We start from the raw sequence: 57,671 nt of genomic DNA, 5'->3' as shown, positions 1-57,671 counted from the left end.
GCAGCTTAGCGTTAGAGATGAAGGACAAGGTATCCCCTCTGAGGATTTGCCTTACATCTTCGAACGCTTCTATAAGGCAGACAAGGCTCGCAAACGGGGAACGGCTAGCGGAACAGGTCTGGGACTTGCGATCGTCAAAACCTTCATTGATCTGCATCATGGCCGTATCGTTGTTGACAGCAATGCAGGAAAGGGAACGTCCTTTACGTTATTGCTTCCTGTCGAAGCGCATCAGTCGTTGTCATAGCGTCCCTTAGGGGGCGCTTTTTTTGTAGAATACAGCAGATAATTCTTGTTGCTCGTGAAACAAAAACAGCCAATCAGACGATCTGATTGGCTGTTTCTTGTCATTTTATTAGAAAAGAGTAATTTCTTTCGCGGTGTTAAGCTCAGGCATGCTTGTAAGCTGCTCAAGAACTTCTTTAGGAGTTGCTTTATCCACTCGAAGCACCATGATGGCAGAGCCGCCAACCAGCTGACGACCAACCTGCATCGTCGCAATGTTAACATCATTATTGCCAAGCAATGTTCCAACGCGGCCGATAATACCAGGCTTGTCGTTGTGCGAGATAAGGATAAGATTGCCTTCAGGCGTAACGTCAACCGGGAATTTGTCGATTTGCACGATACGTGGACCATAGCCAGTGAGCAGCGTACCGGAAACGACGCGCTCTTCCTTCTTTGTGCGAAGAGCTACCGTTACAAGGTTCGTGAAATCCTTAGACGCATGCGATTTCTGGATTACGATATTAACATCGCGAACTTTGGCTAGATGCAGGGAGTTGACAACATTGACCTGCTCCGAGCCAAGGTGATGTGCAAGCACGCCGCGTACGATGTGACGAGTAAGCGGTTGAGTATCAACCTCAGCAAGCTCACCGGCATAACCGACTACGATCTCGATAACAGCACCTTCCGTTGCCTGAGCAATAAAGTTGCCAAGCTTCTCGCCAAGAGTAAAGTATGGCTGAAGGATGCTCTGCAAATTAGCCGGAATTGGAGGCATGTTAACCGCATTGATAAACGGCTCGCTGCGTAAAATGTGAAGAACCTGCTCAGAAACGTCGATAGCTACGTTTTCTTGCGCTTCAACCGTAGACGCGCCAAGGTGCGGCGTTACGATGATTTTGGGATGAGTCAGGAAAGGATGGTCATCAGCCGGCGGCTCAACCTCGAACACATCGAATGCAGCACCAGCAACAATGCCTGCATCGACAGCGTCGACCAATGCGATTTCATCAATGATGCCGCCGCGTGCGCAGTTGATGATGCGCATGCCAGGTTTCATAACCTCGAATTGTGCTTTTCCAATCATGTGGCGAGTTTCCGGCGTAAGTGGTGTATGTACGGTCATGAAATCAGCATTACGTACGATATCATCTACGCTTGCAAGCTTAACGCCGATTTTCTCAGCTCTTTCTTCCGTCATAAACGGATCGTAACCCATGATTTCCATGCCGAAAGCTTTAGCGCGCTTTGCTACTTCACTGCCGATACGACCCATTCCAAGAACACCCAGCGTTTTGCCACGAAGCTCTACGCCAAGGAAGGATTTGCGATCCCATGTACCGTTAACGGTCTTCATGTAAGCCTGAGGAATATGACGGGCAACCGCCATCATCATGGCAAAAGTATGCTCGCAAGTTGTAATCGTGTTGCCGTCAGGAGCGTTGATTACGATAATGCCGCGTTGTGTTGCTGCATCAAGGTCGATATTATCGACACCTACGCCAGCACGACCAACCACTTTAAGCTGTTTGCCAGCTTCCATGATTTTGGCAGTAACGCGTGTTTGACTGCGAACGAGCAACGCATCGTATTCGCCAATAATGGCAACCAATTCGTCTTCGCTTAATCCAGGTTTTTTGTCGACTGCGACATCTGACGCATCAACAAGCTGCTGAATGCCCAAATCGCTAATTGGATCGGAAACTAACACTTTAAACATGTGAAGTATGCCTCCTAAATTGGTGCTAAGCTCCAAGGCTTCGCTTAATATGAACAGAAAAACCCTCAACCCGGCACCGTTGTGCAGCAGCGGGACGAGAGTTTGATCATCGATCTCAGACTTTTCTATTTTAATGCAACGGGGTGGACAAAAGCAATCCTCAAACTTGCTGAAATGTGAAAATTTCGTTATGATTCTAGCATCATAAGCTGCAAAATACGACAGGGGAGGTCTTTATTCATGAGGAATTGGCAGGATGTGACAGCGCAATTCATGCTTGATTTATTGGAAAACGGACAAATAGCGGCGAATCAACTTATCGATGTCAGGGAAGAGTTTGAATGGGATTATTACCATTTGGAGACCTCTGTTCTAATACCGATGAATACGATCCCTAATCGCTTAAACGAACTAATGGATACGAAACCTATCTATATCGTATGCGCTCACGGAGTACGCAGCGCTGCGGTATGCGAATACTTAGAAAAACAAGGCTACAGCAGTCTCCACAACGTTACCGGCGGGATGGCAGCTATAGCCTCGTTACAAGGATTTCAATACGATTAATGGATACTAATTCATAACCAAATTAATTGGTATCGGAAGTAAAGAATGGAAGCTGCGGCAGCAATTCATGCTGATAGAACCGTAATTTACTTTCGGTAAAGTCACCTGTACGAACGGCTTCGGTATTAATGAGAAGGTCAACGACTGCGGACACGGTATGCACCTTCATTTTGGCTGGTTGCCCGGAATCAATGAACTCATCTACTCGGCTCGTCAAGTCCTGAGGATAGTAGCTTGTCAGCTTTTTACGAGTCATGAGCTGATCAGCCATCAGCTTGTTTTTTATCGTGATCGTGAGATCCTTCCACTGCGTCAGCTGAAGCAGGGATGGAGATTTGTACTCAGCTGGGATATCAAGATCGACGGTAGCTGCCCATTTCAACATGGCTGAGTAATAAGCTTGCTGCGCGCTAAGCGCGAATTGTGAAGCCGATAAATAATTTTTTTCTTGCTCGATATTTTTCTTAAGCTCGTTGATCGCTAAAGTTTTGGAGCTCGTAGCTGCCTTAGTTGAGGCATCCTTGAATAGCTTAAGGCTTCTGATATAGCTGACCTGGGCTTGTCCTAGCAACGGAGACCTTTGCATATCAACTGAGCTTGCATCCTTCGCTTTCTCTTCGGCTAGGCTAGCCAAGTCTTTGAACATGGAAGTTGCATCATTTGTTTTTCCTTGCAACAGCTTATTCATTGCAGCGAACCATTCGTTTTGAAATTCACGGTAAGGCAAAAATACAGTATGATAGAAAGAGACCAAATCTTGCTGCTGGTAAGGGCTTACAGTTGCTGCAGCGTTTTTTGCGCCAAGCTCTTCCTTTTCATACTTGGCTTCTGTTTTTTCACTGCCAATTTGAATGCCGTAGAAAAAGGCGCCTACTGCGCAAACGAGCATGAAAACAAATCCAATACTAAATAACATTGCCGTAGCGGTTAATCTTTTTTCCATCTCTCTCTATCTCCTTCTATGTAAAAAAATTAGGCTGTCGATTAGTCCTATCAGTATAGGTGAAAAGGTCTTAAAAGAAAATAAGAACGTTCCAGACAGGCGGTTAGCTATGAAAAAATTTGATATTCGCAACATTCGCGTTCGAAAGGTGTCCGTTGACGATCTGGATGACCGTATGCTTCTCATTAATTTATACGCCACACAAGCTTTTACTTTTATTATCGGTTTAGTGTGGGTTTTATTTCAGCACCAAAATTTGTTTCACATGTTCACGCCACCGAAGGAGCTTTCCTTTGTCTACTGGGGAGCAGGTCTCGCAGCGGCGGTAATCCTTGTCGATTTGCTTATTTCCAGGTTTGTACCGGAGGAAGCAGCCGATGACGGCGGGGTGAACGACCGAATTTTTCGAAAAAGACCTGTCTGGCATATTGCAGTTATATCCCTTGTTGTTGCGATTTGTGAGGAACTACTTTTTCGCGGAGCGATACAACATGCCATTGGTCCCTATTGGACGAGCATCATTTTTGCTACTATTCATGTAAGGTATCTGAAGCATTGGATTCCTACCGGGCTCGTTTTCTCAATCAGCTATGGATTAGGATGGATTTATATGCAATCCGGTTCGATTCTTGCTCCGATTATCGCTCATTTCTTAATTGATTTCATAATGGGGTTGATCATACGTTTCAGGAGGGAGTCATGAGCAGGAAAGAAAAGTTTGGAAATTCGAGGGGAAACAGGCAGCAGGATAAGGCGGCAAATTCGCCCAGCATCGGAACGGATTCCAATGAAGGAGAAGCTCTGCCGCCTAGGCGAAAAAAACATCCTTCGAGTAATTATAAAGTAACGAAATGGTATTATAATCTTCTTTTTGTACTATTCGTCAGCTTGGTTGCCGGCTTATTCTGGTACGGTACTAAGTTTACGGATTAAGCTTGATGCTTGAAGGATCAATAAATCCATAGCCTTTATTCTCGAGTTTTGTCAGCAGTTCATCGAGCCCTTCAGCTGTCCACTTTAGCTCGTGCATAAGAATGTTCGCTCCAGGATGAAGCTGGTCCATCACATTTTTAATGACAACCTCGGGCTTATCTTTAGCAGACTTATCCCAATCAAGGGAACCATTGGACCACGTCATGTACAGCATGCCGTGGTCTTTTGCTATTTTCTTGACAAGGTCGCTTCCGGAGCCGTATGGAGGACGAAAGAATATAGGCTTTGTGCCAATTAGTGCTTGAACCGCTGTCTGAACATCATTAAGTTGTTTTTCGACGACATCTTGTTTTTCTTCCTTTAGGTTGATGTGATCCCAAGAGTGATTGCCAATTGTTTGACCGCGTTCATGTATGATGGTCAACAAATCAGGGTTTTGCTTCACGCGATAGCCATTTACAAAAAATATGGCCTTGGCATTGTGTTGGTCTAGAGTATCTAGCAGGCTTGTAAGGACATCTAGGTCCTTCGGTCCGTCATCGAATGTCAGCAATACGACTTTGTCCGGTGTATTTGCTTCAATCGGAACAAAGCGGTAGGCTTCACTCATCCTATAAAGAAAGTCAGGCTTTGTGACATCCGCTGTTTCCTTCAACTCAGGAGTTGGGTCCGGGCTTGCTGTTGGCGCACTGGCAGCAGGTGCGGGAGAAGCAGCAGCAGAGGAAGGGAATTCGGTCTTGGAGGCTTCGCTGGATACAGCGGTATTCTCGTTAGTGCTGCTTGATGTACATGATGAAAGGAGTAAGCTGACAAAAATTAAACATATGATCAAATGGTTATGCTTCATGTAAGTAAACCTCCAAAGGGTGTTATTTTCATGCTGAATAGACCTCATTGTATCATATTGGCCCAAATCGAGGATTAGGATGATTTCCTTATTTTAATCAGAATGACGTCCAAGCGATGCGGTCAAACTAACCCATGAAGACGAATGCTGAACAAGGAAGAGGTGTACACGATTATGAAATTAAGTGGATTCTTGGTTGGTGGATTAATTGGCGCGGCAGCAACCGTATATGTCTCGCGCAAGCAGCCAGGCGCAGTTGCTTGGGCGGCTCATGCGGTATCCGACGTTTGTTCCTCCGTTGCACGCAAATCCGTTTCCAAAATCATGAGAAAATCGATGAGGGAAGATGCCTCAGCATTCTCCCCAAAGCATTCAGACGATACCGCCGTAAAATCAGAAGCCGCTTGGGAACAGATTGAAACGATCGTAAACAGTGATCCGTCATTGAAACGTGAAGCTGAAAAGATCAAAGCGGAATCGTCAGCAATAGCCCATTAATATGGCAGTGATAACATGGGGTCGTTTGGACGCGAAGCAGAAATGCGATGCGTCCAGACGATTCTTTTTTTCGTTCATTATTAGTGCATTCAACGAAAAGAAATGATAAAGTAGATACATAGCACGATTTGATCAAATTTGATCACATCTAACTAAAAAAATCATACGTTATTACAACAGATGCTGCAGAGGAGGATCCTGTCATGAAAATCGAACGACTGAGCCAGGATAAGATACGGATTTTCCTGACGTTCGACGACCTGCTGGAACGGGGGATCCAGAAGGACGACATGTGGCGCGAAATTCCAAAAGTACACGAACTATTCAGTGAAATGATGGATCAAGCATATAGTGAACTTGGATTCGACGCCAGCGGCCCATTAGCGGTCGAAGTGTTTGCCCTCCCCGCGCAAGGTATGGTAGTGATTGTCACCCGTGGCAAAATGAATAGTCATGCAGGCGATCGGGCAACCGAAGATGACGACACGGACGACGAAATATACGAGATGGAAGTGACGCTTGAACAAAGCGATATCGTGATGTATGCTTTCCGCGAATTCGAGGATGTCATCTCAGTATGCAAGCAATTGCAAAGCTCCGCGCTTACTGATGACGGACGGCTTTATTCTTATAATGGCAAGTATATACTGGCATTAGAGCCAGCTTTGATCGATGTTTCCAGGCATAATGCAGTCATAGCTTTGCTTGCTGAGTACGGAGAGGCAACCTCTGTCACCTATGCAATGCTGGAAGAATACGGAAAAGTGATTATGCCCGAGAAAGCAGTAGGGGAAATATGTAATCATTTTAAATTTTAGCAAGTTGACCACTGAAAGAGCATCTGCAGGCTGATTTTTGTCTGCAAGGTGCTCTTCTTCTTTGTAATTGTCCTATTAATGGAATACCGCAAGGGAAAGGCGTTCATATTAGATGTAGACAAAGGCGGTGAATGGAATGAGTAATAATAAAGCAAACGATGTGTTGCATTCTACTCAAATCGTAATTGAACAAGCGCTTCGCAGGCTTGGCTATGATCAGGATATGATTGACCTATTGAAGGAGCCGCTAAGGCTGCTAACCGTGCGGATCCCAGTGAGGATGGACGATGGAACAACAAAGGTTTTTACGGGTTATCGTTCCCAGCATAACGATGCGGTCGGACCAACCAAAGGGGGCGTTCGGTTTCATCCAGACGTTACTGAAAATGAGGTTAAAGCATTGTCCATCTGGATGAGCTTGAAATGCGGTATCGCAGATTTGCCTTATGGCGGTGGCAAAGGTGGCGTTATTTGCGATCCTCGCAACATGTCATTCAGGGAAATTGAACGCTTAAGTCGGGGGTATGTCCGAGCGGTGAGTCAAATCGTAGGCCCGAACAAAGATATTCCAGCGCCGGATGTTATGACCAATTCGCAGATTATGGCTTGGATGATGGACGAGTACAGTCGGATTCGGGAATTTGATTCTCCAGGCTTCATCACAGGGAAACCATTGGTGCTTGGCGGTTCCAAGGGGCGCGAGACCGCGACAGCGCGCGGAGTTGTAATCATGATTCAAGAGGCGCTGCGCATTAAGCAGATCGAAATGAAGGATGCGCGAATCGTCATTCAAGGGTTCGGGAATGCCGGAAGTTACCTTGCCAAATTCATGCATGAGGCAGGTGCGCGGGTGATAGGTATTTCCGATGTGAACGGGGCGTTGTATAATGAAGAGGGGCTGGATATTGAATATCTGCTCGATCGAAGGGATTCCTTCGGCAATGTAACGAATTTATTCAGCCAAACCATTACGAATGATCAATTGCTTGAGCTTGATTGCGATGTGCTTGTGCCAGCAGCCATCGAAAATCAAATTACGGATCAAAACGCGTCTCTTATACGAGCTTCTATTGTCGTGGAGGCAGCGAATGGTCCGACAACACTTGAGGCAACAAAAATATTGTCAGACAGAGGCGTGCTTCTCATCCCGGATGTTCTAGCAAGCAGCGGCGGAGTTATCGTATCGTACTTCGAATGGGTTCAGAACAATCAAGGATATTATTGGGATGAGCAAGAGGTGGATGACAAGCTGATGCTCATGATGATACGAGGGTTTAACCAAGTGTATGAAATACATCGCACCCGGAAGGTTGATATGCGGCTCGCGGCTTATATGGCGGGTGTCCGCAAATTAGCCGAAGCGGTTCGCTTTCGAGGCTGGGTGTAAGAAAGTAGGGACTAAATGCTGTTTCTCTCCGTATTGACCGCAGCGGTAGCGCCAGGCGTATCGCTGCTCACTTATTTATATTTGAGGGACCGTTACGAAGCCGAGCCTATACACATGGTTGCTAGGATGTTTGTGCTTGGTATTCTTGTCGTTGTCCCCATTATGGTTATCCAACGCGGCCTTCAGTTATGGCTAGGTGACCATCCACTCGTATTTGCATTTGGAGAGTCGGCAGGAGTAGAGGAATTGGTAAAATGGTTCGTGCTGTACCATGTCATTTACAATCATACGGAATTTGATGAACCGTATGATGGAATCGTATATGCTTCTTCGATATCACTTGGCTTCGCAACGCTTGAGAATGTTCTGTATGCGATATATTCGCCTGCGACCTTTGGCACGCTTCTCGTCAGGGCGCTATTGCCTGTATCAGGCCATGCTTTGTTTGGGGTCATGATGGGCTACTATTTAGGCAAAGCGAAGTTCGCTCCGACGAATAAAAGAAATTATTTCTTGGCGATTTCGTTGCTGCTGCCCATTCTTTTGCACGGCACGTACGACTGGATCATGATCACCGTCCGTACGAATTGGATGTGGTTCATTATTCCCTTTATGATTGGGTTATGGGTATGGGGGCTTCGTAAAATGAGTCATGCCAACTCACGCTCTCCATTTCGATTTTTGGTCCGGGAAGATGAGGTTAAACTATAGCTGATCCGTCTATACTGACATTATATAGCTATGCCTATGCGAATGGCATACGAATAATGGCTGAGGAGGAGCTTATGGAGGCTGCCAGAATTAAGGTGACAATCCGGTGCAATATGTGCGGAGAAAAGTTTGTCCTTCGCGGACGGCGGGATAAGGGCATGATTGATACCGGCTTTAAGCAATGCATTTGCAACAACGCCAATGATCTTGACATTGAAGAACATAGCGTTTTTTAAAATATAGGAATGTATATCATTAGGCTGTACATTCTCTATATTTCTCGGAATGAAACGATCCGCACCGCCAAAGTTCGGCGATAGCGACTGTTTCACCTTAGGGGAAAAAAGGAAGCTGTTACAATTATATAGATGGATGTATAAAGCTCCCTTGGGCAAACCAAACTAAAACCAGGTTTTGCACAAGAAAGGAGCTTTTGTATTATGTACCATCGACTTAGCTCAATCCTCTTTCCCTTTATGTCCTTGCTGTTCATCGGCGCAATCTATTGGGGCTACCAAGAACATCAGGAGAAAAATTCGATATTGATCAAAGCGGAGAATCAATATCAACGCGCCTTTCATGATTTAACTTTCCATGTGGAGCAGCTTCACCAGCAGCTTGGCACGACACTGGCAGTGAACTCGACCTCGCAAAGCTATCACCGAAAAGGACTGGTTAACGTATGGCGCTTAACGAGCCAGGCTCAGAACGAAATCAACCAGCTGCCATTAACGATGCTTCCCTTTAATGAAGCAGAGGATTTCCTATCGCGCATTGCCAATTTCGCATACAAAACGGCAGTTCGCGATTTAACGAAGCAGCCGCTCACGCAGGACGAGTTCAAAACAATGAAGACGCTGTACGCGAACTCGGAGCAAATATCCAAGGATCTAATCGGCATGCAGAAGGAAGTTCTGGCTAATAATCTTCGCTGGATGGATGTGGAGATTGCCCTTGCTTCGGAAAAGGAGAAAAACGACAATACGATCGTGGACGGCTTTAAGACGGTGGATAAAAAAGTAAGCGAATATCCAGAGATCAACTGGGGCCCTTCCGTAAGCAGCATGTATCAAAAACGGACGATAAAAATGCTTGGCGGCAATTTGGTTACGGCTGAACAGGTGAAGAAGCTGGCAGCTAAATTTACAAACAAACCAAATGCCGATATTCGTATTGTCGAAAATGCGAAAGGCACCGAATACGCATCTTATTCCGCAACAGTAAATGAAAGCAAGGATCAAAAGCTCCAAATGGACTTTACGCAAAAAGGTGGTCAGCTCATCTGGTTTATGAATTCACGCGATATTGGCGAGAAAAAGATTGATCTTGAGAAAGCTAGAGCGTCTGCCGATTCATTTTTGGATAAGCATGGCTTTTCCAATATGAAAGCTGTAAGCTACGATGCACATAGCAATATGGGGGCATTCACCTATGTCAGCGTTCAAAGCGGAGTGCTCATTTACCCGGATAAGCTGACGGTAAAGGTCGCATTGGATAATGGCCAAACGGTTGGCCTGCAAGCAAATGACTACGTTTATGAGCATCACAAACGCAAGCTGCCAAGTCCGATTATATCGAAGGCAGAGGCAAGGAAGGCGCTTAACCCGGAGATGAAGGTGCAATCAGAGCTATTGGCCTTGATTGACAATGATTTGGGCGAAGAGGTTTTGTGTTACGAATACAGCGGAAGAATCAACGGTTCGTTATACCGTATTTACATCAATTCCGAGACAGGCTTAGAAGAATCGATTGAGGAAATGTCTCCTTATGATTCCAAGGCAGCTTCAGACAAATAACGATATGGCTCCCCTCAATTCGACGTGCTATAATGGCATGTATAATGGGGGGGAGCCAATTTGTTGCCTAAAATGAACCAAATGCTGCATTTTCAGATAGCTTCTTCGGACGAAGAGGAAGCTTCTATTGAATACAAATCACGTATTGCGGATGAGCAAGAGGATGGTATCTTAATTGAGGTTCCGATTAGCGAGAAAACGGGCCGCTACAAGAGGCTGTTTCTTGGTGACGAGCTATCTGTTTATTTCGTAACGGAGGATGGGATCAAAAACTTTTTCGATTCCCATGTGCTCGGATTTGTAGAGGATGGCGTTAAACTCATCAAGATCCGCAAGCCGGAGCTTGATCGGATTACGAAGGTGCAGCGCCGCAGCTTTTTACGCGTGCCTGCAGAGCTTGAAATAGCAGTTAAAACACAAGGCAATTTAAGGTTCGTATGCGAAACGGACGATGTTGGCGGCGGAGGAATCTCATTTATATGCGATGGGAAATGGCAGCTCGCCTCTGAACAGCTTCTGGATTGCTGGCTATTGGTTCCGTTTAAGAACGGAAGCATTGATCATGCTTTTTTCAAAGGGGAAGTCGTTCGTGTAGTCGATCTGGAATCCGGTAGAAAACAAGCGATGATCAAATATGCGAGCATTAATGATTCAGAACGGCAGAAGATTATCCGCTTTTGCTTTGAGAAACAGCTTGAATTCCGAAATCGGTGAATAATTTGTGAAAGATATGGAAAACTAGCCATAAACAGGAGGCTGGTTTCCGTATGCTGAAAAAATGGTTTTCTCGCAAAAAGAATACCGATACCATGATTAAGCTAACGGATGAGGTTAGTGCAATATTACGTAAAATCATTATTACGCTTGTTATTTTATTGGTATGTTCGCAAGCAGCACTGCAAAATCATGCTGTTCGGCATTGGCTAACGGGCGTAGATCAGCGGGAAGGAGTCCGCTTGAACTAACGCTCCGCTTTTGCATCTCCGGATATAGTGTGGTATAATTTTCACGTTCGCAGGCAAAGCCTGCTTTTTTCTTGAGAGGTTTGCGTCGCATTCTTACATGCATTCGGCCAGCCGTCTCTACTAAAAAGGGGGTTGACCTTAGGTGGTGCATCAAGAAGGTGACAATGACCGTATGATCATTGCGATTGACGGGCCGGCAGGCGCGGGCAAGAGCTCGGTTGCACGGAAAGTCGCCGAACAGCTTGGATATGTGTATATTGACACGGGCTCTATGTACCGGGCTGTAACACTCATGGCACAGCGGGCAAGAGTAACGGTTGAGCAAACAGCCAAGCTAGCGGATTTAGTAAAATCATTGGAGATTGAGCTAGAGCCAGGCGAGCAAGGTCAGTCCGTATTTGTGAATGGCGAAGACGTAACCGCATTGATTCGCACGCGCGAGGTAACGCTTCAAGTTTCTCACATCGCTGCGAATGAAACCGTTCGTGAAGTTCTTGGAATCATGCAGCGCAAGCTCGCTGAACGCAAGGGCGTCGTAATGGACGGCAGAGATATCGGGTCACACGTACTGCCGCAAGCGGAGTTGAAGATTTTCTTAACTGCATCCGTTAAGGAACGGGCACTTCGCCGTTACCGTGAAATAGTGGACTCTCAAAGCATTACACTTGCACAGCTCGAAACCGAGATCGCCGAGCGTGACCGCTTGGACGAGCAACGCGACATTTCGCCGCTTATTTGTGCGCCGGACGCGATCGTACTCGACAGCACCGCCATGACAATTGATGAAGTCATTCATGCAATTGTGAAATTAAGCCGAACCAAATTGGCGGAGGCGAAGTAAACTATGTTATACCTTATTTTCCGGTTTCTATTGCGTGTCATTTACACGCTCCTTTTCCGATTGGAAGCTAGAGGAACGGAGAATATTCCGACTTCAGGCCCGGTCGTACTTGCCTCGAATCACTTGAGCAACTTTGATCCTCCTACAGTGGGAGTCAAGGTAAAGCGCAAAGTATATTTCATGGCGAAAGAGGAATTGTTCAAAGTTCCGGTGTTCGGACCACTTATTCGTGCGTTTGGCGCATTCCCTGTGAAACGCGGGGGTGTGAGCAAGGATGCTATCAAAGCTGCGATTACTCTGCTAAAAGAAGGCAATGTAATGGGGATTTTCCCAGAAGGATCGCGCAACAACCAATCTGGAGCGGCCAAGAAAGGCGCAGCCATGATTGCCGTTCGCAGCGGCGCCGCAGTAGTACCTGTGGCTATTGTCGGGAAGTATAAACCATTTAGCAAAATTATCGTATGTTACGGCAAGCCTGTTGATCTTACTGCACTTATTGAAGAATCATCACCTGATATGCTTGAACAAGTAACAGATGCCATTATGGCTCGCATTCGCGAGTTAGCTGCAAACAATCGTTAATGTATGTTTTAAATGCTGCATTCGCTCTAGGCGCTTGCGGATTTAAATAAAGTTGGGGTATGAACTGAGGAGGTTATTTCAATGTCAGAAGAAACTAATGTGCAAGAATCCGTGGCGGAAGAAGTAAGCCAAGACGCTTTGGATAATTTCGTGTCTTTGAAAAAAGGCGATTCCGTTAAAGGTACAATCGTCAAAATCGAAGATAACCAAGCTTATGTAAGCCTTGGATATAAATATGACGGTGTTATTCCGATTCGTGAGCTTTCTGCTGTGCAGATCGAGAACGCTACGGACGCTGTTCAAATCGGTCAAGAAGTAGAGCTTAAAGTAGTCAGCATTGATGATGAGAAAGAAAAGCTTGTTCTTTCGAAACGTCAAGTTGACGGCGAGAAAGCTTGGGATGTTCTTGAGCAGCGCTTTGAAAGCGGCGAAGTATTCGAAGTTGCCGTTGCAGACGTAGTAAAAGGCGGACTTGTAGCTGATGTAGGCGTTCGCGGATTTATTCCTGCTTCTATGGTTGAGCGTCACTTCGTTGAAGATTTCTCCGATTACAAAGGCCGCACGCTTCGCGTGAAGGTTAAAGAAATCGATCGTGAGAACAACAAAGTTATTCTTTCCCAAAAAGAAGTGCTTGATGGCGAATTCGAGCAAAGCAAAAAGCAAGTTATTGCCGCGCTTGAAGTTGGTCAAGAGCTTGACGGAACGGTTCAACGTCTTACACCGTTCGGCGCATTCGTTGATATCGGCGGCATCGACGGCCTTGTACACGTTTCCGAGCTATCATGGCAGCATGTTGCACATCCGAAGGATGTTGTAGCAGAAGGCCAAGCGGTTCGCGTTAAAGTACTTAAAGTTGATCCGGCTGCAGGCAAAATCAGCCTCAGCTTGAAAGCTGCGCAACCAGGTCCTTGGGATACTGCAGGCGCTCAATTCGCGATTGGCGATATCGTTACAGGTACAGTTCGTCGCCTAGTACCATTCGGCGCTTTCGTAGAAATCGCTCCAGGTGTGGAAGGTCTAGTTCACATCTCCCAAATCGCACATCGCCATATCGCTACGCCTAACGAGGTTCTTCAAGAAGGCCAAGAAGTTCAAGCGAAAGTTCTTGACTTCAATCCTTCCGAAAAGCGCGTTAGCCTTAGCATCAAAGAAACAGAAGAAGCACCAGAGCAAGCGGCTCCTAGCGCTAGACCTGATCGTGCTCCACGTTCGCCAAAAATCGAGAAAATCGACAATCCAAACGTTAGCTTGAGCAATGAGAGCATGAGCTACTCACTTGCTGAGCGTTTCGGCGACAAGCTAAAAAACCTTAAATAATTTTATATGTATGCCAAAGGAGCTATTCCTGCGAAACATCGCAGGAATAGCTCCTTTTTTTTGGTGCATAATAGGGTTTACGAGAGGTGGTATAAGGTGAATCCTGGTTTTAAAGCTATATGGATCATATTGATTATAATCATTCTCATGGCAACAGGCTGGAAGGCCTATGTAGCTCCCGATATTAGCCGTCGAATGATGGTTGCAGCTGTTATTTCTATGGTCATTGCGCTTGTATCGTCTTTATGGCTTTTACCTTTTCACATATTCGGTATTGAAATTCAAGCAGGTGTCTGCATACTGTTGTTCTTAGCCGTATTGTCACTGTACAACAACGGTACAGAGAGCTGGGGGCATATGACTTATTTACTCGTATGTATGCTGATGATTACAGTAATCTGGGGATTTGTCCGTAAAATGTACAGCTATGATCCTGTTTTTTATTGGATAAACCCAAACTGGGATGCTCCCTTGCTTGCAGGCTTGTTTTGCGGCGCTTTCGCGTCTAAAGCTAAGCAACAATTTGCTATGATCGCTGGTGGAGCCATTCTTGGTGAAATCTTTAATGCATTTTTACAGGCCGGCGGTTATATGGGCTATATCGGTGAGCTCAGGTGGTGGGACAGCTTCTGGATTGCTTTTGCGGCGGCAAGGATTTTCAGCATATTGTTAAAAGCGATTCGTGCTGCAAGCATGAAATTGCAGGAACTATTATGGCAAATTAGAGGGGGGCGCTCATCATAATCCAGCACTATCTCATCCAGAATAAGTTTTTAGTCGGTGTTCTGTTAGGTATCGCCTTTGGGATTATTTCCCGCTTGCTCATGCTTAGAACGGATTATCGACAATATCCGACATACCCGCATGGGCGAATCATTCACATTTCATTGGGCGTAATTGCTGCAGCGCTCGGCGCTGTGGCTGTACCTGCTTTATTCAATAAAGACTATACGGCGATTACGTTTCTCTCGCTTGCCGCGCAGCAATTCAGAGATGTTCGCAAGATGGAAAGAGAAACGCTGACCAAAATTGACAGCATGGAGCTGGTCAGCAGAGGCTCGACTTATATCGAAGGGATTGCGATGGTGTTCGAGGGACGAAATTACTTAGTTATAATGAGTGCTTTGCTAACGAGTTTGTTCGCGATCATGTTAAATGTTTGGGTAGGCATCGTTGCCGGTTTGCTTTCCTTGGTACTGGTAGAGAAGCTGAAATCGGGAAAAGCAATGTCGCATATTGCTGCCGTACATACTGCCGTGGTGAAGGTCGACGGTCCTGATTTGTTCGTAGACGACATCTACATTATGAATGTTGGTTTGAAGGCCAATCAAGACATTATCGCGGAACGAGGCATGGGTTTTATCCTTACGCCGTACAATTCAAACGGAAAAGTAACGATCAGCAATCTCGGACAGCGACAGGCTATCCTTTATGATATGGCAACGATATTAGGCGTATACCGTGACGATGGCGAGCCGGCGCTAATTCCGATGGCCAAGCTGGATATGAAGGATGGGCGATTAGCCGTATTTATTTTGCCGCAGGAAATGGATGCGGAGAAAGGCAAGAAAGTCATAATGAGAGTGCCTATATTGGAGTCTGCTGTGCGAATGCCTACAGAAGCTTCTGTTAACAAAAAGGAGGCTGGTGAAAATGGCTAAAATCGTAGCAATTGTGGCCATGCATTTTGAGGCAGTCGGGGGCGGAGCTCCCATTTTTATTGAAGATTCGAAAGACAAGTTGGAGAAAACAGCATTTCTTCTCGAGAAGATATTGGATGCCAGCGCACATGATTTGAAGAATGGCACAATTATATTGGTCAACCGCAAGTAATATGAAAAGTTAGCCAAGAACGCACTTTTTTGCTATGATGGTTAACGTGAGTATTTTTGAAGGAGTGGAAAACAAACTATGGCAAGACCCGTTATCGCTATCGTCGGTCGTCCGAATGTGGGTAAATCCACCATTTTCAATCGGGTCATCGGCGACCGTCTAGCAATTGTTGAGGATAAACCGGGAGTCACTCGTGACAGACTGTATGGCACCGGAGAGTGGAATGGCAAACCGTTTAGCATTATTGATACCGGTGGTATTGAAATTGACGGCGAAGATGAAATCATGAAATCTGTACGTATGCAGGCTGAGCTTGCCATTGAAGAAGCAGATGTGATTATCTTTATGGCCGATGCCAAATCCGGCTTAACGCTTGCAGATGATGAAGTCGCACAAATGCTTTTCCGTTCAGGAAAGCCTGTAGTGCTTGCAGTGAATAAAGTGGACAACCAAGGCCGAATGGACGAGGTTTATGAGTTTTATGGTTTGGGTTTCGGTGAACCGATCGCAATCTCGGGCTCGCATGGACTAGGCATCGGCGATTTGCTGGACGCTGCAGTTGCACTGCTGCCGGAGCAAACGGATGACGGCTATGACGAGGATGTTATTCGCGTAGCATTAATCGGCCGGCCTAACGTAGGTAAATCATCACTCGTGAATGCGCTACTTGGCGAAGACCGGGTTATTGTCAGCGACGTCGCAGGCACAACGCGAGATGCAATCGATACGCCGTTCGAGCGCGATGGCCAGCGTTATGTGCTAATAGACACGGCTGGTATGCGCAAACGCGGCAAGGTGTATGAATCTACCGAGAAGTACAGCGTTATGCGTGCGATGAAAGCCATTGAACGCGCTGATGTTGTTCTTGTACTGATCAATGGAGAAGAAGGCATTATCGAACAGGACAAGCATATCGCCGGCTATGCCCATGAAGCGGGTAAAGCATCGATATTTGTAGTTAACAAGTGGGATGTCGTTGATAAGGACGAGAAGACGATGCAGTTGTTCTCGCAAAGCATCCGTGATCATTTCTTGTTCATGTCTTATGCTCCAATCGCTTATCTTTCTGCGTTGACTAAACAGCGCTTACAAAAGCTGCTGCCGGTTGTTAAGCATGTTTCTGAACAGCACGCGATGCGCATTCAAACGCATCTGCTTAATGATGTCATCTCTGATGCGGTGGCGATCAATCCGCCTCCGTCCGATAAAGGAAAGCGCCTGCGCATTAATTACGTGACTCAAGTAGCGATTAAACCTCCTACGATTGTTGTTTTCGTCAATGATCCGGAGATTATGCATTTCTCGTACGAACGTTATTTGGAAAACAAAATTCGTGCAGCGTTTAATTTTGAGGGGACGCCAATACGAATATTCTCGCGTCGTAAGTCCGAAGAAGATTAGGGGAGAAGTAGCTTGTTATATGGAGTAATTGCGGTTGCTTTAAGCTATTTATTAGGTTCGGTTTCATTCAGCATCGTCATTGCAAAATGGGTGAAAGGCATTGACATCCGTCAGCACGGCAGCGGCAACGCCGGCGCTACCAACACATTGCGGGTGCTCGGCAAAGGGCCGGGCATACTCGTATTTGTGCTTGATATTGCGAAAGGCGTAGCGGCTGTTTGGATTGGTCATGCGCTCGGAGAGAATGACTGGATTCCCGTTTTGTGCGGATTAGCGGCCATTGTTGGTCATAACTGGCCGATTTGGTTCCGATTCAAAGGCGGCAAGGGCATCGCCACAACGGTTGGCGTTATTGCGACACTTGCTTTCGTACCTGCACTGTGTGCAGGCGCTGTTGCGATCGCTTCCATTGCTTTAACTCGTTATGTTTCTTTAGGCTCACTTTTGTTTGCGGCATTAACGCCATTATTCATATCCATTTTTTATTTTTCAGTACCGTTGTTATGTGCAAGTCTTCTGATCTGTATCTTTGCTTTCGTCCGCCATCGGTCGAATATTGTAAAGCTGCTTCAAGGAACGGAAAACAAGCTAGGTGCTAAGAAAGGATAGTGAGCGTTTCATGAACAATCAGCTCGGGGAGACATCAAAGTTCGCAGCGGTGCTTGTAGCGGGCAGCTGGGGCACCGCACTAGCATCAGTGCTTGCTTGTAACGGCTATCAAGTGAAGTTGTGGACAAGAAGCGCGGAACAAGCAGAAGATATCAACCAGAACCGCATGAACAGTAAGTTTTTGCCTGGAGTAATGCTTCCTGCGCGTATTCAAGCGACCACAGACATGGAATTTGCACTTCAGCATGCAGAGCTGGCTTTATTCGTAGCACCATCCGGTGCGATGCGCGAGGTGGCGAAGCAGGCGGCAGTGCATTTGTCGGAAGAAACGCTCGTCGTGCATGCAACGAAGGGGTTCGAGACGACTTCGTTGAAGAGGATGACAACCGTCCTCGCAGAAGAGCTTGGACGCTCACAGGAGCAGCTTGTCGTGCTCTCGGGTCCCAGCCACGCTGAAGAAGTGATTCTTAAGCAGCCGACGACTGTCGTTGTTGCGTCTGCCAGCATAGCGTCTGCGGAGCAAGCGCAGGATGCGCTAATGAATACGGACTTCCGCGTGTACACGAATCCGGACGTTGTTGGCGTAGAGGTAGCCGGTGCGATCAAAAACATTATTGCTTTGGGGGCAGGACTGACTGACGGCCTGCAATTCGGAGATAATGCGAAAGCAGCGCTGCTAACGCGCGGTCTAGCCGAAATTAGCAGGCTTGGCACCGCAATGGGTGCTAGCCCGCTTACTTTTGCCGGTCTTGCTGGCGTAGGCGATCTAGTGGTTACCTGCACAAGCAAACACAGCCGGAACTGGCGCGCGGGCTATATGCTTGCTGACGGTACACCGCTTGAAGACGTGCTTAGCAAGATGGGTATGGTTGTAGAAGGTGTGAAAACTACGCGAGCAGCCTATGACTTGGCTAAGGAATACGATGTCGAAATGCCAATTACCTTTCAACTATATGAGGTTCTATTCGCGAATAAATCACCTCGGACTGCGGTAGAACATCTAATGGGCAGACTTCGCACGCATGAAATTGAGGATCTGGGCTAGGGACCAGCGCCTACACCAAACATAACGCCTTCTCATATGATGCATGGAGCAAGACACTTGCGCATCCTGGAGGTGTAAGGTATGGCGAAGGATTTCTCCAAAGATATTCTCAGTTCAATCAACAAAAAAACCGGCAAGACAATTTCCGAGAGCTCAGTCAAAAAGCTGGCCAGCGGTGTAACATCAGAAACGATGCAGGACGAAGCTGAGCTTCGCAAGCTGATTAAGCAGGTGTCGGAAATGGCAAAGGTCAAGGTTGCCGAATCGACAGTCAATGATATCGTTAAAGCCGTAAAGGCTAGCGGAATGAGCTCTAGCAATATGGAAACACTCATGAAAATGATGATGAAGAAATAAAGTGCTGTGGCAAAAGCGATAGGCGCCCCGAACCACGCGTTCGGTGCAGTGTCCTGTCAGCTTTTGTCCTTTTTTTTGAAATATAGGAACGTATATGCTTAGGCTATACATTCTCTATATTCCTCGGAATGAAACGCGCCGCGCAGCCAAAGGACGGCGATAGCCGTTTCACCGTGACGTATAGGAAAGGATATGAGTTAGCTCATCCTTTCTCTATACGTTTCGCCGAAACGATGGCATATATTGACAGGACGCCGTTATGCGTTTCTACTTATGCAATGTTATAATGGGGAAGAATTCATTATGATATAGATTAGGAGACTGGAAATACTATGGATGCTATGACAAAAATGTGGGTTTCGCTTTTCGGCATTGGAATGATGGCGATTGCGGCCCTTTTAATTACGTTTGCTCGCATGAAAACGAAGGGCGCACTTAAATTTGTCCTATCGCTTATTGCTTTTTTCATTTTAATCATTGGATTTATATGCGGATTAATTTCAATTATTTAGTACTTATACATACGGTTTTGGAGATTACTAACGAAAAGGGAGAATTTCACATACAATGATTGAATTAAAGGGTAGAACCAAAACAGCCGTCGTTGAAGCGGAAGTAGGGCTCTCACTGCTTGATCTTGCGATGAAGCATGATGTTGACTGGAGTTTCTCCTGCGCGCGCGGAACCTGCGCTCGCTGCCGCTGCCTGGTTACAGAGGGTGCTGACCAGCTGGAAGGTATCACGGACGAAGAGTGGGACCGTCTCGAGCCGGAGGAATTTGATGAAGGCTACCGGTTAGGCTGCCAAGCCATCATTAAAACCGCAGATGCGAATATTTCAGCTGCGAACAAACCATATTTTTGATAAGAACGACGTGGAAGGAAGTGCCAGCGATGACACAGGACGTTAACATTCACCAAGCGCTGGCTGCCGTTAGGCAAGCAACCGATTCGACTGCTGAAAGCTGGGTAATCGGCGGGAGTGCAAGTCTCATGCTGCGCGGTCTGTCTCTTGCGGCGCTGCCTCGCGATTTGGATCTGTATTGCGATGATCAAGATGTAGCGAATATTCATAAAGCGCTCGAGCCTTATGCAGTAGATAAGCCAGCCTTGAGTGTCACGGGCATGTACCGTTCGGTATTAAGCCATTATCGTATCAAGGGAGTCCATGTTGAGCTAGTTGGGGGATTCCGCGTAGAAGCAGGCGGCAGCGTCTATGAAACGAAAGTGCGGGAGACGTTGCTTCCGCTATCCGAGTGGATCGATATAAACGGTTTGAATTTGGTATTGCCGGTTGTGCCGTTAGCGCATGAGCTATGGTTCAACTTTCTGCGCGATCGTATGGACCGGGTTGAGCTCATCGCAAAAGCATGCTCAGCAGCTCCTGAGAAGCATGTGCACGCTTTCGCTGTTATTGAGCAAAGCAATACGTTTACGGAGGAGGCTAAGCACAGTCTCCGACGTTTGCTAGCCAATCGAGAGGCCGGTGAGTAGCTGATGGATGGAGAGGTTACCTTTTGGCCGGCTGGAAAGACCGTGAAGGTGAGGCGGGGCACAACGCTCCTAGACGCCGCCAGACGCGCCAACGTGCCGATTCGCACGAGATGCGGGGGTAAGGCTGCTTGCTTCATGTGCAAGGTTTCCGTGCGCCCTGGGAGCGAGCTTGCTCCGATTGCAGACAATGAAAGTCGGAAGCTTTCTGGCCTAGACGGAGATAATTACAGACTTTCCTGTCAAGCTAGGGTCGCGGGCAAAGTTGAGGTAGATGTACCGCTTGACCCGCTGCGCGCGGCAGTGGCACGCCAGCTTGCGCGACAAGCGGAGGAAAGCGACGATTTGTGGTAAAAAGGTTTGTTACACAAACCTTGAGTTTACGCTTACGAAGTAGGTTTGTTAAACAAACCTTGGGTTTACGCTTACGAAGCAGGTTTGTTTAACAAACCTTGGGGGAGGTAAAAAAATGAATGTTAAAAAAAGCTTGGCGATGCTGGTCGGCTCGATCGTCATGTTGATGGCATTATCAGGGTGCATGTACCCGAAGGACCAGCTCAAGCAAAACCAGGTCGCTCCGAAAGAAGCGGTTCGCAACGTACAGGCAGCAATTGACCAGTACAAGGATGAAACGGGTATGCTGCCGATCAAGAACAGTACGGCGGAAACGCCAAAGTATGAGAAGTTTTATATTGATTTCGGCAAGCTTGGCCGGACAGGCTATCTGACCGATATACCTTCGGCTGCATTCGAGAACGGTGGCAGCTTCAGCTTTCTTCTTATTGACGAGGAAACGAAGCCAAGGGTAAAGCTGCTCGATATTGTCGCTTTTCAGAATATCAATGATATTCAAAGCTGGGTAACGTCATACATTCAAACGAACAGCGTGCTCCCAAAGGGCGAACAAACCTATCCTGGTTTTTATCAAATCAATTATAAAAAAATGAATAAGTCAGCACCGACGATCCGAAGCGTATTCTCAGGCCAGACGCTTCAAGCGCTTGTCGATGAGAATGGCGTCGTCTACACAGATTACGGCATTGACATCATGCAATTCATCCAAAAAAGCGATCAAAAAGAGTTTGCGGCGGATTTTGACCTGCGCTCGCTGCTGGTTGACGGATCAGATTTCGTCCCAGTCAAAGCTCCCATCTATCATCTGGTCAATAATGAGCCGCAGGCTGTCAAATCATAAAATATGTCCTGAAAATGGACATTACTTACAGAATCCTCTCCTTGGCGTAAGTCAAGGAGGGGATTTTTTGCCATGAGGGACATAGATTTTTAGTTTTGCTCATATAACTCAGTCTTGGAAGGGAAGCCCGCAGTCGAACAAAAAAAGTTTTCGTAGAAGGAATCGTCATAATCGGTAAGCACGCACATATGATGATACTAGTCCAAAAGCATGTACGAGTTGCGTCGCTGGCCTGCCCTATTGACCGGTGGATGGCGGCGAACCGGAAAAATCAATTGGGAGGGGATATTCAGTGGAGAAAGTGGACATTTTCAAGGACATAGCCGAAAGAACCGGCGGGGATATTTACCTCGGGGTTGTAGGGGCGGTCCGGACGGGCAAATCAACGTTTATTAAAAGGTTTATGGAAACGGTCGTGCTTCCGAACATTGCAAATGAATCAGACCGTGTCAGAGCCGTGGACGAACTTCCTCAGAGCGCCGCAGGCAAAACGATTATGACAACAGAGCCTAAATTTGTTCCTAATCAAGCGGTACAGCTCAGGGTTACCGATGGACTTGAGGTAAACGTGAGACTGGTCGATTGTGTTGGATATGCGGTTGAAGGCGCGAAGGGCTATGAGGATGAGAACGGTCCAAGAATGATTACGACTCCTTGGTTCGATGAGCCGATTCCTTTCCAAGAAGCTGCTGAGATTGGCACACGCAAAGTTATTCAAGAGCATTCCACACTCGGTGTTGTCGTCACAACAGACGGCTCAATCGCAGAAATACCGCGCAGCTCCTATGTTGTTGCAGAAGAACGCGTCATCAACGAGTTGAAGGAGGTCGGCAAGCCATTCGTGCTTGTCATTAACTCGACTCGGCCTAAGAGTGACGAAGCGCTGCAGCTCCGCAACGAGCTTCAAGCCAAATACGATATTCCTGTCATGACGCTTAGTGTAGCGACAATGGGTGAAGAAGAGGTCATCTCGGTTCTTAGAGAAGTACTCTACGAGTTCCCTGTCCATGAGGTGAACGTGAACCTGCCTAGCTGGGTCATGGTGCTGAATGACAATCACTGGCTCCGCAGCAACTATGAAAGCTCTGTACGCGATACGGTGAAGGATATCCGCAGACTGCGTGATGTTGATCGAGTCGTATCGCAGTTCATGGAGTATGATTTCATTGCTAGAGCTGGGCTTAGCGGCATGAACATGGGGCAGGGCGTCGCAGAAATCGACTTGTATGCACCGGATGAGCTCTATGACCGGATCCTGATGGAGGTCGTCGGCGTTGAAATTCGCGGTAAAGACCACTTGCTGCAGCTGATGCAGGAGTTCTCCCATGCCAAAAGGGAATACGACCGCTTTGCGGAAGCGCTCGAAATGGTCAAGACAACCGGATACGGCATAGCAGCGCCGACACTTGCGGAAATGGCACTCGATGAGCCGGAACTAATCCGTCAAGGCTCGCGTTTTGGGGTTAGACTGAAGGCCACAGCACCGTCCATCCATATGATTCGTGTCGACGTGGAGTCGGAATTCGCTCCAATCATCGGTACGGAGAAGCAAAGCGAAGAGCTGGTCAGATACTTAATGCAGGATTTCGAGAACGATCCGATCAAAATCTGGGAGTCTGATATTTTCGGCCGCTCCCTGCATTCCATCGTGCGTGAAGGCATTCAAGGCAAAATCGCGATGATGCCGGATAATGCTCGATACAAGCTGCAGGAGACACTCGGACGTATTATCAACGAGGGCTCGGGCGGATTGATAGCGATCATCCTGTAGGAAGAAATAACGTGAATACAAATGAGCCGCTGCCGATTAGGGAGCGGCTCATTTGTTTTGCAGGAATTCGAGTTCGGCACTTGAAATTGGCAAACGGCTGTATTACTATAGGTTTGTTCGGTCAAAAGGTATATTTTTGAAGTTTTCCGTTAATAAGAGGGATAAGATGAGCGTTTACACGCATGTTTTCAATGAGTTTCGATGAGTACTTTGGAGGAGGTGAAACAATGAACAAAACAGATTTGATTAATAAGGTAGCTGAATTGACTGATCTTTCGAAGAAGGATGCAACTAAAGCGGTTGATGCTGTTTTTGATGCAATTTCTGACGCGCTTCAAAGCGGAGATAAAGTACAATTGGTTGGATTTGGGAACTTTGAGGTTCGCGAGCGCCAAGCACGTAAAGGCCGCAACCCGCAAACCGGAGACCCAATCGATATCGCAGCAAGCAAAACGCCTGCGTTCAAGCCGGGGAAATCACTTAAGGACCTTGTATCCAATTAAGCATACTTAGATGATGGTAGGCGCAGCTAGCTGAAGCAATCCTTGTGGTTGAGACGAAAGCGCGCGTAGATTTCGAGCAGAAGATGCCTGAGCGGGTAACCGTTCGGGCGTTTTTTGTTAGCTGCCAAAGCCGAATGGATTGCGCAAACGTCTTTCATACACTATAATTCACATGGATAGCTTGGAAATTCGGATGCGGAGGGATAACGATGGAGCCTACACATGGCGAGTACATAGTTATAAAAGCAAAGGATCAAGGCGTGCAAGTCATCGGTTTGACACGCGGACTGGACACGAAATTTCATCATACGGAAAAGCTGGACAAGAACGAAATTTTAATCTGCCAGTTCACTGATCATACTTCAGCTATTAAAATTCGCGGCAAAGCAGTCGTCATGACGAAATACGGTACGATGGAAACCGACCAGTAAGACAAACAAGCAGGGCAGGCGATGCCTGCTTTTTTTTTGCCTGCGCATGCTCCGAATATTCAACCCGCACCGCTCGTACAATGTGATAAGGGACTTGTCACAGCAAAAAGCCTTGCAGACCGTTTGGGATGGTGTGCAAGCTATGGGAGGTGCAAATTGAAGATCGGAAAACCATTACTGGCGGCAATTGCGGCTGCGCTGGCTGTTACTTTACTATTTACGTGGCTGCCGCACGCATCGTGGCAGCAAGGAGATAAGCGCGGAGATGTGGCTGTATTTCGCGTATCGTCTGCAGTGAGGCTGACAAATAGCAATTTAGTAGATGTGCTCGTTGCCGTAAAGCTTAATGAGCGGTTGGAGAAAGCGGAATGGAGCAATGGGATTTTATCTTTGGACATGCGCGTAGATCCGATTAGCGGCAGACCCTCGCTCTGGTTCGAGGACGTGGAGAAGCTTGTGCGCGTCTCTTTCTTGCAGCTTGAAAACGTAAAACGCGTACTTATTCGGATGGTGGAAAAACAGCAGGATGATGCGGTCTTACTAGCTGCTGTCGATGTTAGGAAAACAGACGAATGGCTCATCAGCGAAATGCAGCATCTCTCATCAGCAGATCCCGTGCATGACGAGCAGTGGCGGAAGCGGCTTCGAGTGAGCTTCACTTCGGCTTGGGAGAAACGATTCGGACCAGCAGTCGGGTATTCTGTTAAGCCTTCCTTCATTTTGCAATCGGAATAAGGCTGTCTGTTGCAATTTGTTGAACATAAGCTATATCGTATGCTCTTTAGAAAAAGTTGTGCTATAATAGTTTAGATTATTGAGCGGCGATTTGCGCTTCTCTGTTCGGAGGCTTCCCCAATGAAAACATACCGTGTACCTGAATTAGCTAAAAAGTATGTAGGATATGACATGATTCAAGAGCATGCTGTTCTTCCTGATTTAGCGAATGTGAGGCTGCGTTTGCTGTATGCGTTCCTAAACCAGCAGCAGTCGTTACAGACACACAGTGAGCTCTACACGCTCGTCGTATCTCTCGTGCAGCTAGGAATGGATACGCATGATTTGATCGACACGCGGCAAGATCAGCGTTCTGAGAAGGAAATGAGAGCAAGGCAGCTGAAAGTGCTGGCTGGGGACTATTTTAGCGCCACCTTCTACCAGTTGCTTGCCCAATCTGGCCAAATTGACATGATTGCCAAGATAAGCAGCGCTGTAAGCGAAGTAAACCGATTGAAGGTTAACCTTTACGTGCGAATGAGGCAGCATAAGTTGACTGCTGATGAATATTTGAGCTTATCCGTACCCATAAAAAGCACCCTCTTCCACATTTTCTCGGATTTGTTGGATGGGACCCTTTTGCGTGTCTGGCCAGAAATTCTGAACGAGCTAAGCTTATGCGAGGCATTGGTGGATGAATTGGCAAGAAGCAAGTGCGTAGATCGGTTCGACCGAAGCTGGTCTTATTGGCATGTCATGCAGTTTGCTACAGACGATGAGCGGCAACAATTATCCAAGCATTCAAATGATTACGCATGTATTCAAAGTTTGGCGGAAAAATACAAGGTACACAGCCAGCTAAATGCAAAGCTGTTGGCATCGGCAAGCAAGGTTCTAGCAGCTGCTGGAATGTTGGAATCAGATGAGTTGAAAGGTGATCTTACAGCCATCGTCAATCGTCTGCTGCTCGAGGAAACCGATTTTACGCCCGCACTCAACGAGACGAGGTGAACAGCTCGAATGGATACAAACTCCAAGAGCCATGTGCATGGCGTGTTCGAACGCATTGCACCCAAATATGATTTAATGAATGATTTGATCAGCTTTCGCAGGCATAAGGCTTGGCGCAAGCTGACGATGAAGAAGATGGATGTTCAGCCAGGTCAGACCGCATTGGATTTGTGCTGCGGTACCTGTGATTGGACGATTGCACTAGCTGATGCGAGCCGCACCGGTAAGGTTGTCGGATTGGATTTCAGCCAAAACATGCTTGATGTTGGAGCCCAGAAAATCGATAAGCTCGGACTGAGTAAGCAGATTACGCTCGTTCAAGGAAACGCGATGAACCTTCCATTCGAGGATCATTCCTTCGACTTCGTAACCATTGGTTTCGGTCTTCGGAACGTGCCTGATTATTTGCAGGTACTCAAGGAAATGCAGCGTGTCGTTAAGCCTGGCGGGAAAGTCGTATGCCTCGAAGTGTCCAAGCCGACCTGGCAGCCATTTAAAGCAATGTACAATCTGTATTTCGAGAAGCTGCTTCCGGTTATAGGAAAAGTAGTTGCCAAGAGCTTTCAGGAGTACAAGTGGCTTCCGGAATCGTTAAAATTGTTCCCCGGCCGCCAGCAGCTTGCGGAGATGTTTGAAGATGCGGGGTTATCACAGGTTAAGGCATATCCTCTGACCGGCGGGGTAGCTGCGCTGCATATGGGGACAAAGGAGAAGAAATAGCAATGATTCGCAAATTACGCATTATTCTAGAGATGATCAAGTTTGAGCATACCGTCTTTGCATTGCCTTTTGCGTTCATGGGCGCCATTCTCGGTACGGTTATGATGGAGCAGCGTTTGCCGTCATGGTCCGAAATCGGTTGGATTACGTTAGCTATGTTCGGCGCTCGGAGCGCTGCCATGAGCTTGAACCGTTTGATTGACAAAGCAATCGATTTAAGAAATCCGCGAACAGTGAAACGAGCGCTTCCGGCAGGCTTGCTTAAGTCGGCGGAAGTTTTATTGTTTATCATCGTGTCATTTGTTTTATTATTTGTCGCAACGGCGAATCTGGCTCCGATTGCACTTAAATTGATGCCGATTGCGGTTGCGCTGCTCGTCCTGTATTCGTACACCAAACGCTTTACCTGGCTTTGCCATCTTGTCCTAGGCTTTACGATAGGGCTCTCGCCGCTCGGCGGCTGGGTAGCCGTGACGGGTCAGTTCGATCCAGCTGCTTGGATTCTATATATTACGGTTGCATTATGGATAGCTGGGTTCGATATTATCTATGCTACTCAAGATTTCGAATATGACCGCGGTGAAGGCTTGCATTCCATTCCTGCTCGATTCGGAATAGCCGGTGCTTTATGGATCGCACGAGGATTGCATGTCGTAACAGCGATTGGATTCATAACCTTGTTTTGGTTAACCGATCTCAGCTGGATGTATTTGGTCGGTACGCTTATTTCGATTTCGTTGCTGTTCTATCAGCACTATCTCGTTCGTCCTAACGATTTGTCGCGAGTTCAGACAGCCTTCTTTGGTATGAACGGCACGCTAAGCGTCGTATTATTCTTGTTTGTTATCGTTGATCTTCTGGTTATTCACAAATGGTAGCAGAAACAGCGAAGACGGCCAAAGCGGACTGGAAGAAACGATGGGTTGTCGGCATTACCGGTGCAAGCGGATCGATCTATGGCATTAGGTTAATTGAAGTTTTGCTTCAAATGGGATTTGAAATTCATCTTGTTGTGACCGAGGCTGGATGGAGAGTGCTCAAAGAAGAGCTTGGCTTCGAAGCAACTCGCAGAACGGCAGCGCTCGAGCAGCGCTTTGGAGATGCAATCGCTGAACGCAGGCTCGTGTTTCATCCCAATGCGGACATAGGCGCAAGTATTGCCAGCGGTTCTTTCCGCGTACAAGGAATGGTTATCGTGCCGTGCTCGATGGGGACTCTTTCGTCCATATCGCACGGCATTTCCGATGATTTGATGACCAGAGCCGCAGATGTCATGCTGAAGGAGAATCGCAGCCTGCTGATTGTACCGAGAGAGACTCCTCTGCATGCTATCCATCTGGAAAATATGCTGACGCTCTCGCGTTTAGGCGTAAGAATCATTCCGGCGATGCCTGCCTTTTACTATAAGCCTCAAAGCATGGAAGAAATGATTGACTTTTTAGTTGGCAAAGTACTTGATAATATGACAATCGATCATGATTTGTACAGAAGATGGGGAGATGAACAGAATGGGCATGAATCGCCCGATCACCATCGGAAGAATTGATTACGCAAATGCCTGGCCGCTATTCCACGAGCTGGAGGATAGGGTGGAATGGAATCGTTACGAGGTCATAAAACGCGTGCCTTCTGAGTTAAATCGGCTGCTTCAAGCAGGCGAACTGGATGTATCCGCTATTTCGTCCTTCTCATACGGTCAAAACGCCGACGACTATATGCTGCTGCCACACCTATCCGTCGGTTCGATCGGGAAAGTGAATTCAATCCTGCTTTTTCTGAAGGAGCCCCTTGAGCGCAAGCGACCCGAACGGATTGCGTTGACGGCAACATCGGCAACCTCCGTCAATCTTCTGAAAATATTGATGACGCTGCGCTTCGAATGTGAGCCCGAGTATGTGACAGCAGAGCCCGTTCTTGAGAAAATGCTTGAAACCTCGGACGCTGCGCTAATCATCGGCGACCAAGCTATTCAAGCCTCTTGGCAAAACCACGGCTTGCATGTCATCGATCTGGGACAATTATGGAACGAGTGGACCGGACTTGGCATGACGTATGCGGTAGTCGCAGCACGCAGAGAGGCAGTAACTGCAGCTCCTGACGCGGTACAAGCCGTATATCATGCGATAAAAGCGAGCAAACAGTATAATAAGATGCATCTCCGTCCACTGATAGAGCAAGCTTGCAGCCAGCTTGGGGGAGATTCAGCCTACTGGAATATGTATTTTCATTCGCTGCAATATGATTTCGACAGCAAGCTGCAAGAGGGACTTAAGTTATATTTCGATTATTCCAAGCAGCTCGGTCTACTCGCGAAACAAGTGGAACTGACTTTTTTTGAAGACCAATCTGCCCAAAAGGTGAAAGAATGAAACTACTAGATTTGTATGCAAAGATGAAAGGCGATCTCAATCAGATCGAGCAAGAGCTGGAGCGAAGCGTGACGGATGACCATGTGCTGCTAAGCGAGGCTTCGCTGCATTTGCTCAAAGCGGGCGGGAAACGGATCAGGCCGATTTTTGTCCTGCTTTCCGGCAAGTTTGGCGACTATCGCTTAGATGTAATGAAACGAGTCGCTGTCCCACTTGAGCTCATACACATGGCTTCGCTTGTTCATGATGATGTCATTGATGATGCGCAAACGCGCCGCGGCCAATTAACGGTCAAATCCAAATGGGATAACCGGATTGCAATGTATACGGGTGATTTCATTCATGGCAAAGCCTTAACGATTGCAGCGCAGCTGCCCAATCCGCAAATCCATCTCATTCTCTCCAGCGCCTTAGTACAAATGTGCGTCGGTGAAATGGAGCAAATTCGAGATTTTTTCAATACGGAGCAGACCATTCGAAATTATTTGCTTCGCATTAGACGGAAAACCGCACTTCTTATTGCCATCAGCTGCCAGCTCGGAGCGGTTGCATCGAATACGGACCGTTCCATCTCGAACAGCCTTTATCGGTATGGCTACAACGTAGGCATGGCATTCCAAATTCGCGATGATCTGCTTGATCTTTACGGTACGGAGAAACAAATCGGCAAGCCGCCTGGTTCGGATATGCGCCAAGGAAATATTACGCTGCCCGTGCTGCTTGCGCTTAAGGACCCTGCAATCCGCGATTCGCTGCTGAGCGAAATTGCCTCAATCCGTGAGCTTGGCGGCAAAAGAGATACAGGCCGAGCAATCGAAATGATCCGGAAAAGCGATGGGGGAGAGCAAGCCGACCAGCTCGCCAACCGATATGTAAAAAAAGCTCTGCAGGCATTAGAGGGATTGCCTAACCTGACAGCGAAGAAGAACTTGATCGATATTGCACATTTTGTCGGCAAACGAAATTATTAATTCTGTTCAGTCGAAAGGAATGGTTGTAGATGGAAAGAACTTTTCTGATGGTTAAACCAGATGGCGTACAACGCGGCTTGATCGGCGAGATCGTTTCAAGGTTTGAGAGAAAGGGACTGCAGCTGTCAGCGGCCAAATTTATGGTTTTGAGCGAGGAGCTTGCGGAGAAGCATTACGAGGAGCATAAGGGCAAGGTCTTTTATGAGCCGCTTCTAACATTTATTACATCTGGCCCTGTATTTGCAATGGTCTGGCAGGGGGATAATGCGATCGCCCTTTCACGGGCCCTTATTGGCAAAACAGATGCGATTGACGCGTCTCCAGGAACGATTCGTTCCGACTTTGCCGTACATACGAACTTCAATCTGATCCACGGTTCCGATTCGGCAGCGAATGCGGAAAAAGAGATCAGCATTTATTTCTCTCCATCCGAGCTCATTGATTACGAACATACAATTCAACGTTGGATTTAACATCCCCGACTACTGCAATGGAGGAACCTATGCTTGAAGACCAAGATTTTGCACAATTTATCGTTCGAATAAAGCAAAAGACCGCCATTGATCTGTCCCAATACAAGGAAGCCCAAATGAAGCGCAGGCTAACGACGTTAAGGCAGAAGCACGGTTTTCAAACCTTTGAAGACTATTATAAAGCGATTGAGCAGAATAAAAGCATGCTGAACGAGTTCTTGGATCGGATGACGATTAACGTGTCTGAGTTTTGGAGAAATCCTTCCAGGTGGGAAGTGCTTCAAAAACGTTTCTTCCCTGAGATGCTTGTTTCTGCCAACCGGCTGAAAATTTGGAGCGCAGCTTGTTCAACGGGCGAGGAACCGTATACAATCGCGATGATTTTATCGGAGCTCGGAGCTATGCAGCGATCCTCGCTGCTCGCAACTGATCTTGATTCAGGCGTGCTGCAGAAAGCGATTGAAGGCAGCTACTTGGAGCGTTCCCTTCGTGACGTGCCTGCCGTATGCCGACAGAAATATTTCAAGCAAGCGGATGGTGCTTTTCAGATTTCGGACTCCTTGAAGCAATTTATTCAATTCAAACAGCAAAATCTGCTGCATGATACGTTTGATACCTCATTTGATTTAATTGTGTGCCGCAACGTCATGATCTATTTCACAGAGGAAGCGAAGCATTTGCTGTATCAGAAATTTGCTAATGCGCTCAAGCCGGGCGGGCTGTTGTTCGTTGGCAGTACAGAACAGATTTTCTCGCCTGCGCAATACGGCTTTGAGACTGCGGACACGTTCTTTTACCGCAAGATGTAACCTTCATGTATACCGTTTTCCAACTTCTCCTATACTAAGCATTAGGTAGATGACTTGGAGGATGAAGCAATCGATGGACAAACGCAAGGTTATAGCCGCTTATAGGCGTGGTTTTATCTCCATTCAAGAATGCGCGCAAATTATCGGAGTAGACAGCGGTCAGATGACAAGGCTCGTAAATGACCCGCTGCTTATGAAGGATGGAATGCCGCTGCTTGATAAAAAAACGGTCAACAGCTAATAAGCAAGTTTCACTCGAGGCTGGCGAACATGTCTTCTTTTAAGGACATGTTCGCCAGCTTCTTTTTATCTAGAAACACCCGTATTTCCGGCGTTCGAATTCTTGTCAAACCGGAAGCGCTGTACTATAATGAGCAAAGATGTTTAGTGCAGTAAAGCATAGCAGGCGCTTACAGGCTTGCTTTGAAGGAGGAGCTTTGGTTGAGTTTAAGGTATTTGACAGCGGGGGAGACACATGGTCCCCAACTAACAGCGATTATCGAAGGATTGCCCAGCAATTTAACGATTGATTTCGAGGAGCTTAATTTTCAATTGCACCGTCGTCAGAAGGGCCATGGCCGCGGGCGCAGGATGCAAATCGAGAAGGATACAGCTAATATTGTCGGCGGCGTGCGTCACGGCAGAACGACAGGAGCGCCCGTAGCTCTAATCGTTGCGAACAACGACTGGAAGCATTGGACTTCCGTTATGAATATTGAGCCGATTGAAGGCGGCGACGAAGAGAAGCGCCGCGTTAACCGTCCGCGTCCAGGACATGCGGATTTGAACGGCGGCTTGAAATATGACCTGAAGGATCTTCGCAACGTACTGGAACGCTCCAGTGCAAGAGAAACGGCTGCACGAGTAGCAGTCGGAGCGGTTGCACGCCAATTCCTAGCGGAATTCGGCATTAAAGTAGCCGGACAAGTTATCCGTATCGGTGAAATTGAAGCTCCTGCGAACCAGCTTCCTGTTGATGAGCTGATTCGATTGACGGAGGAATCATCTGTTCGTGTGGTAGATAAGGAAACAGAACAGAAAATGACCGATTACATCGACCAGATCAAAGCAGAAGGCGATTCCATCGGCGGAATCGTGGAATGCATCATCGAAGGCGTGCCTATCGGCCTTGGAAGCCATGTGCAGTGGGACCGCAAGCTGGATGGACGAATTGCGCAGGCGGTCGTATCCATTAACGCGTTCAAAGGCTGCGAAATCGGCATTGGCTTTGAAGCAGCGAAGCTTCGCGGATCACAGGTCCATGACGAAATCATGTATGAAGCAGAGCGGGGCTACCACCGTGCATCGAACCGCCTTGGCGGGTTCGAAGGCGGCATGACTAACGGCGAGCAAATCGTTGTGCGAGGCGTGATGAAGCCTATTCCGACGCTGTACAAGCCTCTTCGAAGCGTGGATATCGATACAAAAGAGCCGTTTACAGCTCAGGTTGAGCGCTCAGACAGCTGCGCCGTGCCTGCGGCAAGCGTAGTGATGGAGCATGTCGTCGCTTGGGAAGTGGCAAAAGCGTTCCTTGAGAAGTTCGGAGGGGATTCCATTGAGGAAATCCGCACGAACCTAAACAATTATTTGGATCAGCTGGGTCGGTACTAATATGCGCGAGCTAACGGTCGACCTTGGTGAACGCTCTTATCCGATCTATATTGGCGAAGGCCTTCTGAAAGAGGCTTCCACCTATTTCATAAAGCATGGTATCAGCAAGAAATCCCCGCTGCTCATTATTACGGATAGCCGGGTAGCCGAATATCATCTGGAATCATTTGAATCAGAGCTGGCGGAAGCGGGTTTTCAGACAGCCAGCGTTATCGTGCCATCAGGTGAAAGCTCCAAATCGCTGTCGATGCTGGAGTCTCTCGTCACGAAGGCGCTGGAATGCGGACTTGATCGCAAATCTGCAATCGTCGCACTGGGCGGCGGCGTTGTCGGTGACTTGGCGGGTTTTGTAGCCGCATCCTATATGCGCGGCATTAAATTCGTACAGGTTCCTACGACCATTCTTGCGCATGACAGCAGCGTAGGCGGCAAAGTGGCGGTTAATCATCCGCTTGCCAAAAATATTATAGGCGCATTCCATCAGCCGGAGCTGGTGCTGTACGATCTGAATACGCTCCAAACGCTTCCTCCGAGAGAGGTAAGCGCGGGGTTGTCCGAGGTTGTGAAGCATGGACTGATCTGGGATGCAGAGTTCGCGGCTTGGTGCGAGGAGAATGCGGAGAAGCTGCTTGCTCTTGATGCGGAAGCGCTTGGATATGCCTTGTACAAAGGCTGCAGCGTGAAAGCGGCAGTGGTATCAAAGGATGAACGCGAGAACGATTTGCGTGCAATATTGAACCTAGGCCATACGATTGGACATGCGTTAGAAGCGGTTGCCGGTTATGGCGAGCTGCTTCACGGCGAAGCGATTTCCATTGGCATGGTTGGTTCCGCAAGGCTAGGACTGCGTTACGGGGCTCCTGAGGACGTGTATACCGTAACCAAGCGTGTGCTTGCTAAATCAGGTCTCCCCGTACGTCTGCCCGATCATTTCGACGTCGACAAAATCATGGATGCCATGATGCATGACAAAAAGTTTTCAGAGGGAACGATGGTGTTCGTCGTGCCAACCGAAATCGGCAAGGTCGAGATCAAATCGGATGTGCCTGTGCAATGGGTACGCGAAATTGTAGAGCAATTAAAGCTGGAGGTGCAGCCGTAATGAGCGTAAGAGGAATTCGTGGTGCAATTACCGTTGATGCGAACGAGGAGCAGCCCATTCTAAATGCGACAATCGAGATGTTGAACGGGATTGTTGCCGATAATGAAATCGTGCCTGATGACATTTGCAGCGTGTTCGTGACGGTTACGAATGATCTGGACGAGACTTTTCCTGCAAGAGCGATCCGTCAGATGAAAGGCTGGGAGCTTGTCCCGCTTATGTGCGCGCTTGAGGTTCCGGTTAAAGGAAGCTTGGAGCGCTGCATTCGCCTGATGGTTTTGATCAATACAGATAAAACGCAGGCTGAAATTCGCCATGTCTATTTAAACGGAGCGCAGGCATTGCGTCCTGATCTATCCAAGGCCTAATATTACTAATGCTCATAATTGCAAGAAATCCCTTTGTTGACGCACAGCTGTTCGTTGTTGTATATTTAGTAACGTAAGTGAGAGTAGCAGAGCAGTTTTAAGAGCTGAGTTGAGATGAGTCGAGACTAGTTGAGAGTAGCAGAGTGAAGCACGAAGTGATATGGGAACGAATGAAAGAGCTGAACGATCGATTGCGCATGCGCGCATCCGGTTGTAAAAGTGCTGTTTCAGCCTATCCACAGCTGTGTCTTTTCCGCTTACACACTTCCGTCATCATCTAAACCAACGCTCCTGCTCTGGCAGGAGCTTTTTTTGTACGCATTAATAGATATTTTGATCGCAAAGTTACAAAGGGAGGATGTTTCTTAAATGACAAATGAGCTGCAGCACGTTACCCGCCTTGCCAGTCAATACAACTTAATTCCTATCGTTCGCTACATGATGGCGGATACGGAAACGCCAATTCGGCTGTTTCAGCATTTTGCGAAAGAGGATCATGCTTTTCTTCTAGAGAGCATAGAAGGCGGCGCGAAATGGGCGAGACATTCGTTCATCGGAACGGATCCGTTCATGATGCTGTATGGCAAGAACGGTGAGATGGTACTCGAGCGCGGCGGCGAGAAGCATGTGCTGAGCGATAAGCCAATCGAGCTGCTGAAGGCTCATTTGCGCTCCTTCCGCAGTCCCTCGCTTCCGGAGCTGCCGCCGTTCACCGGTGGGGCAATTGGTTTTTTCGGATATGATTTGCTGCAATATTACGAGAAACTTCCGGCACACCGAATTGATGATCTCAATATGAATGACATGCAGTTCATGTTCTGTGACCAGGTTATCGTATTTGATCATTTCAAGCAGCAGCTGCAAATCGTCGGCAACGTACATATTGCAGACGGATCAACGGATGCTGAAATCGCGAAAAGCTACGAAGCAGCGATTGCGAAGATTGAGGCAACGATCGAAAGGCTGCGGCAGCCCGTAACGATTCCCGTCACGACCGGCAGCTCCATCGCCGCTGACTACGAGCTGGGCGACATCCAGTCGAATGTGACGAAAGAGCAATTTATTGCGAATATAGAACAGGCGAAGCAATATATTCGCGCAGGCGATATTTTCCAAGTCGTATTATCGCAGCGTTTTAATATTGATACGGACATCGACCCTTTGCATGTGTACCGAGTTCTTCGCACGATGAACCCTTCCCCGTATATGTATTATTTGAAAATGGGCGAAGAGGTTATCGTCGGTACGTCGCCGGAGGCGCTTGTCAAGGTTAACGGTGACCGTGTTGAGACGAGACCAATCGCGGGTACGAGACCTCGCGGAAGGACGCCAGAAGAGGATAAGGCACTCGAGCTTGAGCTGCTGGCTGACGAGAAGGAGCGGGCGGAGCATTTGATGCTGGTGGACCTAGGCCGTAACGACATCGGGCGGGTATCTGAATTCGGAACAGTGAAATGCGATTCATTTATGGAAATCGAACGGTATTCCCACGTGATGCACATCGTTTCCAATGTTTCCGGCAAGCTGCACAAGGACAAGGACTTCTTCGATGCATTCGTTTCCTGCTTGCCTGCGGGTACCGTATCGGGCGCGCCTAAGCTGAGAGCGATGGAAATTATAGCGGAGCTGGAGAACGAGGCACGCGGTGCTTATGCAGGCGCCATTGGCTATTTGGGCTTTGGCGGCTCAATGGACACTTGCATCACCATTCGCACCATTATTTTCAAACACGGCAAAGCATACGTGCAGGCTGGTGCCGGCATCGTATGGGATTCGGTTCCCGAGAGCGAGTATATGGAAACCGTGAATAAAGCAAAAGGCATGCTGAAGGCAATTCGAACGGCAGAAGCGATTTTTGCCCAGCCGAAGAGCCAGCAGGATAGCTACAACTCCATTAATTCGGACTATTATGTTAAGGCTGGAGAGGGGCTTGGTCAATAATGCAGGCAACCGAAGCCATTACGATGCAATCAGCTCTAAGCCAATTGATTAATGGAAACAGCCTAACGCGTGAGCAGGCAAACGCGGTTATGAATATTATCATGAACGGCGAAGCTACCGATGCGCAAATCGCTGGCGTTGTAACGGCAATGAGGATGAAGGGCGAAACGAAGGACGAAATAACGGGATTCGCAGAAGCGATGCGCGCGCATTCGAGCCACCTCCTAACCGAGCAAGAGGGCTTGCTCGATACTTGCGGCACAGGCGGTTCAGGCATCCATAAATTTAACATTTCGACAGCATCGTCCATCATAGCTGCAGCGGCTGGAATCCGCGTTGCCAAGCATGGCAACCGTGCGATGTCAGGCAAGACGGGAAGCGCGGACGTATTGGAAGCGCTTGGCGTCCAGATTACAATTACGCCTGAGCAAGCAGCACAATGCTTGAATGATATCGGTATTTGCTTTATGTTCGCTCAGTTATACCATCCGTCTCTGCGCCATGCATCAGTTCCACGTAAAGAGCTGGGCATACGGACGATTTTCAACATGCTGGGTCCTCTTACGAACCCGGCAGGCGCAGACAGGCAGCTTCTGGGCCTCTACGACCGAGCTCGCACTTCTACGGTAGCCGAGGTGCTCGGTGAGCTAGGCTTGAAGCGGGCGATGGTTGTGAGCAGCCACGATGGTTTGGACGAGATCAGTATCTCCGCACCGACGCAAATCTCGGAGCTGCTGGATGGCAAGGTGAGAACGTTCGATATCACGCCGGAAGAGCTGGGCCTGACAAGGTGGCCGATTGCAGAGGTGATGGGCGGCGAGCCGGAAGTGAACGCAGCACTTATTCATGCGATATTCGCTGGTGAGCAGCAGGGCGCGTACAGGGATATCGTCCTGGCGAACGCTGGCGCTTGCATCTATGTGGGCGGCTTGGCAGATTCGCTTCAAAGCGGCGTTACGATAGCGGCACGAGTGATTGATTCAGGAGAGGCAAAGCGCAAGCTTGAAAGCCTTATTCAAACGACGGGAGAGTTGGCGCATGTTTCTCGATAAAATTGTAGCAACGAAACGAATAGAAGTGGAAGACCTCGCTTCTCGGTTTGATCTGTCTGAGATCGAACGGCAGATTGCCGCTCTTGAGCCATGCCGTGGTTTCGAACACGCGGTATCAGCTGCGGGACGCAAACGGAGCATGGGTCTGATTGCAGAGGTAAAGAAGGCTTCGCCTTCCAAAGGACTAATCCGGGCAGATTTCGAACCGGCAGCTCTTGCGGCAGCCTATGAATCAGCAGGCGCGGACTGTATTTCTGTATTGACTGACCGCGATTACTTCCAAGGGTCGAACGCTTTTCTACAAGCGGTTAAACAAACGGTAAAGCTGCCGCTTTTACGGAAAGATTTCACCATTGATTACCGACAAATATACGAAGCGCGTCTAATCGGGGCAGATGCGATTCTACTTATTGCAGCGATCATGACACCGGCTGAGCTTGGCGAGTTCCATGATCTGGCGAAATCGATTGGTCTTGACGTACTGGTCGAGGTTCATAATCAAGAGGAGCTCGAAGGCGTGCTGGAGCTGGATAAAGCTACGTTAATTGGGATCAACAACCGTGATTTGAAATCGTTCGTGACAGATCTCAAAACGACGGAGTCGCTGATCGGATTTATGCCTAAGAACGTGACGGTTATTAGCGAAAGCGGAATTGCGGGTAAATCGGATATGGATTATTTGTATGGGATCGGCGCTCACGGCGTACTGATCGGCGAATATTTCATGCGGCATGAGGATGTCAAACAATCCGTACAAGACTTAATGGGCGCGGTGGAAGCGGGATGAAGCCGGCACCTCGTATTAAAATATGCGGATTAATGGACACAAAGACGATTCTGGAAATGGACGGCTTGCCGATCCATGAGATCGGCTTCGTATTTGCACCAAGCAAAAGACAAGTTGCGGGCGCTGCGGCAGCTGAGCTAATCGCTGCCGCCAAACAGCTGAAAGCTGCTGACGGCGAGCGTCCATTGACGGTTGGCGTGTTTGTAAATGAAGCCTTTGCACACCTTGCTGCTATTCAAGCGGAAGTAAAGCTAGATGTCATTCAGCTGCACGGCAGTGAATCGGCAGAATACTGCCGAGATGTCCGCGAGAGGCTGAATGCGCAAGTTTGGAAAGTATTTTCCATGAAGAAGGCTTCGGAAGGGCAAGTGCCTCAATCCGCCAGTGAGAGACTTTCGCCATATCATGCGTCAGTAGATGCTGTGTTGATCGATGCGCCTGGCGGCGGTACCGGACAAACCTTTGACTGGGACGCGATCAGTGATTACAAGCAGGCAGCTGGTGAGCTTGGTATTACGCTCTATGTAGCAGGCGGGCTTCATGAAGGCAATGTACAGGAATTGCTTGGCGCGTATTCTCCCGGCGGGATTGATGTATCAAGCGGGGTAGAGACGAACGGACGCAAGGATATCGAAAAAATCCGATTATTTGTAAGAAGGGTGATGGAAGCATGACACAGGTACCAGATGAGAATGGACGGTTTGGAAAGTTTGGCGGCAGATATGTGCCAGAGACGTTAATGAACGCATTGCTTGAGCTTGAAGAGGCGTATCTTCACTATTCGAAAGATCAGGCATTCAAAGACGAGGTTCATTATTTATTGCATAAATACTCGGGACGTCCGACCTCGCTATATTACGCTGAACGTCTGTCCGAGCATCTTGGCGGAGCGAAAATTTACTTAAAGCGCGAGGACCTGAACCATACAGGCGCACATAAGATCAACAATACGATCGGTCAAGGCGTGCTCGCAAAACGTATGGGCAAAACAAAAATTATTGCCGAAACAGGCGCAGGCCAGCATGGGGTCGCATCTGCAACGATCGCAGCGCTGCTTGGACTCGAATGCAAAGTGTTCATGGGCGAAGAGGATATGAAACGCCAGCAGTTGAACGTATTCCGTATGCAGCTGCTTGGTTCTGAGGTTGTTCCTGTTCTATCCGGCACGAGAACGCTGAAGGATGCCTGCAATGAAACGCTTCGCTACTGGGTCAGCCATGTTGATGATACGTATTATATATTAGGTTCGGTTACAGGACCGCATCCCTACCCGATGATGGTAAGGGATTTCCAACGCATTATCGGCGATGAGGCGCGTAAGCAAATTCTAACGGATGAGGGAAGGTTGCCCGATTATGTCGTTGCGGCGGTAGGCGGAGGCAGCAATGCAATGGGCATTTTCTATCCGTTTGTCAATGATGACAGCGTCAAGCTGCTTGGCGTGGAAGCTGCCGGCAGAGGCGTTGACACAATCGAGCATGCGGCTACGATGACGAAAGGGCGTCATGGTGTTTTCCAGGGTTCTATGAGTTATGTGCTGCAGGATGAGCATGGTCAAGTACAACCGGCGCATTCGATTTCTGCGGGTCTTGATTATCCCGGAATCGGACCTGAGCATGCTTATTTGAAGGATTCGGGACGTGCGGAATACGTACCGGTAACAGATGCCGAAGCGCTTGAAGCACTGCAGCTGCTTTCCCGCACTGAAGGTATCATTCCGGCTCTGGAATCGGCTCACGCGATTGCCCAGACGATCAAGCTTGCTCCGACTCTCGATAAGGACAAGGTCATCGTTGTCAGCCTGTCAGGCCGCGGAGACAAGGACGTGGAAGCGATTATGGGCTATTTGGGGGTAGAAAAACATGAATCTCATTGATACGGCGTTCGCACGATTGAAATCAGAAGGCAAAACGGCGCTAATCCCCTTTCTAACGATGGGCGATCCTGATCTAGCTACCTCGGTTATGATTATCCAAACGCTTGAAAAATCCGGCGCTGACATGATCGAGCTTGGGGTACCTTATTCCGATCCGCTCGCGGATGGCCCCGTAATCCAACGGGCGTCCGAGCGTGCGCTTCTCAACAATAACATTTCGCTTCGGGATTGCATCGAGATTGCTGAGCAAGCCCGGGAAGCAGGCGTACAGATTCCGTTTATTCTATTCACTTATTATAATCCTGTCTTCCAATTCGGGCTGGAAGCGTTCTTCGAGCTCGTGAAAAGCAAAGGCATCAGCGGTCTAATCATTCCCGATTTGCCTATTGAAGAAGACGAAGAGGTTCGCCAGCTTGCCGAAGCAGCGAACGTACATCTTATTCCATTGGTTGCTCCTACCTCGAAGGACCGCGTTACCCGCATTTCGCGCAAAGCGAAAGGGTTTGTCTATTGCGTTTCCTCGCTTGGCGTTACAGGCGTTCGTGCCGATTTCCACACTGGAATCGATGAGTTTCTTGGTTTGGTTCGTGAAGCGACAGATTTGCCGATCGCAGTCGGTTTCGGCATCTCCAGCCGCGAACAGGTCGCTCGTTTTGAGAAGCAATGCGACGGTGTCATTGTAGGCAGCGCGATCGTTCGTCAAATCGAAGAGGCTATTCCGCTTCTGAACGACGCAAGCAGACGCGAGGAAGGCTTGAAGCAGATCGGTGATTTCGTGGCTTCGCTAAAAGGGTAAAGAACGGCAACGGCTGCTGTTGGATTCCGTATTGATCAATTCGTGAGATAGTTAACATGAAAAGCTCTTTTGTCGAAAGGAACTGACCTCTGTTTTTGAGACAGGTGTCAGTTACTAAGACTAGAGGGCTTTTTGCTGCTTATTAGGAAATAAGAGGAGCTTGAGCAACCTTCAGCGGGATAAGCTCGTCTGATGGTTAGGTTTCTTTGCTTCAAGGAAAATATTCGAAGGGGGAAATATTGTAATTTCTACATAGATTACTGCTGCTTGTACTTTAAATTGCTAATCCAACGGACTAAATGTTAATAAAAATATCCGCCCGAGATGAATCCACAGTTTTGTGTTAAAAAAACTTTAAAACGTTACACAGATATGAGACAATGGACAACGAGTATGTCTATTAGTCAATGATAAAGAGGTGAACGGCTCATGCAGCCCAAAAGTAATATCGTCCACCTTCCCGTCTATCAACCAGGAAAGCCGGTTGAAGATGTCAAGAGGGAGCTTGGTTTAACAGAAGTAATAAAACTTGCGTCTAATGAGAATCCGTTTGGCTGCTCCGAGCAGGCGAAAGCAGCAGTGGTTGAGGAATTATCGAATTTCAATATATATCCAGACGGTGCAAGCGTGGAGCTAACAGCAGCACTGGCTAAAGAGCTGCAAGTAGAACCGAATCAAATTATTTTTGGAACAGGCTCCAGTGAAATTATACTTATGATTAACAGAGCGTTTATCTCCCCTGGAGATGAAACGATTATGGCGGATGAAACATTTCCGCAATACAAACATAACGCGGAGATTGAGAATGCTCGCATCGTAGAGGTTCCGCTTAAAGAGGGCAAGCATGATCTGCCTGCGATGGCAGCACAAATCAATGACCGTACCAAAATTATCTGGATCTGTAATCCGAATAATCCTACTGGAACGATCGTTACTCTGCAGGAGCTAACTGCATTCATGCAGCAGGTGCCTGCACATGTGTTAGTTGTGCTGGACGAAGCGTACGGAGAGTATATCGACGATCCGGAGTTTCCGGATGGTATTCAGCTGTTGAAAGAGCATCGCAATCTGATTGTACTGCGTACTTTCTCCAAAATTTATGGATTAGCTGCGCTGCGTATCGGATATGGCGTGGGACATCCCGATGTGATTCGTTTCACGAACCAAGTACGCGAGCCGTTTAACACTTCCCGTGCAGCACAAGCGGCGGCGAAAGCAGCTCTTGCGGACAAGTCATTTATTGCATATTGCCGCGATCAGAACAAACAGGGACTTACCTATTTATCGGAGCAATTCGACCGTTTGGGCTTGTCTTACTTCCCAGCATACGGAAATTTTATGATGGTAGATGTGAAACGTTCTTCTCCCGAGGTATTTGACGGATTGCTTCGCAGAGGCATTATTTCGAGACCGCGATGGACTTATTATCCGAATCATATTCGGATTACCGTAGGAACGCGTGAGCAGAATGAGAAATTCGTCGCAGCTTTAGAACAGGTTTTAGAAGAATCGGCGGTGCAGGGATAAAGTTATGACAACAGTTGCGATTTTTGGTGTAGGGCTGATCGGCGGTTCGATCGCCCTTTGTTTGAAAGGCAAACCAGGCATTACCGTAATCGGCCATTCGAACCGGCCTTCTCAGGTTGAGAAATACTTGCAGCGCGGCGTCGTCGATTATGCGACGACCTCGATGCAAGAGGCTGCAGAGCAGGCCGACTTTATTTTTGTATGCGTACCGGTTGGGAATTTAGAGGAATATATCGAGAAGCTTGCTGCTTTCCAGCTTAAACCGGGCTGTATCATTACGGATGCAGGCAGCACGAAAGCATCAGTTGCTGCATGTGCAAAGTCGCTTGATTTCGGGCAAGCTTACTTTATAGGCGGACACCCCATGGCTGGATCTGAGCGAACAGGGGTTGAGGCGGCATCCTCGCATCTTTATGAGAATGCTTTCTACGTGCTCACTCCCGACGAGGAGACGCCAGAGACAGTTGTGGAACGCCTCGTCGATCTGCTTTCGCACACGAAGGCGAATATCGTTCGCGTGAATGCTAAGGAGCATGATGAGATCGCTGGAGCAATCAGCCATTTGCCGCATATTATCGCAGTGTCGCTTGTCAATCAGATTCGCGGCTACAATGAGCAAAATGATCTATATGAATCGCTTGCTGCCGGCGGCTTCCGAGACATAACGAGAATTGCATCAGGAGATCCGACGCTATGGCGCGATATTCTTATTAATAATCGTCATGTTGTCCTTAAGCTGCTTCATGATTGGAGCAATGAGACGAATAAATTCGTGCAAATGCTCGAGAACGCCGATGGCGATGCCATAGCGGGAGCATTCGAAACAGCGGGCAACTTCCGCAGCAAGATGCCGGAACGCCGTAAAGGCATGATTCATTCCGCTTTTGACTGTTACGTGGACATTCCCGATCACCCAGGCATTATTGGTAAAATAACGAGCGAATTAGGAAATAGCCTCATTAACCTTAGCAATATCCATATTATCGAGAGCAGGGAAGATGTGCCGGGCATACTGAGGCTATCCTTCCGAAGCCAGGAATATTTGGACCAGGCCGTGATTCTGCTCACAGCGAAAGGCTATGACGTTCACCTGTAAAGGGTGAGCGTTTTTTTATATTCAAGCGCTTTCAAAATAATCGATATAAAAATGAAAGCGCTTATTGACAAAGTGGAAGCGTATACATATAATAAAGGTACAGTATGGTTTCTCTCCACTCCTATCCAAATCCTATAGTGCTCATCATGAGTACGGACCACCCTTATGGGTGGTTTTTTTTTGGTTATTAAATGATCTATCTGACAATGGCTGCGGCATAAGGATATATCTAGTTGAACCATAATATGAACGGACAGAATAGCACAACAAGATAAGATTATGATCTAATTCAATTTTACGCCTGATTATATTAAAATTACAGACTATTCCATTAGCCGTATAGTTGCTACAATCTCTATTGTAATTTCTAAATATGTAAATAACATTCACAGTATGAATGAAATCATTGCATGGAGGTAAACGCATGTCACAAGAAGATAAGCTCGGACAAATAGTCATTCTGAACGGCAATCCGCGGGCTGGGAAGTCAAGCATTGCTTCCGCGATTCAGAATATGTTTGAGGGTGTATGGATGAACGTTGGGGGCAGTCAGTTCAAGAAAATGACCCCGGAACACTACCAGCCCGGGATCTCGCTTCGGCCAGGTGGGGAACGCCCTGAACTTGAGCCTCTCATTGTGATCCTGTATGAAGCCATGTATGAAGCCATTGCTGCACACAGCCGTCTGGGACTGAATGTCGTGGTGGATGTCTGGCATCACGATGCTTATTCGATTCCGCGTGGGATTCTTCCGAGCTGTGCCCGGATCCTGAGTGGATTGCCTGTTTTGTTTGTGGGTGTACGATGCCCATTAGAGGTTGTCATGCAGCGGCGGATCGCTACCTGGAATTCCGGTTACGAAGAGGACGGCTCTGTGCCGAAGCCAGTGAGATTATGGCAGCAGGCTGTCCATATGCCAGGTATCTATGACCTGGAGGTTGACACCTCGGTGCTCAGTTCTGAAGAGTGTGCCGCCCTGGTCCGCCAGCGCCTTGAAGAGGAGCCGCCGCCCTCAGCTTTCCAGCGTCTTGAGGTTCAGAGCAGGAACTTCTATTCATTACAAAAAAGGGGGAAGCAAATGTTACAGGTAGATAAGCCCGGACAGATTATTATTTTAAACGGGACTCCGCGGTCTGGGAAGTCCAGTATTGCCACTGTGATTCAGAATACGTTCGAGGGTGTGTGGATGAACATGGGAGTCGACCGGTTCATGCAGATGACCCCTGAACGCTACCGGCCAGGGATTGGGCTTCGGCCAGGTGGGGAACGCCCCGACCTTGAGCCACTCATTGTGACCCTTTATCAAGCCATGTATGAGGCTATTGCTGCGCACAGCCGCCTGGGGCTGAATGTTGTAGTGGATGTCGGTCACCACGATGCTTATTCGATCTCACGGGGGATTCTTTCCAGTTGTGCTCGGATCCTGAGTGGACTTCCGGTTTTGTTTGTGGCTGTGCGATGCCCATTAGAGGTTGTTATGCAGCGGCGGATCGCTACCTGGAATTCTGGCTACGAAGAGGACGGATCTGTGCCAAAGCCGGTGAGATTGTGGCAGCAGGCTGTCCATATGCTTGGTATCTATGATCTGGAGGTTGACACCTCGGTGCTAAGTTCCGAAGAGTGTGCCGTCCTGATCCGCCAGTGCCTCGAAGAGGAGTCGCCGCCCTCAGCTTTCCAGAGTCTTGAGACTATGACGTAGATGGTGGAGTATACACTCTGAAATGACTCTGAGAGCGCAACAGTCGCATTATCTACGAGGTATGGCTGGGGTCAGATTACGTATAATATTAAGCCCGAACCCCCCGTTTTTATTCAATTATCGGATAACGATAGTTGAAAAACACACATGTATGAGCAGACGCTTCAGTGGCATGCTCATGTTATTAAGCTAACGGTTACGATAGTGGGGGTGCATGCTTTGGCAGCTCCTCTTTCTGCTTGTATAAATTGGAAATGTGTTTATGTTAAACAGAGTAATTTTTCATAATATAGGTCTTTTTTAACTGAAACTAAATTTCCAGTAGGCGCGTGCTTATGTTTTTTCGAAAGATTGTCATAGCGATTTCCATCTTTTTCATTGTATATCATCCGGTTGAATCAATTATTCGTGATAGACACAGTCACGGGTAAGCAGAGCTAAATTACAGGTCCTCCGGATGGATATGCTGATTGCAGTAGTCGCTACCGAAGGAGCTTCCCTTTCAAGCCGAACCCTGCAACGGTAACGGAAGCGAAGATCCACGTCCAAACGGCGTTGCAGGCCGATAAATGTATCGATGTTCTCAAGCGGTGCTTGCAGTTTGTTAAAGAAAAATAGGCTTTCTTGGAGAATATACAGGTGGCTTCGCTTGCTTGGCTCGTTTTCGGGTTAATTACTTGAAAACTTCTCCAAGTCAGGGTGAAGTCACTTTATTATGCTCAGAAAACCTTATGGTTCGGGGGCTTTGATTATTGCAAAATGCACCTTCATAAAAAAAGAGAAAGAGTAGAAGATAATATATTTTTTTAATATGAACTATTGTAAGCGCTATTATAGTTTGAGTAATATAGAGGTTCAGCTAACTAATGTTGAATATAAAGGAGGAACGTCCATGCGTTTCCGTCATTTTCATTCCATTGTAGTCCAACTCTTTTGGTTCTGCTTTATCGGAATGACGCTTCCCGTTCTGGTCATGGGTTTTTTGTCTTATCATAAATCGTCCTCTATCGTAGAGGAACAAGTCAGTAAGGTAGCCTCGCTTACTATTACACAGGTGAGTGACAAGCTGAACCTTTATTTCAAAAAGCTTGATGATTCGTCTATGATGCTGTTAAACAGTAAGGTCATCCACAATATTTTGAAGGAACAATCGAAAGAGAAGTTGTATGAAACCACGCTCAAGATTCAAGATGGACAAGACATCCTAACATCCATCATGATCAATTCGTCAGAAATCCTCGATATCTATATTTTCGATGTGAACCGCAACAATTCGGTATTAAGCTCGGACTCCTTGGTGTCTCTGGATCAATGGGATTCCGATTGGTATAAAGCGATATTGGAAGCAAACGGTAATAGCGTTTGGTTCGGACTCTCTCAAAACTCTTATTTAAAGAAAACGGAAATGGGGTTTCCTGTATTCGGCCTTGGCCGCGCCATACGAAGCTGGGAAACCGGCGATATTATCGGCGTGATGTTCTTTGAGATTATGGGCGAGATTCTGATCGATGAGCTTGACCGCGTTCAATTTGGGGATACGGGTTACATCTACGTCACCAATAACAAGAACCGTTATTTCTATCACCCGGATTCCAAGCAGTATGGAAAAGAGTCCATGCTCATCCTTCCTTCACAAGCGACGGAATATAACAAAGACAACAAAAGCACGCTGGTGATTCCTGAACGCCTGTATAACGGCTGGGATGTGGTTGGGGTTGTACCACTCGAGGAACTGACTGCCGATTCGGCCAGTATCCGGAAATTCACGATGTGGATTGCACTTTGCTGCATCCTTTCTGCAATGGGCATGGGGTATTTCGTTACCCGTAAAATCGGTAATCCGTTAGTTAATCTGAGCCGATTGATGCGTAAAGGCGAGAACGGCGACCTGAGCGTCCGGAGCAAGAGCGTCGGCCGGAACGAGATTGGGCAGCTGGGACGTAGCTTTAATAATATGATCAAACAGATCGATCTGTTAATCGCCCGAATCGCCAAGGAGGAATCGGAGAAAAAAAAGGCGGAGGTACGAGCGCTCCGCTATCAAATTAACCCTCACTTTCTTTATAATACGCTGAACTCGATTAGGTGGATGGCTAAATTGAATCGGACCAATGATGTAGATAACGCCGTCACTACGCTGGTTCAAATATTGGAAGGCAGTCTTGAACGGAATGGCGTTTTCATTTCGCTCGGGGAGGAGCTTGAACTGCTCCAGAAATATATGATCATTCAGGAATACCGCTATGATAACAAAATCAGTTTAAATATCCATTGCCTGGAGGAGCTCAAAAAAATACAAATTCCCCGAATGCTGCTACAGCCCATCGTCGAAAACGCCATTTTCCATGGAATCGCTCCAAAAGATGCAGATGGATCAATTGATATCGAAGTCGAACAAAACGGAAAAAATATCGTGGTCAAAATAACCGACGACGGTATCGGAATAGATGAGGGAAGGCTTCATCAACTGCAGATAAACGATAAAGAGCGCAGCAATAAAGGGATGACCAATATCGGGCTGAATCATGTTCATCAGACCATCCAGTTATATTACGGAAATACATACGGTCTCAGCATCTCAAGCATCAAAAACGAAGGGACACGGGTGCTTATTACGATTGCTGATTCAAAGGAGGGAACTTATGTACAGAGTGCTATTGGTTGATGACGAGAAGATAGCGCGAATCGGGCTTCGTACCACTTTTGATTGGGAGAGACACGGATTTATATTGGTTGGTGAAGCGTCAAACGGGCAAAACGCAATGAAATGGATTCAGAATCAAGAGATTGATATATTGATCACCGACATTGCTATGCCTGTGATGGATGGACTCGAGCTCACGCGCAAGACTAAAGAATTATGTCCTTGGGTCAAGGTGTTGCTGCTCAGCTGTCATAATGATTTCGAATATGTACGGGAAGGAATCCGGTTAGGGGCCAGCGATTACATCTTGAAGCCGACACTTAATTCGGATTCACTCATAACGGTTCTGAATCAAATGAAAAAAAAGCTTCAGGAAGAAAGCGAGAACAGACAAATTGTTCAGCAGTTTGAAGACCAACAGCTCGCTAATAAGCTGAAAATGCTGGAAAAGACATTCTGCAAGGCGCTATGCGGTGACTTGGCTGCTATCGAACGAATAAAGACAGAATGCCCGGAAGAAAGCTACCGTATTGCCGCTTTGGGGATCAACGTATTTGGTAAAACGGATGCTGAAAGGAATGATCTCCTAATGGAGATGGGAGAACCGCTCAAACAGGTACTTTATCAAGTATTTGGTTCCTTTGTGTCGGTCATGCTTCGTTCGGACTTGCTGTTGGCTGCTCTTCCTGTACACCCAAACCTGCATGTCATGTTTTATGAGCTAATCGAGCAGTTTTCGCAGCATACCCAGTCGCACCTATTGCAAGTATCCATAGGACTCAGCGTCGTTTATGAGAATTATCTAGACCTTCAGTATGCCTCCATGGAGGCGGAAAAAATGCTCGCAGTCGATTTTTTCCTCGGACCGTGTCGCTTAATTGCTGCTGAGGAGCAAAAGGATTCTATTTCGGCATCGTTCTATCCTTTTGCGGCAGCCTTACACGAACTCAAAGAGTCGTTAACGATGGGCTTTCATTCCAGATCAGAACAAATGATAATTGAAATCATGAAGCATTGGTTACCGCAATATCGATCGAAAGAGGAAGTGCTGCAGGAGGCAGAGGAATTGCTTAGCCTATTTGCCGTATTTAAAGACGCAGATTCTTCCATCATCCGGAAAATCCGGGAGCTCGGCAGGCTGGGTTATGTCACTGAAGTCATTCAACATGTAAAAGATGGCTACCAAACAATCGTGGGCGGTGAAGACTCTCCGCGGCCGGATAAAACATTGCACCAAAGGATCATAATGGAGGCCGCTGACTATATCAAGAGCCATTATAGGGAATCGATCTCCCTGCAGGAAGTGGCTGATGCGGTAAATGTAAGCAGGAATTATTTCAGCGAAATGTTCAAACGTGTGACAGGAGAGAACTTCATCGACCACCTGATCGCCTTGCGCGTAAAGAAAGCGAAGGAGCTGCTGCAGGGTTCATCGCTCAAGGTGTATGAGGTAGCCGAGCAGTCTGGTTTTAACGATGTAAAATATTTTAGCAAGCAGTTTAAAAAGATCGTAGGTGTATCTCCAGCCGAATTTCAAGGTCTGTTGCGAAAATAAAATAATGCTAATTGCGGAAAACAAGACACTCTTTCGGAACATAAACCGTTCAAACCCACTTTGACAATAAACTATAATAAAAGCGCTTACAAAATATTTTTGAATGAAAATTAGATATCTTGAGGGAGGAAAAGAGAATGAAAAAGCTCAAATGGTCTCTACTCATCATGATTATTGCTGTGTCTTCTTTGATTCAAGCCTGCGGAACGAGCAATGGTGGCAACAACGGGGTGTCTAATGGAGAAGAAGCCGGAACAAACAGTCCAAAAGAGGGAAAAGTAAAAATTAAGTGGGCTACATGGGGAAATCCGGGAGAATTAACAAGGTTTCAAGATTTTACAAACGATTTTAATAAGAAGCATCCTGAAATTGAAGCGGAGTTAATCCCGATCCCGGGGGAGTACGATCAAAAAATCTTAACGCAATTGAGTGGCGGAACGGCCCCAGACATTTTCTATGCCGGTGACGCTTTTATTGTTAAACTGATTGAAAACGGCAGCATAGAGGAACTCACACCATTAATGGATGATGCAAGAAGCGCGGTTAAGAAGGAGGATTTCTTTCCTGGCTTATGGGGAGCCGCTGAGCGCGACGGTAAAATATACGGGGCCACGGTAGACAATAATCCGATGGTGCTTTGGTATAACAAGAAGGTGTTAAAGGACGCAGGCATTACTGAAATGCCTGCCGATTTGCAGGAACAGGGTAAGTGGAGCTGGGATGCCTTTAAGGAAATGACCGATAAAATCCGCGAAAGCGGCAAATATGGTTACGTACTTGATAATTCATGGAACAGCACACACAGTTGGGTAACCTCTAACGGTGGAAAGGTTTATGACGATAACGGCAAATATATCGGCTACACGGATCCGAAAGCAGTCGAAGCATTCCGATTCTTATATGATAACATCCAGACTAAAAACATTACATTTGCCGGCACGCTTCCAAAAGGACAAGGCGGCGATGCGATGTTTATGTCCAATCAGGTTGGCTTTGTCGGCGCAGGGCGCTGGTATCTGCCGCTGTTCAAGAAAAACGAAGGACTCGAGTACGATATCGTCACCTGGCCGACAAATACCGGAAACAAAATCGAGCCTGCAGGTATCCCGACAGCCTATATGGTACTGAATAAGACAAGCAAGCATAAAGAGGCGGCTTACACCTTCTTGTCAGAATTCGTCAATAAGGAAGGTCAAATCTACCGTCTTCAAGGAGGCGGCAATGCCGTTCCTTCGGTATCGGGAGCAGATGAAGTAGTGCTTGAAGGGAACCTTCCCGAGCATGCGCAGTTTTTCCTGGATGCCCGTGAAATCGGCTATGCATTAACTCCGTTTGAAGCGAGTATTCCCGGTCTGAGTAATGACATCAACTCCCGTTTTGAGGCGCTTTGGCTGAAAAATGAGAATTTGGATACAGCAATGAAGGAAATCGAGAAATTGGCGAACAAGAAGATTGAGGAATACAAAGGAAAAAAATAAGCAAGCAGCAGTCCTTTCACAAGGGAATGGAAGGGGCTTCCGAACATTCGGAGATCCCTTCCTTCTTACTATAATAGAGGAAGGGTGGCGTACATGGATATGAAAACGGCCGTTAATAATGGGCCCTCTCCGTCAATAGACCAAACAGATACGAAACGTCATTTCATGAGGACGAAAACGGTGGACAGCCTTTGGGGATATTTTTTCATCTTTCCGCAATTGGTCGGTTTGGTTATCTTTTCGTTGATTCCGCTTATATTGGCTTTCGCCATCAGTCTAATGAGCTGGGACGGCTTCGGCGAACGGACCTTTGTTGGACTAGACAATTTCTTGGGGCAGTTTAAAGATCCCGATTTCAGGACCGCGCTTGTTAACACGCTGTATTATACCGTTCTCACCGTACCGACCGGCATCATTCTGGCGATGCTTGTTGCTATTGGCTTAAATAAAGTAAAAGGAAAGATCCTTTACCGGCTCATTTATTTTATGCCTAACATTACGATGTCCGTAGCTGTAGCAGTCGTTTTCATGTGGCTCTTTAACGCGGATTTCGGGTTGATTAATTTATACTTAAAAGATTGGTTCGGCATTGAAGGTCCCCGTTGGCTGACAGACACGCGGTTCGTAATGCCTTCCATTGCGCTGCTTAGCATATGGATGGGACTTGGAGGCAGTATGGTGCTTTTCCTTGCCGGATTACAGGGAATATCCGCGACATATTACGAAGCTGCACAAATTGACGGCGCCAGCAAATGGCAGCAGCTGCGGCATATTACAGTTCCTTTGTTGTCATCGACTACATTTTTTGTCACCATCATGTCCGTGATCGGATCTTTCCAGGTGTTTGATCAATCTTTTGTCATGACCTCGGGTGGACCGGCAAAAGCCAGTTATACACTTGTATACCACATTTATGACTCGGCATTTGTTGATTTTACCTTCGGTACAAGCACATCGGCCGCTGTTACGCTGTTTGCAATGATTTTGACTCTGACCTTGCTGCAGATGAAAATATCCAAACGTTGGGTTCATTACGAAGAATAAGGATGACCGGGAAGGAGAAAACTCATGAATTCGAAAAAGCTTCAACCCTCAACGATGGTGCTTCATGTCGTGCTGATCATTGGGGCCTGCGTCATGGGGCTGCCTTTCCTATGGATGATACTCAGCGCGCTAAAAGATTTGTCCCAAGTATTCGTTGTTCCGCCTAAATGGATTCCAGAACCGTTCGTATGGTCCAATTTCAAAACTTCGTTGACGGCCTTGCCTTTCGGGCGAGCTTACTTTAACAGCTTCTATATTAATGTTATCGTCGTATTCGCGCAGCTGATAACATGCTCGATGGCTGCATACGCTTTCGCCAAAATCCGGTTCCCATTCCGGGAACCGCTGTTCATATTGTTTCTGGCAACGATGATGGTGCCCGGACAAGTGACAATCATCCCGCTGTACTTGATGATGAAAAATTTCGGCTGGCTCGATACGCATCAGTCGATCATCGTGCCTGCTGCCTTATTAAATGCCTTTGGCGTTTTTCTGCTCCGCCAATTTTTTAGAGGCATCCCGAAGGAAATGGAAGAAGCAGCCATTGTGGATGGTGCCAATCGCTTTACGATCTACACGCGCATCATGCTTCCGCTTGTCAAGCCTGCGCTTTCAGCACTCGGCATATTCACGTTTCTGGGCATGTGGAACAATTTCTTTTATCCGCTTATCTTTCTCAACAGCCCGGAGCAATTTACGGTACCTATGATGCTGAATCTATACCGCGGCATGTATGCGACAGACTGGACGCTGATGATGGCTGGTGCTTCAATCGCTCTGCTCCCGGTATTGATCGTTTACATGATCGGACAGCGTTATATTATTGAAGGGGTAACACTGTCCGGCATAAAAGGATAAACCGATCAAAATAAAACGGGTTGAGACCTAAGTGACCTCCATCCGTTTCCTTATCGTACAACGATGCCCGCGAACCCTGCATTATATATTTATTTGTTATTAGCAGCTTTTACTTTTCGGATCTTTGGCATAACGCATCGAAATGTCCTTCCGGCTGATATCTTCAACTTCTTTTACGAATTGCCAAGGTTCTTGTCCGCTTATTATGCTTCACATTAGCATATAAGTTGCTTCAGCTTCATCGTGGCCATACAGGTTGTGGTATTCCGTATGCAGTTTCTTCTCTTCGTTATCTCCTACGTTGACAAACCTATAATTTTTAGTTTTTTATATATTGTTACACAACATATGTGGGCATCCGTTTCTTAGGAACGAAGATGTCCATTTTTTTGTGAAGATGAACTTGAGTTGAGGGAAGATATGGCTTCGTTTTTTCATACATACTGTCCGGAGGGGATCAGCAGCAAGTATCGACTGAATGTATGTGATGATTCGAAGGAGTCATTCATACCTCTGTCTGAATTTTTACCACGACCAGCTCAATAGGATCACTGAAAGTATCAGTTATATAACGTGTGAAAACCACAAGTGAAACTGGTAACAATATAATTGCAGGGTATGGTGCATCGATCCTGCGTATTGCAGCAAAACGAGAAATGAGCTCTAATATAGATTTGCCGCGTTACACTACTCCTTTTGAGATTAAACAAATTAACTCTCGTGCGCCGAGAGCGTTTTATGCAGCCTCGAAAGTATTTCTAAAAACTAGCTAACAAACACGCAGTTATCGCTTGGCCTTATACGACAGGTCACAGACAGGCCGTCAGTGAAATTGAAGTAATCATTGGTGCGCTAAATGGATTATTTTATTAATTAAGTATAGCTAATTTGTGAATGAACTGTCGACGAATCAAAATGCCGCTAATACTAGTAGGTATTTTTCTTTTTTTGCATTAGACTATTTATATGATATCTTCAAGCGAAGAGACTAATAAAATAATTCCTTTGACAGTACATATTGGATATAGAGGGAGTTGATGAATATGAGTGAACAAGAGCAAGAGACCTTTCACTTGCCCTTAGTCCATAACGCAGGAGATTTTGTCATTCAAGCTGGGTTTGTGCTCGGGCCCAGGCAAATTGACGATTTCGAATTAGTCTACTTTCCCGATGGTACCCAAACGGAATATGAGATAGGCGGAAGCCTATTTGTTCTTAATGAGCCATGCTTCATATTCACACGCCCGGGTGACTGGCATACCTACCGGTTCGCGCCGGAAAAAAACGTGCGGCATTTGTTTGTGCATTTTGATTATGCCTCACTGCGGAAAGCGGACGAACGATTCTTGGCCTTGCTCCGAGAAGGGCATATGTTCCTGGCAGTGCGCCATATGCTCGTAACTGGCTTAATGGAGAAAATACTTTGGATTGCGAATCACCAGCCTGCGTATTGGCGGAGAAGGATTGCCGTTTTGATTTCCGCCTCTCTAGAAGAACTATCGCCCTTTTCCTCACAATTTGCGGAAGGGGAAGCCATTCCCTTGCCTATTCCTGTTCAACACGCGATTAGCTATATGGAAGAGCATTTGACCGAACCCGTAAAAATTGAAGAAATCGCAGCGATATCGTGCTGGTCACATGAATATTTCACACGAATGTTTGTCGCTACCACGGGTATGCCCCCCAAACGGATGCTGCTCGAATTACGGTTTCGGCGTGCTGAGATATTGATGATGAGGGGCACCGGCACAGTGAAACAGATTGCCTATTCGGTAGGCTTCGGTGATGAACACCATTTCTCAAAAATGTATAAAAAAGTTCGTGGTATAACAGCATCGGATTACATAAAAAGGTGTCAGGATCCCTTATTTCGCCATACGGTATCCGTATTGGACCCGTACACGCCTTATCCATTAAATCGAAATATTTTGGTGAATTCCTTGGTCAAATAAACACATCATTTGCCGGTTTTAGACTATGGAGAGTGCTGCTTCATCACGCTAAAATTAGGGGGTAGGCATATAAATCGAGGGAGTGAACTGGTCATGGGGAAGTATTATGTACCTAAATCACGTGTGAGGGATAACCGCTATTTAGTAAGCGTGAAGGATTATTCCCACTATCACAGAGAAGGCTACTTAATTGTCAGAAACTTATTGTCAAAAGAAGACATCGACGAGCTATATGAATTAGCAGAGCAATCAAGGCTTAACAGCCTTCAGCTAGATAATCAGGCAGATCGTGATAGTAAGGACCCTCTCAAAGAAGAATTTGCAAAGGCGACACGAATTCATATGATGTCTCGTTTTAGCGGAGCAGCGGAGAGGGGCATGCTTAACCCTCGAATAGTCGATGTTACAGAGGCGCTGGTCGGGCCGGATGTATACGCTCTTCAGTCTATGCTTTTCTTAAATCCTCCTGGAAAAGGTGGTCAAGGTTGGCATCAGGATGCATGTTATATTAAGACGCATCCGGATACGTTAATCGGAGCGTGGATCGCCTTAGAGGAAGCAGATGAAGAAAATGGCTGCTTATGGGTTGTACCCGGTTCGAACCACGAGCCAATATATCCTCCTGATGGTGTTGGAGGAGGAAATGTGCACGCGGTGGATGCATTCGAGGATTTGAATGGTGTGCAGAATGTGAGCCATTTGGACGATAATGTGAATACGCTATCTAAGGTTGTCGCAAAATATCCTCCTGCCATACCCGTTCGGCTAAGTCCTGGAGATGTTTTATTTTTTCATTCGCATCTATTTCATCGCTCCTATCCGAATCGTACCCAGGATCGCTACCGTCGCTCATTCGTTTGCCATTATTGCAGTGCACGTTCTTGGGTACCATGGGACCATGACGGATTCGAAGGTCATTCAGGGAATTACCGTCAAATACTCGTCCGCGGAAACACAAACCTCCCTTATGCTGAGCCAGCATTTGGAACTGAGGTTTATTTGGCAGATGGAGAAGAAGAATCGAGCAGCGTTACAATGATGGGGATGGATAATGGTATGATGATGCCAATTGGAACGGAAAAAGGCGAATAAGCAGTATTGATATTTGGATTGTATACTGCTAGAGAGTTCTCTACTTTCTTTGATGTAAAAGATTCTGCACAATTATTCTATTCAGTGAAAGTTTTTGTTCTGTATCAGATTGACCGTGAATTGACCGATTTTGTTAGCTTGGCGGTTCCAACCATATTGAAATTAATAAAATACAGTTGCCTCAAGCGGGTTCATAGCTTGGGACGACTGCTCTGTGTAAACATCTTTACATAACAAACTTTTCTGCCTATTGGGCATTAAAGAAGCATATTGCTTTCATTATATAAATTCCAACAGCCCAATTCGACTGTTCGTAACAGCAGCTTACGCAATTATGGAGATGATGGCATCGCTATGTGGACGAGTAAAGTCAATGGCGTGTCAGCGGTTGTCACAACACACCATTGAGATAACTGGCGTGCAGCAGCCATTGCATTCTTTGGAGGAGGAGGACACAAGCCAACAAATAATGTTATCAGCGACACGGTAGGCGGTACCGATATCAGAATGAATACCATGTTCTCTGGTTACCCGCTTTCAGAACAATGCCGGCATTCTCTTACCGGATACGATTATTAGTAGGGGCATGAGTAACATCAATGGTACTGGGCTTGAGGGAATATTAACCTCACGATTCACATTGCCACATAAAGGAGCAGCTATTTACACATATACGGCAAGGGGGAATGCAACGTTTAACAATCTGACAACGAGAATATCGCTTATCCTAACGTGAATTACATTTAACATGGCTTTGGATTAATCATTCAATAAAAATGGCATTTGAAGGGACAACAAGAAGCAGGTTTATTACCATCATAAGTTAATCAGAAATGGATAGTGCAGCGGATAGGAAATTGAATTGTCCATTCCAAATACTCTTTATGCAGCACTCCAGTAGTGTTGCTTTAGACCGTGCACATAGCATTTTATAAAAAATTCGAATAATTAAAATTGTTGTGCGATGCTCAGGTTTCAGAAAGCTTAACTAGGTTAATCTGATGAACCTCAAAGGGGTGTTTTTTTTGAAAAGAAGTGATAAAGGTTTATATCGTATTCAGAGGAAAAGCTACAGTTTAAGACTAGGACTCTCCACTCCTATCTATACTTTTGCACTCTTTTTGAGTGCGAGCCACCCTTCTAGGTGGCTTTTTTTTTGCTCTTAAAGTGACTTAACAGCTAGAGCCTATGATATTTGGTTCAATAAACCGGCTAATGTTCATACATCTGAACACGATCAATTTGACCTTGCCTTAATAAAGTAGACAGCAAGAAAGCCTCATTACAAACGTTAGTCTAATCATTAAACCGCCTCAAAACGCTGTAATGGCGAGATGT

General features: G+C 47.0%; 61 protein-coding genes (1 of these 61 running past the window's edge). 58 read left to right on the top strand and 3 right to left on the bottom strand.

Annotation, left to right across the window (positions count from 1 at the left end; genetic code table 11):
* Positions 1-247, top strand: partial view of a HAMP domain-containing sensor histidine kinase gene (locus tag FHS16_RS22030; protein ID WP_183567859.1) — the end only. The gene continues 1,229 nt to the left of window position 1, outside the view; 247 of the gene's 1,476 nt are visible here — the last part of the coding sequence; its start codon lies beyond the left edge, outside the window; its stop codon occupies positions 245-247.
* A 108-nt stretch (positions 248-355) separates the two neighbouring features.
* On the opposite strand, the gene serA is transcribed toward FHS16_RS22030, so the two are convergent.
* A complete protein-coding gene (gene serA, locus FHS16_RS22025; RefSeq protein WP_183567856.1) occupies positions 356-1,948 on the bottom strand; it encodes a phosphoglycerate dehydrogenase in 1,593 nt (530 codons plus the stop codon).
* Positions 1,949-2,188: 240 nt separating this feature from the next.
* On the opposite strand from serA, the gene FHS16_RS22020 reads away from it, so the two are divergent.
* Entirely contained in the window at positions 2,189-2,515 is a 327-nt protein-coding gene (locus tag FHS16_RS22020) for a rhodanese-like domain-containing protein (protein ID WP_183567853.1), read from the top strand.
* 22 nt (positions 2,516-2,537) lie between these two features.
* On the opposite strand, the gene FHS16_RS22015 is transcribed toward FHS16_RS22020, so the two are convergent.
* The gene (locus tag FHS16_RS22015; RefSeq protein WP_183567850.1) at positions 2,538-3,458 is read right to left on the bottom strand and encodes a hypothetical protein; all 921 of its coding nucleotides are present in this window, start codon (positions 3,456-3,458) and stop codon (positions 2,538-2,540) included.
* 109 nt (positions 3,459-3,567) lie between these two features.
* Here FHS16_RS22015 and FHS16_RS22010 point away from each other — a divergent pair, with 109 nt between their 5' ends.
* On the top strand, positions 3,568-4,161 hold the full coding sequence (locus tag FHS16_RS22010; protein ID WP_183567847.1) for a CPBP family intramembrane glutamic endopeptidase: 594 nt from the start codon (positions 3,568-3,570) through the stop codon (positions 4,159-4,161).
* Entirely contained in the window at positions 4,158-4,391 is a 234-nt protein-coding gene (locus FHS16_RS22005; RefSeq protein ID WP_183567844.1) for a hypothetical protein, read from the top strand. The genes FHS16_RS22010 and FHS16_RS22005 overlap by 4 nt, the downstream gene beginning before the upstream one ends.
* Here the strand turns inward: FHS16_RS22005 and FHS16_RS22000 are convergent.
* Positions 4,381-5,238 (bottom strand): polysaccharide deacetylase family protein, encoded by an 858-nt coding sequence (locus FHS16_RS22000; RefSeq protein ID WP_183567841.1) that lies wholly within the window; start codon positions 5,236-5,238, stop codon positions 4,381-4,383. The genes FHS16_RS22005 and FHS16_RS22000 overlap by 11 nt on opposite strands.
* A 174-nt stretch (positions 5,239-5,412) precedes the next feature.
* Between FHS16_RS22000 and FHS16_RS21995 the strand changes: the two genes are divergently transcribed.
* The 54 genes from FHS16_RS21995 (at position 5,413) to FHS16_RS21725 (ending at position 56,333) form a co-directional block, all read left to right on the top strand.
* Complete coding sequence (locus tag FHS16_RS21995; protein WP_183567838.1) at positions 5,413-5,736, top strand: hypothetical protein; 324 nt, start codon at positions 5,413-5,415, stop codon at positions 5,734-5,736.
* 203 nt (positions 5,737-5,939) lie between these two features.
* Positions 5,940-6,554 (top strand): genetic competence negative regulator, encoded by a 615-nt coding sequence (locus tag FHS16_RS21990; protein WP_183567835.1) that lies wholly within the window; start codon positions 5,940-5,942, stop codon positions 6,552-6,554.
* A 136-nt stretch (positions 6,555-6,690) separates the two neighbouring features.
* Positions 6,691-7,941, top strand: a complete 1,251-nt coding sequence (locus FHS16_RS21985; RefSeq protein WP_183567833.1) for a Glu/Leu/Phe/Val family dehydrogenase — start codon at positions 6,691-6,693, stop codon at positions 7,939-7,941.
* Positions 7,942-7,956: 15 nt separating this feature from the next.
* Positions 7,957-8,652, top strand: coding sequence for a glutamic-type intramembrane protease PrsW (prsW, locus tag FHS16_RS21980; RefSeq protein WP_183567830.1), 696 nt, complete (start codon positions 7,957-7,959; stop codon positions 8,650-8,652).
* A gap of 440 nt (positions 8,653-9,092) precedes the next feature.
* Entirely contained in the window at positions 9,093-10,448 is a 1,356-nt protein-coding gene (gene ypeB / locus FHS16_RS21975; protein WP_183567827.1) for a germination protein YpeB, read from the top strand.
* Positions 10,449-10,508: 60 nt separating this feature from the next.
* Complete coding sequence (locus FHS16_RS21970) at positions 10,509-11,162, top strand: flagellar brake protein (RefSeq protein ID WP_183567824.1); 654 nt, start codon at positions 10,509-10,511, stop codon at positions 11,160-11,162.
* Between the two features lie 53 nt (positions 11,163-11,215).
* Positions 11,216-11,413: a hypothetical protein gene (locus tag FHS16_RS21965; RefSeq protein ID WP_183567820.1), complete on the top strand. Its 198-nt coding sequence runs from the start codon at positions 11,216-11,218 to the stop codon at positions 11,411-11,413.
* Positions 11,414-11,585: 172 nt separating this feature from the next.
* Positions 11,586-12,254, top strand: a complete 669-nt coding sequence (gene cmk, locus FHS16_RS21960) for a (d)CMP kinase (RefSeq protein ID WP_183568144.1) — start codon at positions 11,586-11,588, stop codon at positions 12,252-12,254.
* A gap of 3 nt (positions 12,255-12,257) precedes the next feature.
* Positions 12,258-12,836, top strand: coding sequence for a lysophospholipid acyltransferase family protein (locus FHS16_RS21955; protein WP_183567817.1), 579 nt, complete (start codon positions 12,258-12,260; stop codon positions 12,834-12,836).
* A gap of 81 nt (positions 12,837-12,917) precedes the next feature.
* On the top strand, positions 12,918-14,153 hold the full coding sequence (gene rpsA, locus FHS16_RS21950; RefSeq protein WP_183567814.1) for a 30S ribosomal protein S1: 1,236 nt from the start codon (positions 12,918-12,920) through the stop codon (positions 14,151-14,153).
* Positions 14,154-14,249: 96 nt separating this feature from the next.
* Entirely contained in the window at positions 14,250-14,897 is a 648-nt protein-coding gene (locus tag FHS16_RS21945; RefSeq protein WP_183567811.1) for a YphA family membrane protein, read from the top strand.
* On the top strand, positions 14,897-15,814 hold the full coding sequence (locus tag FHS16_RS21940) for a YIEGIA family protein (protein ID WP_183568141.1): 918 nt from the start codon (positions 14,897-14,899) through the stop codon (positions 15,812-15,814). The genes FHS16_RS21945 and FHS16_RS21940 overlap by 1 nt, the downstream gene beginning before the upstream one ends.
* Positions 15,807-15,986, top strand: coding sequence for a capping complex subunit for YIEGIA (locus tag FHS16_RS21935; protein ID WP_183567808.1), 180 nt, complete (start codon positions 15,807-15,809; stop codon positions 15,984-15,986). The genes FHS16_RS21940 and FHS16_RS21935 overlap by 8 nt, the downstream gene beginning before the upstream one ends.
* A 78-nt stretch (positions 15,987-16,064) precedes the next feature.
* Positions 16,065-17,387 (top strand): ribosome biogenesis GTPase Der, encoded by a 1,323-nt coding sequence (gene der / locus FHS16_RS21930; RefSeq protein WP_183567805.1) that lies wholly within the window; start codon positions 16,065-16,067, stop codon positions 17,385-17,387.
* 12 nt (positions 17,388-17,399) lie between these two features.
* The gene (gene plsY / locus FHS16_RS21925) at positions 17,400-17,996 is read left to right on the top strand and encodes a glycerol-3-phosphate 1-O-acyltransferase PlsY (protein ID WP_183567802.1); all 597 of its coding nucleotides are present in this window, start codon (positions 17,400-17,402) and stop codon (positions 17,994-17,996) included.
* A 10-nt stretch (positions 17,997-18,006) separates the two neighbouring features.
* The gene (locus FHS16_RS21920) at positions 18,007-19,041 is read left to right on the top strand and encodes an NAD(P)H-dependent glycerol-3-phosphate dehydrogenase (RefSeq protein WP_183567799.1); all 1,035 of its coding nucleotides are present in this window, start codon (positions 18,007-18,009) and stop codon (positions 19,039-19,041) included.
* Between the two features lie 81 nt (positions 19,042-19,122).
* Positions 19,123-19,398, top strand: coding sequence for a stage VI sporulation protein F (locus tag FHS16_RS21915; RefSeq protein ID WP_183567796.1), 276 nt, complete (start codon positions 19,123-19,125; stop codon positions 19,396-19,398).
* A 332-nt stretch (positions 19,399-19,730) separates the two neighbouring features.
* Positions 19,731-19,910 carry a DUF2768 family protein gene (locus FHS16_RS21910; protein WP_183567793.1) on the top strand — a complete coding sequence of 60 codons (180 nt, stop codon included), beginning with the start codon at positions 19,731-19,733 and terminating at the stop codon, positions 19,908-19,910.
* Between the two features lie 55 nt (positions 19,911-19,965).
* Complete coding sequence (locus FHS16_RS21905; protein ID WP_183567790.1) at positions 19,966-20,262, top strand: 2Fe-2S iron-sulfur cluster-binding protein; 297 nt, start codon at positions 19,966-19,968, stop codon at positions 20,260-20,262.
* A gap of 29 nt (positions 20,263-20,291) precedes the next feature.
* The gene (locus FHS16_RS21900) at positions 20,292-20,891 is read left to right on the top strand and encodes a hypothetical protein (RefSeq protein WP_183567787.1); all 600 of its coding nucleotides are present in this window, start codon (positions 20,292-20,294) and stop codon (positions 20,889-20,891) included.
* A 3-nt stretch (positions 20,892-20,894) separates the two neighbouring features.
* Entirely contained in the window at positions 20,895-21,242 is a 348-nt protein-coding gene (locus tag FHS16_RS21895; protein WP_183567784.1) for a 2Fe-2S iron-sulfur cluster-binding protein, read from the top strand.
* Between the two features lie 115 nt (positions 21,243-21,357).
* On the top strand, positions 21,358-22,083 hold the full coding sequence (locus tag FHS16_RS21890) for a YphF family lipoprotein (protein WP_183567781.1): 726 nt from the start codon (positions 21,358-21,360) through the stop codon (positions 22,081-22,083).
* Between the two features lie 292 nt (positions 22,084-22,375).
* Positions 22,376-23,854, top strand: a complete 1,479-nt coding sequence (gene spoIVA / locus FHS16_RS21885; RefSeq protein ID WP_183567778.1) for a stage IV sporulation protein A — start codon at positions 22,376-22,378, stop codon at positions 23,852-23,854.
* A 227-nt stretch (positions 23,855-24,081) separates the two neighbouring features.
* Positions 24,082-24,357, top strand: coding sequence for a non-specific DNA-binding protein Hbs (gene hbs / locus FHS16_RS21880; RefSeq protein ID WP_183567775.1), 276 nt, complete (start codon positions 24,082-24,084; stop codon positions 24,355-24,357).
* A gap of 209 nt (positions 24,358-24,566) precedes the next feature.
* Positions 24,567-24,788, top strand: a complete 222-nt coding sequence (mtrB, locus tag FHS16_RS21875) for a trp RNA-binding attenuation protein MtrB (protein WP_053376668.1) — start codon at positions 24,567-24,569, stop codon at positions 24,786-24,788.
* Positions 24,789-24,944: 156 nt separating this feature from the next.
* Complete coding sequence (locus tag FHS16_RS21870; RefSeq protein ID WP_183567772.1) at positions 24,945-25,523, top strand: hypothetical protein; 579 nt, start codon at positions 24,945-24,947, stop codon at positions 25,521-25,523.
* Between the two features lie 120 nt (positions 25,524-25,643).
* Complete coding sequence (locus tag FHS16_RS21865; RefSeq protein ID WP_183567769.1) at positions 25,644-26,513, top strand: heptaprenyl diphosphate synthase component 1; 870 nt, start codon at positions 25,644-25,646, stop codon at positions 26,511-26,513.
* A gap of 9 nt (positions 26,514-26,522) precedes the next feature.
* Positions 26,523-27,233 carry a demethylmenaquinone methyltransferase gene (locus tag FHS16_RS21860; protein WP_183567766.1) on the top strand — a complete coding sequence of 237 codons (711 nt, stop codon included), beginning with the start codon at positions 26,523-26,525 and terminating at the stop codon, positions 27,231-27,233.
* Positions 27,234-27,235: 2 nt separating this feature from the next.
* A complete protein-coding gene (locus FHS16_RS21855) occupies positions 27,236-28,111 on the top strand; it encodes a UbiA-like polyprenyltransferase (RefSeq protein WP_183567764.1) in 876 nt (291 codons plus the stop codon).
* The gene (locus FHS16_RS21850; RefSeq protein ID WP_183567761.1) at positions 28,105-28,779 is read left to right on the top strand and encodes a UbiX family flavin prenyltransferase; all 675 of its coding nucleotides are present in this window, start codon (positions 28,105-28,107) and stop codon (positions 28,777-28,779) included. Before FHS16_RS21855 ends, FHS16_RS21850 begins: the two co-directional genes overlap by 7 nt.
* Positions 28,742-29,602 (top strand): menaquinone biosynthesis protein, encoded by an 861-nt coding sequence (locus FHS16_RS21845; RefSeq protein ID WP_246431897.1) that lies wholly within the window; start codon positions 28,742-28,744, stop codon positions 29,600-29,602. Before FHS16_RS21850 ends, FHS16_RS21845 begins: the two co-directional genes overlap by 38 nt.
* Complete coding sequence (locus FHS16_RS21840; protein ID WP_183567759.1) at positions 29,599-30,573, top strand: polyprenyl synthetase family protein; 975 nt, start codon at positions 29,599-29,601, stop codon at positions 30,571-30,573. Before FHS16_RS21845 ends, FHS16_RS21840 begins: the two co-directional genes overlap by 4 nt.
* 29 nt (positions 30,574-30,602) lie before the next feature.
* Positions 30,603-31,046 carry a nucleoside-diphosphate kinase gene (gene ndk / locus FHS16_RS21835; RefSeq protein ID WP_183567756.1) on the top strand — a complete coding sequence of 148 codons (444 nt, stop codon included), beginning with the start codon at positions 30,603-30,605 and terminating at the stop codon, positions 31,044-31,046.
* A 29-nt stretch (positions 31,047-31,075) separates the two neighbouring features.
* Positions 31,076-31,855 carry a CheR family methyltransferase gene (locus FHS16_RS21830; protein ID WP_183567753.1) on the top strand — a complete coding sequence of 260 codons (780 nt, stop codon included), beginning with the start codon at positions 31,076-31,078 and terminating at the stop codon, positions 31,853-31,855.
* A 73-nt stretch (positions 31,856-31,928) separates the two neighbouring features.
* Complete coding sequence (locus tag FHS16_RS21825; protein WP_183567750.1) at positions 31,929-32,096, top strand: hypothetical protein; 168 nt, start codon at positions 31,929-31,931, stop codon at positions 32,094-32,096.
* 200 nt (positions 32,097-32,296) lie between these two features.
* Positions 32,297-33,466, top strand: a complete 1,170-nt coding sequence (aroC, locus tag FHS16_RS21820) for a chorismate synthase (protein ID WP_183567747.1) — start codon at positions 32,297-32,299, stop codon at positions 33,464-33,466.
* Between the two features lies 1 nt (position 33,467).
* The gene (gene aroB / locus FHS16_RS21815) at positions 33,468-34,568 is read left to right on the top strand and encodes a 3-dehydroquinate synthase (protein ID WP_183567743.1); all 1,101 of its coding nucleotides are present in this window, start codon (positions 33,468-33,470) and stop codon (positions 34,566-34,568) included.
* Positions 34,568-34,936 (top strand): chorismate mutase, encoded by a 369-nt coding sequence (aroH, locus tag FHS16_RS21810; protein ID WP_183567740.1) that lies wholly within the window; start codon positions 34,568-34,570, stop codon positions 34,934-34,936. The genes aroB and aroH overlap by 1 nt, the downstream gene beginning before the upstream one ends.
* A 369-nt stretch (positions 34,937-35,305) precedes the next feature.
* Positions 35,306-36,877 (top strand): anthranilate synthase component I, encoded by a 1,572-nt coding sequence (gene trpE / locus FHS16_RS21805; protein WP_183567736.1) that lies wholly within the window; start codon positions 35,306-35,308, stop codon positions 36,875-36,877.
* Positions 36,877-37,929, top strand: a complete 1,053-nt coding sequence (gene trpD, locus FHS16_RS21800; protein ID WP_183567733.1) for an anthranilate phosphoribosyltransferase — start codon at positions 36,877-36,879, stop codon at positions 37,927-37,929. The genes trpE and trpD overlap by 1 nt, the downstream gene beginning before the upstream one ends.
* Positions 37,916-38,716, top strand: a complete 801-nt coding sequence (trpC, locus tag FHS16_RS21795) for an indole-3-glycerol phosphate synthase TrpC (RefSeq protein WP_183567730.1) — start codon at positions 37,916-37,918, stop codon at positions 38,714-38,716. The genes trpD and trpC overlap by 14 nt, the downstream gene beginning before the upstream one ends.
* On the top strand, positions 38,713-39,390 hold the full coding sequence (locus tag FHS16_RS21790; RefSeq protein WP_183567727.1) for a phosphoribosylanthranilate isomerase: 678 nt from the start codon (positions 38,713-38,715) through the stop codon (positions 39,388-39,390). Before trpC ends, FHS16_RS21790 begins: the two co-directional genes overlap by 4 nt.
* Positions 39,387-40,592 (top strand): tryptophan synthase subunit beta, encoded by a 1,206-nt coding sequence (trpB, locus tag FHS16_RS21785; protein WP_183567724.1) that lies wholly within the window; start codon positions 39,387-39,389, stop codon positions 40,590-40,592. Before FHS16_RS21790 ends, trpB begins: the two co-directional genes overlap by 4 nt.
* A complete protein-coding gene (trpA, locus tag FHS16_RS21780) occupies positions 40,579-41,388 on the top strand; it encodes a tryptophan synthase subunit alpha (RefSeq protein ID WP_183567721.1) in 810 nt (269 codons plus the stop codon). Before trpB ends, trpA begins: the two co-directional genes overlap by 14 nt.
* A 429-nt stretch (positions 41,389-41,817) precedes the next feature.
* Positions 41,818-42,915, top strand: a complete 1,098-nt coding sequence (hisC, locus tag FHS16_RS21775) for a histidinol-phosphate transaminase (RefSeq protein WP_183567718.1) — start codon at positions 41,818-41,820, stop codon at positions 42,913-42,915.
* Between the two features lie 4 nt (positions 42,916-42,919).
* Positions 42,920-44,011 carry a prephenate dehydrogenase gene (locus FHS16_RS21770; protein ID WP_183567715.1) on the top strand — a complete coding sequence of 364 codons (1,092 nt, stop codon included), beginning with the start codon at positions 42,920-42,922 and terminating at the stop codon, positions 44,009-44,011.
* Between the two features lie 424 nt (positions 44,012-44,435).
* Positions 44,436-45,710 carry a chloramphenicol phosphotransferase CPT family protein gene (locus tag FHS16_RS31920; protein WP_246431896.1) on the top strand — a complete coding sequence of 425 codons (1,275 nt, stop codon included), beginning with the start codon at positions 44,436-44,438 and terminating at the stop codon, positions 45,708-45,710.
* Between the two features lie 892 nt (positions 45,711-46,602).
* Positions 46,603-48,375, top strand: coding sequence for a cache domain-containing sensor histidine kinase (locus tag FHS16_RS21755; protein WP_183567712.1), 1,773 nt, complete (start codon positions 46,603-46,605; stop codon positions 48,373-48,375).
* Positions 48,353-49,909, top strand: coding sequence for a response regulator (locus FHS16_RS21750; RefSeq protein ID WP_183567709.1), 1,557 nt, complete (start codon positions 48,353-48,355; stop codon positions 49,907-49,909). The genes FHS16_RS21755 and FHS16_RS21750 overlap by 23 nt, the downstream gene beginning before the upstream one ends.
* Before the next feature lie 137 nt (positions 49,910-50,046).
* A complete protein-coding gene (locus FHS16_RS21745; RefSeq protein ID WP_183567705.1) occupies positions 50,047-51,387 on the top strand; it encodes an ABC transporter substrate-binding protein in 1,341 nt (446 codons plus the stop codon).
* Between the two features lie 165 nt (positions 51,388-51,552).
* Positions 51,553-52,431, top strand: a complete 879-nt coding sequence (locus tag FHS16_RS21740) for a carbohydrate ABC transporter permease (protein ID WP_376769695.1) — start codon at positions 51,553-51,555, stop codon at positions 52,429-52,431.
* A 24-nt stretch (positions 52,432-52,455) separates the two neighbouring features.
* Positions 52,456-53,289 (top strand): carbohydrate ABC transporter permease, encoded by an 834-nt coding sequence (locus tag FHS16_RS21735; protein ID WP_183567698.1) that lies wholly within the window; start codon positions 52,456-52,458, stop codon positions 53,287-53,289.
* Between the two features lie 1,043 nt (positions 53,290-54,332).
* The gene (locus tag FHS16_RS21730; RefSeq protein ID WP_183567695.1) at positions 54,333-55,241 is read left to right on the top strand and encodes a helix-turn-helix domain-containing protein; all 909 of its coding nucleotides are present in this window, start codon (positions 54,333-54,335) and stop codon (positions 55,239-55,241) included.
* A gap of 93 nt (positions 55,242-55,334) precedes the next feature.
* The gene (locus FHS16_RS21725) at positions 55,335-56,333 is read left to right on the top strand and encodes a phytanoyl-CoA dioxygenase family protein (protein ID WP_183567692.1); all 999 of its coding nucleotides are present in this window, start codon (positions 55,335-55,337) and stop codon (positions 56,331-56,333) included.
* Positions 56,334-57,671: the final 1,338 nt, after the last annotated feature.

Origin of the sequence: Paenibacillus endophyticus (genome assembly GCF_014192395.1) — a bacterium.
Lineage (GTDB): Bacteria > Bacillota > Bacilli > Paenibacillales > Paenibacillaceae > Pristimantibacillus > Pristimantibacillus endophyticus.
This window is presented reverse-complemented; position numbering and strand designations above follow the sequence as displayed.

What these genes read in the sequence shown, in the direction of transcription:
- serA (WP_183567856.1), bottom strand. Translation starts at nt 1,948, where the DNA reads ATGTTTAAAGTGTTAGTTTCCGATCCAATTAGCGATTTGGGCATTCAG.
- FHS16_RS22020 (WP_183567853.1), top strand. Translation starts at nt 2,189, where the DNA reads ATGAGGAATTGGCAGGATGTGACAGCGCAATTCATGCTTGATTTATTG.
- FHS16_RS22015 (WP_183567850.1), bottom strand. Translation starts at nt 3,458, where the DNA reads ATGGAAAAAAGATTAACCGCTACGGCAATGTTATTTAGTATTGGATTT.
- FHS16_RS22010 (WP_183567847.1), top strand. Translation starts at nt 3,568, where the DNA reads ATGAAAAAATTTGATATTCGCAACATTCGCGTTCGAAAGGTGTCCGTT.
- FHS16_RS22005 (WP_183567844.1), top strand. Translation starts at nt 4,158, where the DNA reads ATGAGCAGGAAAGAAAAGTTTGGAAATTCGAGGGGAAACAGGCAGCAG.
- FHS16_RS22000 (WP_183567841.1), bottom strand. Translation starts at nt 5,238, where the DNA reads ATGAAGCATAACCATTTGATCATATGTTTAATTTTTGTCAGCTTACTC.
- FHS16_RS21995 (WP_183567838.1), top strand. Translation starts at nt 5,413, where the DNA reads ATGAAATTAAGTGGATTCTTGGTTGGTGGATTAATTGGCGCGGCAGCA.
- FHS16_RS21990 (WP_183567835.1), top strand. Translation starts at nt 5,940, where the DNA reads ATGAAAATCGAACGACTGAGCCAGGATAAGATACGGATTTTCCTGACG.
- FHS16_RS21985 (WP_183567833.1), top strand. Translation starts at nt 6,691, where the DNA reads ATGAGTAATAATAAAGCAAACGATGTGTTGCATTCTACTCAAATCGTA.
- prsW (WP_183567830.1), top strand. Translation starts at nt 7,957, where the DNA reads ATGCTGTTTCTCTCCGTATTGACCGCAGCGGTAGCGCCAGGCGTATCG.
- ypeB (WP_183567827.1), top strand. Translation starts at nt 9,093, where the DNA reads ATGTACCATCGACTTAGCTCAATCCTCTTTCCCTTTATGTCCTTGCTG.
- FHS16_RS21965 (WP_183567820.1), top strand. Translation starts at nt 11,216, where the DNA reads ATGCTGAAAAAATGGTTTTCTCGCAAAAAGAATACCGATACCATGATT.
- cmk (WP_183568144.1), top strand. Translation starts at nt 11,586, where the DNA reads ATGATCATTGCGATTGACGGGCCGGCAGGCGCGGGCAAGAGCTCGGTT.
- FHS16_RS21955 (WP_183567817.1), top strand. Translation starts at nt 12,258, where the DNA reads ATGTTATACCTTATTTTCCGGTTTCTATTGCGTGTCATTTACACGCTC.
- rpsA (WP_183567814.1), top strand. Translation starts at nt 12,918, where the DNA reads ATGTCAGAAGAAACTAATGTGCAAGAATCCGTGGCGGAAGAAGTAAGC.
- FHS16_RS21935 (WP_183567808.1), top strand. Translation starts at nt 15,807, where the DNA reads ATGGCTAAAATCGTAGCAATTGTGGCCATGCATTTTGAGGCAGTCGGG.
- der (WP_183567805.1), top strand. Translation starts at nt 16,065, where the DNA reads ATGGCAAGACCCGTTATCGCTATCGTCGGTCGTCCGAATGTGGGTAAA.
- FHS16_RS21920 (WP_183567799.1), top strand. Translation starts at nt 18,007, where the DNA reads ATGAACAATCAGCTCGGGGAGACATCAAAGTTCGCAGCGGTGCTTGTA.
- FHS16_RS21915 (WP_183567796.1), top strand. Translation starts at nt 19,123, where the DNA reads ATGGCGAAGGATTTCTCCAAAGATATTCTCAGTTCAATCAACAAAAAA.
- FHS16_RS21910 (WP_183567793.1), top strand. Translation starts at nt 19,731, where the DNA reads ATGGATGCTATGACAAAAATGTGGGTTTCGCTTTTCGGCATTGGAATG.
- FHS16_RS21905 (WP_183567790.1), top strand. Translation starts at nt 19,966, where the DNA reads ATGATTGAATTAAAGGGTAGAACCAAAACAGCCGTCGTTGAAGCGGAA.
- FHS16_RS21900 (WP_183567787.1), top strand. Translation starts at nt 20,292, where the DNA reads ATGACACAGGACGTTAACATTCACCAAGCGCTGGCTGCCGTTAGGCAA.
- FHS16_RS21895 (WP_183567784.1), top strand. Translation starts at nt 20,895, where the DNA reads ATGGATGGAGAGGTTACCTTTTGGCCGGCTGGAAAGACCGTGAAGGTG.
- FHS16_RS21890 (WP_183567781.1), top strand. Translation starts at nt 21,358, where the DNA reads ATGAATGTTAAAAAAAGCTTGGCGATGCTGGTCGGCTCGATCGTCATG.
- hbs (WP_183567775.1), top strand. Translation starts at nt 24,082, where the DNA reads ATGAACAAAACAGATTTGATTAATAAGGTAGCTGAATTGACTGATCTT.
- mtrB (WP_053376668.1), top strand. Translation starts at nt 24,567, where the DNA reads ATGGAGCCTACACATGGCGAGTACATAGTTATAAAAGCAAAGGATCAA.
- FHS16_RS21865 (WP_183567769.1), top strand. Translation starts at nt 25,644, where the DNA reads ATGAAAACATACCGTGTACCTGAATTAGCTAAAAAGTATGTAGGATAT.
- FHS16_RS21860 (WP_183567766.1), top strand. Translation starts at nt 26,523, where the DNA reads ATGGATACAAACTCCAAGAGCCATGTGCATGGCGTGTTCGAACGCATT.
- FHS16_RS21855 (WP_183567764.1), top strand. Translation starts at nt 27,236, where the DNA reads ATGATTCGCAAATTACGCATTATTCTAGAGATGATCAAGTTTGAGCAT.
- FHS16_RS21850 (WP_183567761.1), top strand. Translation starts at nt 28,105, where the DNA reads ATGGTAGCAGAAACAGCGAAGACGGCCAAAGCGGACTGGAAGAAACGA.
- FHS16_RS21845 (WP_246431897.1), top strand. Translation starts at nt 28,742, where the DNA reads ATGGGCATGAATCGCCCGATCACCATCGGAAGAATTGATTACGCAAAT.
- FHS16_RS21840 (WP_183567759.1), top strand. Translation starts at nt 29,599, where the DNA reads ATGAAACTACTAGATTTGTATGCAAAGATGAAAGGCGATCTCAATCAG.
- ndk (WP_183567756.1), top strand. Translation starts at nt 30,603, where the DNA reads ATGGAAAGAACTTTTCTGATGGTTAAACCAGATGGCGTACAACGCGGC.
- FHS16_RS21830 (WP_183567753.1), top strand. Translation starts at nt 31,076, where the DNA reads ATGCTTGAAGACCAAGATTTTGCACAATTTATCGTTCGAATAAAGCAA.
- FHS16_RS21825 (WP_183567750.1), top strand. Translation starts at nt 31,929, where the DNA reads ATGGACAAACGCAAGGTTATAGCCGCTTATAGGCGTGGTTTTATCTCC.
- aroB (WP_183567743.1), top strand. Translation starts at nt 33,468, where the DNA reads ATGCGCGAGCTAACGGTCGACCTTGGTGAACGCTCTTATCCGATCTAT.
- aroH (WP_183567740.1), top strand. Translation starts at nt 34,568, where the DNA reads ATGAGCGTAAGAGGAATTCGTGGTGCAATTACCGTTGATGCGAACGAG.
- trpE (WP_183567736.1), top strand. Translation starts at nt 35,306, where the DNA reads ATGACAAATGAGCTGCAGCACGTTACCCGCCTTGCCAGTCAATACAAC.
- trpD (WP_183567733.1), top strand. Translation starts at nt 36,877, where the DNA reads ATGCAGGCAACCGAAGCCATTACGATGCAATCAGCTCTAAGCCAATTG.
- trpC (WP_183567730.1), top strand. Translation starts at nt 37,916, where the DNA reads ATGTTTCTCGATAAAATTGTAGCAACGAAACGAATAGAAGTGGAAGAC.
- FHS16_RS21790 (WP_183567727.1), top strand. Translation starts at nt 38,713, where the DNA reads ATGAAGCCGGCACCTCGTATTAAAATATGCGGATTAATGGACACAAAG.
- trpB (WP_183567724.1), top strand. Translation starts at nt 39,387, where the DNA reads ATGACACAGGTACCAGATGAGAATGGACGGTTTGGAAAGTTTGGCGGC.
- trpA (WP_183567721.1), top strand. Translation starts at nt 40,579, where the DNA reads ATGAATCTCATTGATACGGCGTTCGCACGATTGAAATCAGAAGGCAAA.
- hisC (WP_183567718.1), top strand. Translation starts at nt 41,818, where the DNA reads ATGCAGCCCAAAAGTAATATCGTCCACCTTCCCGTCTATCAACCAGGA.
- FHS16_RS21770 (WP_183567715.1), top strand. Translation starts at nt 42,920, where the DNA reads ATGACAACAGTTGCGATTTTTGGTGTAGGGCTGATCGGCGGTTCGATC.
- FHS16_RS31920 (WP_246431896.1), top strand. Translation starts at nt 44,436, where the DNA reads ATGTCACAAGAAGATAAGCTCGGACAAATAGTCATTCTGAACGGCAAT.
- FHS16_RS21755 (WP_183567712.1), top strand. Translation starts at nt 46,603, where the DNA reads ATGCGTTTCCGTCATTTTCATTCCATTGTAGTCCAACTCTTTTGGTTC.
- FHS16_RS21750 (WP_183567709.1), top strand. Translation starts at nt 48,353, where the DNA reads ATGTACAGAGTGCTATTGGTTGATGACGAGAAGATAGCGCGAATCGGG.
- FHS16_RS21745 (WP_183567705.1), top strand. Translation starts at nt 50,047, where the DNA reads ATGAAAAAGCTCAAATGGTCTCTACTCATCATGATTATTGCTGTGTCT.
- FHS16_RS21740 (WP_376769695.1), top strand. Translation starts at nt 51,553, where the DNA reads ATGAGGACGAAAACGGTGGACAGCCTTTGGGGATATTTTTTCATCTTT.
- FHS16_RS21735 (WP_183567698.1), top strand. Translation starts at nt 52,456, where the DNA reads ATGAATTCGAAAAAGCTTCAACCCTCAACGATGGTGCTTCATGTCGTG.
- FHS16_RS21730 (WP_183567695.1), top strand. Translation starts at nt 54,333, where the DNA reads ATGAGTGAACAAGAGCAAGAGACCTTTCACTTGCCCTTAGTCCATAAC.
- FHS16_RS21725 (WP_183567692.1), top strand. Translation starts at nt 55,335, where the DNA reads ATGGGGAAGTATTATGTACCTAAATCACGTGTGAGGGATAACCGCTAT.